General features: G+C 58.3%; 54 protein-coding genes and 1 pseudogene (1 of these 55 running past the window's edge). 30 read left to right on the top strand and 25 right to left on the bottom strand.

Annotation, left to right across the window (positions count from 1 at the left end; genetic code table 11):
• The 3 genes in view from ACTJK7_RS26140 to ACTJK7_RS26130 are tightly spaced (at most 3 nt apart) and all read right to left on the bottom strand, a layout consistent with a single transcriptional unit that may run on beyond the window.
• Positions 1-357 carry the 5' portion of a response regulator transcription factor gene (locus ACTJK7_RS26140; protein ID WP_011335105.1) on the bottom strand. Its footprint begins 312 nt before the window's first position, so 357 of the gene's 669 nt are visible here — the first part of the coding sequence; it begins with the start codon at positions 355-357; the stop codon falls past the left edge of the window.
• A 3-nt stretch (positions 358-360) separates the two neighbouring features.
• Positions 361-672: a PepSY domain-containing protein gene (locus ACTJK7_RS26135; protein ID WP_108562813.1), complete on the bottom strand. Its 312-nt coding sequence runs from the start codon at positions 670-672 to the stop codon at positions 361-363.
• Positions 672-980, bottom strand: coding sequence for a PepSY domain-containing protein (locus ACTJK7_RS26130; protein WP_039770261.1), 309 nt, complete (start codon positions 978-980; stop codon positions 672-674). Before ACTJK7_RS26130 ends, ACTJK7_RS26135 begins: the two co-directional genes overlap by 1 nt.
• A gap of 146 nt (positions 981-1,126) precedes the next feature.
• Between ACTJK7_RS26130 and ACTJK7_RS26125 the strand changes: the two genes are divergently transcribed.
• The 7 genes and pseudogenes from ACTJK7_RS26125 to ACTJK7_RS26095 all read left to right on the top strand — a co-directional run bounded on the left by ACTJK7_RS26125 (position 1,127) and on the right by ACTJK7_RS26095 (position 8,063).
• On the top strand, positions 1,127-2,206 hold the full coding sequence (locus ACTJK7_RS26125; protein ID WP_440780884.1) for a patatin-like phospholipase family protein: 1,080 nt from the start codon (positions 1,127-1,129) through the stop codon (positions 2,204-2,206).
• Between the two features lie 86 nt (positions 2,207-2,292).
• Positions 2,293-2,649 (top strand): 6-carboxytetrahydropterin synthase QueD, encoded by a 357-nt coding sequence (queD, locus tag ACTJK7_RS26120; protein WP_007955941.1) that lies wholly within the window; start codon positions 2,293-2,295, stop codon positions 2,647-2,649.
• A gap of 85 nt (positions 2,650-2,734) precedes the next feature.
• Positions 2,735-2,869: pseudogene (locus ACTJK7_RS26115) on the top strand (alpha/beta fold hydrolase); the annotation flags it as partial.
• A 195-nt stretch (positions 2,870-3,064) separates the two neighbouring features.
• Entirely contained in the window at positions 3,065-4,336 is a 1,272-nt protein-coding gene (codB, locus tag ACTJK7_RS26110) for a cytosine permease (protein ID WP_064380911.1), read from the top strand.
• Positions 4,337-4,349: 13 nt separating this feature from the next.
• Positions 4,350-5,585, top strand: coding sequence for a cytosine deaminase (gene codA / locus ACTJK7_RS26105; RefSeq protein ID WP_064380913.1), 1,236 nt, complete (start codon positions 4,350-4,352; stop codon positions 5,583-5,585).
• Between the two features lie 113 nt (positions 5,586-5,698).
• Positions 5,699-6,355 carry a carboxymuconolactone decarboxylase family protein gene (locus tag ACTJK7_RS26100; RefSeq protein ID WP_064380914.1) on the top strand — a complete coding sequence of 219 codons (657 nt, stop codon included), beginning with the start codon at positions 5,699-5,701 and terminating at the stop codon, positions 6,353-6,355.
• 136 nt (positions 6,356-6,491) lie between these two features.
• Positions 6,492-8,063 (top strand): glucan 1,4-alpha-maltotetraohydrolase domain-containing protein, encoded by a 1,572-nt coding sequence (locus tag ACTJK7_RS26095; protein ID WP_064380916.1) that lies wholly within the window; start codon positions 6,492-6,494, stop codon positions 8,061-8,063.
• A gap of 7 nt (positions 8,064-8,070) precedes the next feature.
• Here the strand turns inward: ACTJK7_RS26095 and ACTJK7_RS26090 are convergent, their stop codons facing one another.
• A complete protein-coding gene (locus ACTJK7_RS26090) occupies positions 8,071-9,063 on the bottom strand; it encodes a diaminopimelate epimerase (RefSeq protein ID WP_440780883.1) in 993 nt (330 codons plus the stop codon).
• Between the two features lie 136 nt (positions 9,064-9,199).
• Between ACTJK7_RS26090 and ACTJK7_RS26085 the strand changes: the two genes are divergently transcribed.
• Positions 9,200-10,351: an MFS transporter gene (locus ACTJK7_RS26085; RefSeq protein ID WP_064380919.1), complete on the top strand. Its 1,152-nt coding sequence runs from the start codon at positions 9,200-9,202 to the stop codon at positions 10,349-10,351.
• A gap of 133 nt (positions 10,352-10,484) precedes the next feature.
• Here the strand turns inward: ACTJK7_RS26085 and ACTJK7_RS26080 are convergent, their stop codons facing one another.
• From ACTJK7_RS26080 to ACTJK7_RS26060, 5 genes are all read right to left on the bottom strand, one after another.
• Entirely contained in the window at positions 10,485-12,908 is a 2,424-nt protein-coding gene (locus tag ACTJK7_RS26080) for a TonB-dependent siderophore receptor (protein WP_323151738.1), read from the bottom strand.
• 98 nt (positions 12,909-13,006) lie between these two features.
• Positions 13,007-13,990: a FecR family protein gene (locus ACTJK7_RS26075; protein ID WP_108562816.1), complete on the bottom strand. Its 984-nt coding sequence runs from the start codon at positions 13,988-13,990 to the stop codon at positions 13,007-13,009.
• Positions 13,991-14,030: 40 nt separating this feature from the next.
• Positions 14,031-14,531 carry a sigma-70 family RNA polymerase sigma factor gene (locus ACTJK7_RS26070; RefSeq protein WP_011335117.1) on the bottom strand — a complete coding sequence of 167 codons (501 nt, stop codon included), beginning with the start codon at positions 14,529-14,531 and terminating at the stop codon, positions 14,031-14,033.
• A 279-nt stretch (positions 14,532-14,810) separates the two neighbouring features.
• On the bottom strand, positions 14,811-19,280 hold the full coding sequence (locus ACTJK7_RS26065) for a hemagglutinin repeat-containing protein (RefSeq protein WP_440780882.1): 4,470 nt from the start codon (positions 19,278-19,280) through the stop codon (positions 14,811-14,813).
• Positions 19,281-19,374: 94 nt separating this feature from the next.
• Complete coding sequence (locus ACTJK7_RS26060; protein ID WP_440780880.1) at positions 19,375-21,102, bottom strand: ShlB/FhaC/HecB family hemolysin secretion/activation protein; 1,728 nt, start codon at positions 21,100-21,102, stop codon at positions 19,375-19,377.
• A 237-nt stretch (positions 21,103-21,339) separates the two neighbouring features.
• Between ACTJK7_RS26060 and ACTJK7_RS26055 the strand changes: the two genes are divergently transcribed.
• Entirely contained in the window at positions 21,340-22,461 is a 1,122-nt protein-coding gene (locus ACTJK7_RS26055) for an HlyD family secretion protein (protein WP_064380928.1), read from the top strand.
• Entirely contained in the window at positions 22,458-24,050 is a 1,593-nt protein-coding gene (locus tag ACTJK7_RS26050) for a DHA2 family efflux MFS transporter permease subunit (protein WP_108562819.1), read from the top strand. The genes ACTJK7_RS26055 and ACTJK7_RS26050 overlap by 4 nt, the downstream gene beginning before the upstream one ends.
• Before the next feature lie 4 nt (positions 24,051-24,054).
• Here ACTJK7_RS26050 and ACTJK7_RS26045 read toward each other — a convergent pair whose 3' ends face one another.
• Positions 24,055-24,495: a carboxymuconolactone decarboxylase family protein gene (locus ACTJK7_RS26045; protein WP_011335126.1), complete on the bottom strand. Its 441-nt coding sequence runs from the start codon at positions 24,493-24,495 to the stop codon at positions 24,055-24,057.
• A gap of 240 nt (positions 24,496-24,735) precedes the next feature.
• Between ACTJK7_RS26045 and ACTJK7_RS26040 the strand changes: the two genes are divergently transcribed.
• The 4 genes from ACTJK7_RS26040 to ACTJK7_RS26025 all read left to right on the top strand — a co-directional run bounded on the left by ACTJK7_RS26040 (position 24,736) and on the right by ACTJK7_RS26025 (position 29,099).
• Positions 24,736-25,242 (top strand): sigma-70 family RNA polymerase sigma factor, encoded by a 507-nt coding sequence (locus ACTJK7_RS26040; RefSeq protein WP_108562820.1) that lies wholly within the window; start codon positions 24,736-24,738, stop codon positions 25,240-25,242.
• Positions 25,242-26,201, top strand: coding sequence for a FecR domain-containing protein (locus tag ACTJK7_RS26035; protein WP_440780879.1), 960 nt, complete (start codon positions 25,242-25,244; stop codon positions 26,199-26,201). The genes ACTJK7_RS26040 and ACTJK7_RS26035 overlap by 1 nt, the downstream gene beginning before the upstream one ends.
• A gap of 99 nt (positions 26,202-26,300) precedes the next feature.
• On the top strand, positions 26,301-28,730 hold the full coding sequence (locus ACTJK7_RS26030; RefSeq protein WP_440780878.1) for a TonB-dependent siderophore receptor: 2,430 nt from the start codon (positions 26,301-26,303) through the stop codon (positions 28,728-28,730).
• Between the two features lie 78 nt (positions 28,731-28,808).
• A complete protein-coding gene (locus ACTJK7_RS26025; RefSeq protein WP_085654321.1) occupies positions 28,809-29,099 on the top strand; it encodes a hypothetical protein in 291 nt (96 codons plus the stop codon).
• A gap of 59 nt (positions 29,100-29,158) precedes the next feature.
• Here ACTJK7_RS26025 and ACTJK7_RS26020 read toward each other — a convergent pair whose 3' ends face one another.
• The 3 genes from ACTJK7_RS26020 to ACTJK7_RS26010 form a co-directional block, all read right to left on the bottom strand.
• Positions 29,159-30,730 (bottom strand): sensor domain-containing diguanylate cyclase, encoded by a 1,572-nt coding sequence (locus tag ACTJK7_RS26020; RefSeq protein WP_085654322.1) that lies wholly within the window; start codon positions 30,728-30,730, stop codon positions 29,159-29,161.
• A 187-nt stretch (positions 30,731-30,917) separates the two neighbouring features.
• On the bottom strand, positions 30,918-31,691 hold the full coding sequence (locus tag ACTJK7_RS26015; RefSeq protein ID WP_440780877.1) for an aldolase: 774 nt from the start codon (positions 31,689-31,691) through the stop codon (positions 30,918-30,920).
• 12 nt (positions 31,692-31,703) lie between these two features.
• A complete protein-coding gene (locus ACTJK7_RS26010) occupies positions 31,704-32,411 on the bottom strand; it encodes a haloacid dehalogenase type II (RefSeq protein WP_440780876.1) in 708 nt (235 codons plus the stop codon).
• Between the two features lie 109 nt (positions 32,412-32,520).
• Here ACTJK7_RS26010 and ACTJK7_RS26005 point away from each other — a divergent pair, with 109 nt between their 5' ends.
• A complete protein-coding gene (locus ACTJK7_RS26005; RefSeq protein WP_085748570.1) occupies positions 32,521-33,378 on the top strand; it encodes a LysR substrate-binding domain-containing protein in 858 nt (285 codons plus the stop codon).
• 21 nt (positions 33,379-33,399) lie between these two features.
• Here ACTJK7_RS26005 and ACTJK7_RS26000 read toward each other — a convergent pair whose 3' ends face one another.
• Both ACTJK7_RS26000 and ACTJK7_RS25995 read right to left on the bottom strand, forming a co-directional pair.
• Positions 33,400-33,915: a hypothetical protein gene (locus ACTJK7_RS26000; protein ID WP_176240522.1), complete on the bottom strand. Its 516-nt coding sequence runs from the start codon at positions 33,913-33,915 to the stop codon at positions 33,400-33,402.
• A 192-nt stretch (positions 33,916-34,107) separates the two neighbouring features.
• Positions 34,108-34,767, bottom strand: a complete 660-nt coding sequence (locus tag ACTJK7_RS25995; RefSeq protein WP_440780875.1) for a ribonuclease T2 — start codon at positions 34,765-34,767, stop codon at positions 34,108-34,110.
• 165 nt (positions 34,768-34,932) lie between these two features.
• Between ACTJK7_RS25995 and ACTJK7_RS25990 the strand changes: the two genes are divergently transcribed.
• The 6 genes from ACTJK7_RS25990 to ACTJK7_RS25965 all read left to right on the top strand — a co-directional run bounded on the left by ACTJK7_RS25990 (position 34,933) and on the right by ACTJK7_RS25965 (position 40,240).
• On the top strand, positions 34,933-35,415 hold the full coding sequence (locus tag ACTJK7_RS25990; protein ID WP_045121792.1) for a hypothetical protein: 483 nt from the start codon (positions 34,933-34,935) through the stop codon (positions 35,413-35,415).
• Between the two features lie 95 nt (positions 35,416-35,510).
• Positions 35,511-37,214 carry a copper resistance system multicopper oxidase gene (locus ACTJK7_RS25985; protein ID WP_440780873.1) on the top strand — a complete coding sequence of 568 codons (1,704 nt, stop codon included), beginning with the start codon at positions 35,511-35,513 and terminating at the stop codon, positions 37,212-37,214.
• An 11-nt stretch (positions 37,215-37,225) separates the two neighbouring features.
• Complete coding sequence (locus tag ACTJK7_RS25980) at positions 37,226-38,116, top strand: copper resistance protein B (RefSeq protein WP_323151777.1); 891 nt, start codon at positions 37,226-37,228, stop codon at positions 38,114-38,116.
• A gap of 31 nt (positions 38,117-38,147) precedes the next feature.
• Complete coding sequence (copC, locus tag ACTJK7_RS25975) at positions 38,148-38,522, top strand: copper homeostasis periplasmic binding protein CopC (protein WP_323151776.1); 375 nt, start codon at positions 38,148-38,150, stop codon at positions 38,520-38,522.
• Positions 38,523-38,525: 3 nt separating this feature from the next.
• The gene (gene copD, locus ACTJK7_RS25970; RefSeq protein WP_323151775.1) at positions 38,526-39,389 is read left to right on the top strand and encodes a copper homeostasis membrane protein CopD; all 864 of its coding nucleotides are present in this window, start codon (positions 38,526-38,528) and stop codon (positions 39,387-39,389) included.
• A 59-nt stretch (positions 39,390-39,448) separates the two neighbouring features.
• The gene (locus ACTJK7_RS25965; protein ID WP_323151774.1) at positions 39,449-40,240 is read left to right on the top strand and encodes a transporter substrate-binding domain-containing protein; all 792 of its coding nucleotides are present in this window, start codon (positions 39,449-39,451) and stop codon (positions 40,238-40,240) included.
• Between the two features lie 3 nt (positions 40,241-40,243).
• Here the strand turns inward: ACTJK7_RS25965 and ACTJK7_RS25960 are convergent, their stop codons facing one another.
• Complete coding sequence (locus ACTJK7_RS25960; RefSeq protein ID WP_064380963.1) at positions 40,244-40,453, bottom strand: hypothetical protein; 210 nt, start codon at positions 40,451-40,453, stop codon at positions 40,244-40,246.
• A gap of 152 nt (positions 40,454-40,605) precedes the next feature.
• Positions 40,606-40,965 (bottom strand): DUF6124 family protein, encoded by a 360-nt coding sequence (locus ACTJK7_RS25955; RefSeq protein WP_007955862.1) that lies wholly within the window; start codon positions 40,963-40,965, stop codon positions 40,606-40,608.
• Between the two features lie 464 nt (positions 40,966-41,429).
• Between ACTJK7_RS25955 and ACTJK7_RS25950 the strand changes: the two genes are divergently transcribed.
• The 5 genes from ACTJK7_RS25950 (at position 41,430) to ACTJK7_RS25930 (ending at position 45,803) form a co-directional block, all read left to right on the top strand.
• On the top strand, positions 41,430-41,975 hold the full coding sequence (locus ACTJK7_RS25950) for a PAAR domain-containing protein (protein ID WP_108562832.1): 546 nt from the start codon (positions 41,430-41,432) through the stop codon (positions 41,973-41,975).
• Between the two features lie 10 nt (positions 41,976-41,985).
• Positions 41,986-42,768: a hypothetical protein gene (locus tag ACTJK7_RS25945; protein ID WP_085705145.1), complete on the top strand. Its 783-nt coding sequence runs from the start codon at positions 41,986-41,988 to the stop codon at positions 42,766-42,768.
• Positions 42,765-43,121, top strand: a complete 357-nt coding sequence (locus ACTJK7_RS25940) for a DUF7079 family protein (protein ID WP_011335149.1) — start codon at positions 42,765-42,767, stop codon at positions 43,119-43,121. Before ACTJK7_RS25945 ends, ACTJK7_RS25940 begins: the two co-directional genes overlap by 4 nt.
• Positions 43,122-43,229: 108 nt before the next feature.
• Complete coding sequence (locus tag ACTJK7_RS25935; RefSeq protein ID WP_108562833.1) at positions 43,230-43,949, top strand: hypothetical protein; 720 nt, start codon at positions 43,230-43,232, stop codon at positions 43,947-43,949.
• A 1,098-nt stretch (positions 43,950-45,047) separates the two neighbouring features.
• The gene (locus tag ACTJK7_RS25930) at positions 45,048-45,803 is read left to right on the top strand and encodes a DUF6602 domain-containing protein (RefSeq protein WP_159085224.1); all 756 of its coding nucleotides are present in this window, start codon (positions 45,048-45,050) and stop codon (positions 45,801-45,803) included.
• Between the two features lie 183 nt (positions 45,804-45,986).
• Here ACTJK7_RS25930 and ACTJK7_RS25925 read toward each other — a convergent pair whose 3' ends face one another.
• The 3 genes from ACTJK7_RS25925 to ACTJK7_RS25915 form a co-directional block, all read right to left on the bottom strand.
• Complete coding sequence (locus ACTJK7_RS25925) at positions 45,987-46,565, bottom strand: hypothetical protein (RefSeq protein WP_108562834.1); 579 nt, start codon at positions 46,563-46,565, stop codon at positions 45,987-45,989.
• A gap of 2 nt (positions 46,566-46,567) precedes the next feature.
• Entirely contained in the window at positions 46,568-47,449 is an 882-nt protein-coding gene (locus tag ACTJK7_RS25920) for a DUF4747 family protein (RefSeq protein WP_108562835.1), read from the bottom strand.
• A gap of 116 nt (positions 47,450-47,565) precedes the next feature.
• On the bottom strand, positions 47,566-48,225 hold the full coding sequence (locus tag ACTJK7_RS25915) for a hypothetical protein (RefSeq protein WP_085700468.1): 660 nt from the start codon (positions 48,223-48,225) through the stop codon (positions 47,566-47,568).
• An 867-nt stretch (positions 48,226-49,092) separates the two neighbouring features.
• Between ACTJK7_RS25915 and ACTJK7_RS25910 the strand changes: the two genes are divergently transcribed.
• The 4 genes from ACTJK7_RS25910 to ACTJK7_RS25895 all read left to right on the top strand — a co-directional run bounded on the left by ACTJK7_RS25910 (position 49,093) and on the right by ACTJK7_RS25895 (position 52,863).
• On the top strand, positions 49,093-49,308 hold the full coding sequence (locus tag ACTJK7_RS25910; RefSeq protein ID WP_440780871.1) for a hypothetical protein: 216 nt from the start codon (positions 49,093-49,095) through the stop codon (positions 49,306-49,308).
• A 143-nt stretch (positions 49,309-49,451) separates the two neighbouring features.
• The gene (locus tag ACTJK7_RS25905; RefSeq protein ID WP_440780869.1) at positions 49,452-51,431 is read left to right on the top strand and encodes a DUF3696 domain-containing protein; all 1,980 of its coding nucleotides are present in this window, start codon (positions 49,452-49,454) and stop codon (positions 51,429-51,431) included.
• Entirely contained in the window at positions 51,415-52,416 is a 1,002-nt protein-coding gene (locus ACTJK7_RS25900) for a hypothetical protein (protein ID WP_440780868.1), read from the top strand. Before ACTJK7_RS25905 ends, ACTJK7_RS25900 begins: the two co-directional genes overlap by 17 nt.
• 258 nt (positions 52,417-52,674) lie before the next feature.
• Positions 52,675-52,863, top strand: coding sequence for a hypothetical protein (locus ACTJK7_RS25895; protein WP_440780866.1), 189 nt, complete (start codon positions 52,675-52,677; stop codon positions 52,861-52,863).
• Between the two features lie 27 nt (positions 52,864-52,890).
• On the opposite strand, the gene ACTJK7_RS25890 is transcribed toward ACTJK7_RS25895, so the two are convergent.
• The 5 genes from ACTJK7_RS25890 to ACTJK7_RS25870 form a co-directional block, all read right to left on the bottom strand.
• A complete protein-coding gene (locus tag ACTJK7_RS25890) occupies positions 52,891-53,112 on the bottom strand; it encodes a hypothetical protein (RefSeq protein WP_440780865.1) in 222 nt (73 codons plus the stop codon).
• A gap of 83 nt (positions 53,113-53,195) precedes the next feature.
• Positions 53,196-53,870, bottom strand: coding sequence for an anti-sigma factor (locus ACTJK7_RS25885; RefSeq protein WP_064381906.1), 675 nt, complete (start codon positions 53,868-53,870; stop codon positions 53,196-53,198).
• Entirely contained in the window at positions 53,867-54,502 is a 636-nt protein-coding gene (locus ACTJK7_RS25880) for a sigma-70 family RNA polymerase sigma factor (protein WP_085655396.1), read from the bottom strand. The genes ACTJK7_RS25885 and ACTJK7_RS25880 overlap by 4 nt, the downstream gene beginning before the upstream one ends.
• Positions 54,503-54,557: 55 nt before the next feature.
• The gene (locus ACTJK7_RS25875; RefSeq protein WP_064381908.1) at positions 54,558-55,151 is read right to left on the bottom strand and encodes a fasciclin domain-containing protein; all 594 of its coding nucleotides are present in this window, start codon (positions 55,149-55,151) and stop codon (positions 54,558-54,560) included.
• Positions 55,152-55,455: 304 nt separating this feature from the next.
• Positions 55,456-56,076, bottom strand: a complete 621-nt coding sequence (locus ACTJK7_RS25870) for a tyrosine-type recombinase/integrase (protein ID WP_085655397.1) — start codon at positions 56,074-56,076, stop codon at positions 55,456-55,458.
• Between the last annotated feature and the right edge of the window lie 104 nt (positions 56,077-56,180).

Raw genomic sequence — 56,180 nt, 5'->3', positions numbered from 1 at the left:
GGAGCGGCGCAGCAGCGACTGGATGCGCAAATACAGTTCTTCCGGGTGAAAGGGTTTGGTCAGGTAATCATCGGCGCCGGCCTTGAGACCTTCGATACGCTCGGCCCAGGAATCGCGGGCGGTGAGGATCAGCACCGGAATCGTCAGACCGCCGGCGCGCCATTGCGCCAGCACCTCAAGCCCTGGCACGCCGGGCAAACCGAGGTCGAGGACGATCAGGTCGTAGGGCTCGCTGCTGCCCTGGTAGACCGCGTCGCGCCCGTCCGCCAGCCAGTCCACCGCGTAGCCCTGACGTTGCAGGCCGGCGAGCAGTTCGTCGGCCAGCGGTACGTGGTCTTCCACCAGAAGCAAGCGCATCGGTCAATCTTCCTTGTCTTTCACGAGTTCGCCGGTGTCGGCCTTCAGATGCAGCTCACGGGCCACGCCTTCGACGGTCAGCAACTCGACTTCATAAATGTAGACGTCGTGTTTTTCTTCCAGCTCGACTTCCAGCAGTTTCGCGCCGGGATAACGGTCCATCGCCTGCTGCAATACCTGCTCCAGCGGCAGGATCACGCCCTGCTTGCGCAGATTGAGGGCTTCGTCGGGACCCAGGTCGCGGGCCATGACCGTCGAGCAAAACATCACCAGCGCCAATGCCGTACAGCGGGTGGCGCGAACATTCACCTTCATTACGTATCCTGATGATCCTTGAGCACTTGCCCGCTCACCGCGTCCAGTTCCAGATCCCATTCCAGGCCCTGCGGATCACGCAGTTCGATCTGGTAGATGTACTTGCCGTACTGCTCTTCCAGCTCGGTGTCGGTGATCGTCGAACCCGGGTGTTTGGCCAGCGCGGTGGCGTTGAGCTTCTCGAAAGAGACGATAGTACCAGCGTCGCGCAGACGCAGGGCCTCATCCGGGCCCAGATCGCGGGCGTGAACGGTGCTGGCGGTGAGGCCGATGATCGAGGCGATGGTCAGGGCAGTCAGGGTTTTCATGGTGTCTCCGTATTTTTATGTGTTGCTACGGGCGGCACCTTAACGGTGCGAACTTAACTGAAACTGAATGGCCATCATTGGGCCTGCTCCTGCAGTCACGGCAACATGTGCTTATAATCTTTCGCTTGCTAACGATCGAGACCGGTATGACCGCCATCCACATCAAGTTCCCTTCCCTCACCCTCAAGGCCGGCCCCCGGGCCATGGCGCGCATTCGTGCCCAAGGCCTGAGCGCCGCCGACGTCGGCACCCTTCCCGGTGCTGCCGGCGGGCCAAAGGCGCTGGGGATTCAGGGACTGGATCTGGCGCTGTTCGGCGAGTGGTTGCCGGCGGCGCCGCGCGAGCGCTCGCTGATCGGTGCGTCGGTGGGCTCCTGGCGCTTCGCCAGCGCCTGCCTGCCGGACGCCGCCGAAGGCATCCGCCGCCTCGGTCATCTGTACACCGAGCAGAACTTCAACAAAGGCGTGACCATTGCCGAGGTCAGCCGCAGCTCGCAACGCATGCTCGACGACCTGCTCGACGGACGCGATGCCAGCCTTTTGACCAACGCCCATTACCGCTTGAACATCATGGTGGTCAAAAGCCACGGCGGGCTGGCGGACGACCATCGCGGCCGGCTCGGGCTGGCGCTGGGCTCGGTGATCGCCGACAACCTGCGGGGCCGCGCGCGGCTGTCGCGGCACTTCGAACGGCTGATCATCCACGACCCGCGCCTGGCGCCGCCGGTGCATGCACTGAATGACTTCCCGTCGCGTTTCGTCGCCCTCGATGCCGGCAACCTGCGTCAGGCGCTGCTGGCGTCCGGTTCGATCCCGATGGTCATGGAAGGCGTGCGCGACCTGCCGGGCGCCGGTGCCGGCACCTTCCGTGACGGCGGTCTGCTGGACTATCACCTCGACCTGCCCTACAACGGCGACGGTATCGTGCTGTATCCGCACTTCACCGACCGGGTGATTCCGGGCTGGTTCGACAAGACCCTGCCGTGGCGCAAAGCTTCGGTCGAGCGCCTGCAGGACGTGCTGTTGCTGGCGCCATCCAAGGAATACCTGGCGCGCCTGCCCTACGGCAAACTCCCCGACCGTAACGACTTCAAACGCTTCATGGGCGATGCGCCGAGCCGACAGAAATACTGGCGCGCGGCGATGGACGAAAGTCGCCGATTGGGTGATGAGTTCCTTGAACTGACTGCCAATGGTCGCCTCGCCGAGCGCTTGCTGACCCTTTAGTCAGCACAGCCGAAGACAAGCTGGTAAACTCGCCGCCTGCCCGAATTCGCTGCGGCGAACGCCATCTGAACAGAGCTGAAATCACTGTGGAAATCTTCAAGGAATTTACGTTCGAATCCGCCCACCGCCTGCCCCACGTACCGGACGGCCACAAGTGCGGACGCCTGCACGGTCACTCGTTCAAAGTGGCGATTCACCTGAGCGGCGACCTCGATCCGCACACCGGCTGGATCCGTGATTTCTCCGAGATCAAGGCGATTTTCAAGCCGCTGTACGAGCGTCTGGACCACAACTACCTCAACGACATTCCGGGCCTCGAGAACCCGACCAGCGAAGTGCTGGCCAAATTCATCTGGAATGAATTGAAGCCCCTGCTGCCGGAACTCAGTGCGATCCGCATCCACGAGACCTGCACCAGCGGTTGCATCTATCGCGGCGAGTGAATCCCGCGACACAAAAAAACCACCGAGACCGGTGGTTTTTTTACGCCTATGCTTTTTGGCTCGAACCCGCCAAGAGGACAGGCCCATGACGGACTGGCTGCTGGATCAGGTCTTTGATTTCAACGGGCGACAGATTCGCCACGGCGTGCGCGGCGACGGCCCGCCTCTGGTATACGTGTACGGCACGCCCTTCTCGTCTTACGTGTGGCACCGCATCGCGGCGCTGCTGCGGTTCCTCTGATCAATCCCGTCCCCCTGTGGCAACAGCTCTGCTCCCACATGGTTCGGTACGGCGCCCGATGCACTGCTTTCGCGCCGATCATCCGGGTCTCGTCTATAAATACCCGCAACATTGCGTTTGGCACGACCGCTGCAACCTCTTCGCGTCCTCCCCTTTCCAGCAAGGAACGCCCCCATGACGCAAAACGATCCCGGCAACGATTACCCCCTCAGTGAAGTGCCGATGCACGCGCGCAAAGGCCTGGCCTCCACGGCGATGGTGCTGCTGGGCTTCACCTTTTTCACCGCGACCATGTTTGCCGGCGGCAAGCTCGGCGTGGCGTTCAACTTCGGCGAAATGCTCGCCGTCATCGTCATCGGCAACCTGCTGCTCGGCGTGTACGCCGCAGGCCTGGGTTACATCGCCTTCAAGAGCGGGCTGAACTCGGTGCTGATGGGGCGCTTCTGTTTTGGCGAAGTCGGCAGCAAGCTCAGCGACCTGATCCTCGGGTTCACCCAGATCGGCTGGTACGCCTGGGGCACCGCGACGGCGGCGGTGGTGCTCGGCAAGTATTTCGACTTGAACGAAGCCACGGTGCTGGGCCTGATGGTGCTGTTCGGCCTGGTGTTCTGCGCCACAGCGTATATCGGTTATCGCGGCCTGGAGATCCTGTCGTACATCGCGGTGCCGGCGATGATGTTGCTGCTGATGCTGTCGATGTGGGTCGCGACTGTGAAAGTCGGCGGCCTCGACGGATTGCTCAGCGTCGTGCCCAGCGGTTCGCTGGACTGGTCGACCGCCATCACGCTGGTGTTCGGCACCTTCGTCAGCGGCGCGACCCAGGCCACCAACTGGACGCGTTTTTCCCGTTCGGCAAGGGTCGCGGTGCTGGCCAGCCTGATCGGCTTTTTCATCGGCAATGGCCTGATGGTGCTGATCGGCGCCTATGGCGCGATCGTCTACCAACAGCCCGATGTGGTTGAAGTGCTGCTGTTGCAGGGCTTTGCCATGGCGGCGATGGCGATGCTGTTGCTGAACATCTGGAGCACCCAGGACAACACCATCTACAACTTCGCCGTCGCCGGCTGCAACCTGCTGCGCACCGGGCGCCGCAAGACCGTGACCCTGGCCGGCGCCGTGATCGGCACGGCACTCGCGTTGCTGGGCATGTACGACATGCTGGTGCCATATCTGATCCTGCTCGGCACGGTGATCCCACCGATTGGCGGCGTGATCATGGCGGACTTTTTCTTCCGCTGGCGCGGGCGTTATCCGCGTCTGGCCGACGCACGGTTACCGGCGTTCAACTGGCCGGGGCTCGCGGCTTACGCGGCCGGAACCGTCGCCGCGTTCGGCTCGCCGTGGGTCGCGCCGCTGGTGGGGATCGCCGTTGCCGCGTTAACGTATATCGCAGTGACCGGTCTGCTCGGCGCCCGCAACGCGGCCGCCCCTCTACAAGATCTATAAAAGGATTCGCCCGATGCACATCATCAACGCCCGACTGCGCAACCAGGAAGGTCTGCACGAATTGCACCTCGAAGACGGCCTGATCCGCAGCATCGCGCGCCAGACCGAAGCGCCGACCCTGGGCCCCGACGACCTCGACGCCGGCGGCAACCTGGTGGTGCCGCCCTTCGTCGAGCCGCACATTCACCTCGACGCCACCCTCACCGCCGGCGAGCCGCGCTGGAACATGAGCGGCACGCTGTTCGAAGGCATCGAGTGCTGGGGCGAGCGCAAGGTCACCATCACCCAGGAAGACACCAAAACCCGGGCGAAGAAAACCATTCAGACCCTCGCCGCCCACGGCATCCAGCATGTGCGCACCCACGTCGACGTCACCGACCCGCAACTCACCGCGCTCAAGGCGATGCTCGAAGTGCGCGAGGAAAGCCGTCACCTGATCGACCTGCAGATCGTCGCGTTCCCTCAGGAAGGCATCGAGTCGTTCCGCAATGGCCGCGAGCTGATGGAAGAAGCGATCCGTATGGGCGCGGATGTGGTCGGCGGGATTCCGCATTTCGAGTACACCCGCGACCAGGGCGTCAGCTCGGTGAAGTTCCTGATGGATCTGGCCGAGCGCACCGGCTGCCTGGTGGACGTGCACTGCGACGAAACCGACGACCCGCATTCGCGCTTCCTCGAAGTGCTGGCCGAAGAGGCCCGCAGCCGCGACATGGGCGCCCTCGTAACCGCCAGCCACACCACTGCGATGGGCTCCTACGACAACGCCTACTGCGCCAAACTGTTCCGCCTGCTCGGCCATTCGGGGATCAGTTTTGTCTCCTGCCCGACCGAAAGCATTCACCTGCAAGGGCGCTTCGACAACTTCCCGAAACGCCGCGGCGTGACCCGCGTCAACGAACTGCTCGAAGCGGGCATGAACGTCTGCTTTGGTCAGGATTCGATCGTCGATCCGTGGTATCCGCTGGGCAACGGCAACATCCTGCGGGTCCTCGAAGCCGGCCTGCACATCTGCCACATGCTCGGTTACCGCAACCTGCAAAGCGCGCTGGATCTGGTCACCGACAACAGCGCCAAGGCCATGCACCTCGGTGAGCGCTACGGTCTGGAACAGGGCCGACCGGCGAACCTGCTGATCCTGTCGGCGGACAGCGATTACGAAGTGATCCGCAGCCAGGGCCTGCCGCTGTATTCGATCCGCAACGGCAATGTGCTGATGAAGCGACAGATGCCGGTGGTGGAATTCGTCTAAGGTGTAGAAGTCGGCGCCGCAACGGCGCCGACTGCTTCCGATGGACGCCTGTCATGCCGTAGTTCGCGCGCTGTTGCCCCGCTGCCATCCTCATTGATCCGTGAGGACGCGACATGAATCAAAAGACCACTTCCGATCCCATGGCCACGCTTTACCAGGAGGGCCGCCATACGTTTGTCGAACTCGTACCCGATGGCGGGGCCAGACTCGACGCCCTGTTCCATACCGTTCCCGCATTGGGCCAACTGGCCGTCGGCGTGGTGTACGGACATTTACACTCGCGGCCTGGTCTTGATCCGCGATTGCGCGAAGCGGTGTCCCTTGCCGCCATTGTCGCCTCGGGCATGTTCGGGCCACCGCTGAGCGTGCACCTCAAAACCGGCCTGGCATCGGGCCTCGCACCGGGTGAATTGACTGAAATACTGCTGCAGGCTTCGGCCTTCGCCGGTTTCCCCCGAGCGGTCAGTGCGGCGGAGCAACTCAATCATCTGTTTGCAGACGCGGGCCTTGAATCACCACCGCCCCCCACCCCGAGAGAAGTCACTTCGAGATTTTGCGCAGACGTTCGCGCGGGCCATCCACCGATTCCGCTGAGTGCCGCAGTGAAACGCCAGTTACGTCAGGCAGACCGTTTGGCGCTGCAAGCCTGCACAGCGCAGGCTGTAATCGTCGAGTGTTTTCAAAGCCCCGAGACGCAACCCAAAGCCCTGCTGTACGTGACGGTGGTCGATAACACTGTTGTCGCCATAAAGCTGTTCAAGGCCCAATGAACGGTTTCATGGTTATGGATCGGGTCGGTTTTATCGCAAAAGGATAGCGTCGACCTGTCAGATCTGACAGGCGACAAGCGCTGCGCGCAGGCCCACAGTAAGTCCCAAGGGATCCATCGTTCCCGGGGGGACGATCATGAAAGGGACTTCACCCATTCGCCTCATTTTCGCTGTCTGTCTGGCCATCGCCACGGCGACAGCGGCGATGGCCGGCGTTCGCAACGGCAGCGGCACAGAGATTCTGCTGCAAGTTTTTCACTGGAATTCCAGCCGCAACCAAACGCCCTGGTATTCAGTGCTGGCGCAACAGGCGCCAACAATTGGCAAAGACGGATTTACCCTTGCCTGGTTACCGCCAGCCTGGACGGACAGCTCAAGCTGGATCGACAGCCAGGCCCAGACCTCAGGTGGTGGCGAAGGCTACTTCTGGAGCAGCTTCGACAAGAACAGTCGTTACGGCAGTGATCAGCAACTCAAACAAGCGGTGCTGGCGCTCAACAACGCGGGGGTGAAAGTCGTCTACGACGTGGTGCCCAATCACATGAACGATAAAGCGGTCTATTCGATGTTCCCGAGAGGGAGCAACGAGTGGCGGCAAGACTGCGCGCAATGTGACGAAGGTGATGCATTCATGGATGGCTCAGCGGATCTGAACACCGCCAGTGCGCGAGTCTTCGACACCTTCAAAAAAGAATTCATCAATCTGCGCGACAACTACGGTGCTCAAGGCCTGCGCTTTGACTTCGTCCGAGGCTACGCACCGGAAACCGTGGATCGCTGGATGAACGCCTTCGGCAACCTGAAATTCTGCGTCGGCGAGAACTGGAAAGGCCCCAACGAATATCCGCCGGGCGACTGGCGACACAATGCGAGCTGGCAGGATGTGCTCAAAGACTGGTCGGATCGCTCGCACTGTACTGTGTTTGATTTTGCCCTCAAGGAGCGTATGCAAAATGGCTCGCTCGCCGAGTGGCGCCACGGCTTGAATGGCAATCCGGATCCTGCCTGGAGAGCAATCGCAGTGACCTTCGTCGACAATCATGACACCGGTTATTCGCCTGGGGCCTATGGTGGTCAACATCACTGGGCGTTGCCCGATCCACTGGTCAATCTGGCTTACGCCTACATCCTCAGCAGTCCCGGCACGCCGACCGTGTACTGGCCGCACATGTATGACTGGCAGCGCGATCAACTGATCCGGCAATTGATCAAACTGCGCAAGGGCGCTGGTATCCGCGCCGATTCGCCGATTCGCTTCAACACCGCCTATTCGGGCTTGGTTGCTACCACCTCGGGGATGAGCGGGACGTTGGTGATTGCGCTGAAATCCGATCTGCAACAGTTGCCGCAGGGCATGGGCACGCCGACCTTGAGCTGGGACAACGGCGACATCCGGATCTGGAGCACAGCGGTCGAACCGGCAGCACTCAACGTCAACGTCCACTGCGACAATGCCAATCCACAATCCGGTGAACGCGTCTATGCCGTCGGATCGTCGCTGGAGTTCGGCGCGTGGGATCCACAACATGCAATTGCGCTGACGCTGAACAATAACCGCTGGAGCGCAACGGTCGAGGTGCCGGGCCAGCAAAGACTGGAGTGGAAATGCATCGTCCGTGGCCAGACTCCGGCAGCGGTGTACTGGCAGGCGGGTGCGAACAACGTGTTCACCAGCGGAGCCGTGAGCGACACGGTCGGGCGCTTCTGACCCTCAGCTATGTTTCATTTCGCATTGCAATGCCGAACAGGCGCACGCCGGCCAACTCGCCATCGCGCTCCTCCAGCAAAATCGGCGCCGTACCGCCCGGCATCACCACTTGCACCTCTCCCGCCGACACCCAACCCACTCGCCATGCAGCGCTCGCCACCGCGCTGGCGCTGGTGCCCGAAGACGCCGTCGGCCCCTCGCCCCGTTCGAACACCCGCGCCACAATGCGCTGATCCCCGGCGCGCGTCGCCCATTGCAGGTTGACCCCGGCCGGGCACGGCTGGCCGGTGCCGGTGGGCATGGCGTAGGCGATAGCGGTCAGACTGTCCGCCAGCGGCGGTTCAAGCATCTGCGCGTTGCTCGGCAGTGCGGCTTCATCCTGCACCAGCGTCACGCAATGTGGATTACCGATCCGCACAAACTGGCTGTGCGCCCAGGCGGGATCGAGTTGCGCCAACGGCCGAACACGGTTGACCTCCACGCCGTTGAACGGCACCGGTTCAACCCCGAGCGCACCGACGGCCACCGGGCCGAAACCGGGCTGGCCGAGGTCCAGCCAAAAGCCGTGCACGCCCGCCACCTGCGCTGGTTTGACCGAGGTCGGCACGGGTGATGGCGCATCCTGTTTGTCGTGATGCACCCGCAGCGTCGCCCCCTCCTCCGGCATCAGCCCTTGTTCAAGCAGCGCCCGGGAGAAAATCGTCAGGCCGTTGCCGCTGCGCTCGGCCAGCGTGCCGTCGGTGTTGACGATCAGCAGGTCGAAGGGGGGCGCGGATTGAAACGGGCCGATCAACAGGCCATCGCTGCGATGGGATTTGCTGCCGACGGGACGTTGACCGTCGGGCCAATCGCAACACTGCGCGATGGCTGCGGTACTCCACGTCTGGCGCGACGACGCGCATTGCGCGGCGCTGGTCGGTAAGTCGATACCGGCATCGCGTAGCGCCCGAGGCGAAACGACCCCGTAGATATTGCCCCGTGCATCGTAGAACTGCGTCATGAACCCGCCCTTGTTTTTCCCGTCGACAGGGACGCCACTGTAAATCGCAACGCCCTGCAGACGCGAGCGGGCTCGCTCCATCGAAAGAGCTGTGCAAGGATGTCCGCTGCTGAAACGTTTTTTGCCAAGGATCGTTATGACCAGCCTCACCCCTCAAGACACGTTCGTTCCCGGACGCCTCGAACAGATGTCCACGCGCATCGCCTTCTTCATCGCCGGGCTCGGCATCGCCGCGTGGGCGCCGCTGGTGCCCTACGCCAAGGCGCGCGCCGGGCTCGATGAAGGGACGCTGGGGTTGCTGTTGCTGTGCCTGGGCGTCGGTTCGATTCTGGCAATGCCGCTGGCGGGGATTCTGGCCACCCGGTTCGGCTGTCGGAAGGTGGCCACCGGCGGCACGCTGCTGATCTGCGCGGCATTGCCGTTGCTGGCGACGGTGTCGTCGATTCCGGCGCTGATCGCCACGTTGTTCATGTTCGGCGCCGGGCTCGGTACGGTGGATTCGACGGTGAACCTGCAAGCGGTGATCGTCGAGCGGGCCAGCGGCAAGAACATGATGTCGGGGTTCCACGGCCTGTTCAGCCTCGGCGGGATCGTCGGTGCAGCGGGCGTGAGCGCCCTGCTCGGTCTCGGGCTGTCGCCATTGGCGGCGATGCTGGTGGTGGTCGTGGTGTTGATCGCCGCGCTGTTCAAGGCGGTGCCGCACATGTTGCCTTACGGCAGTGAAAGCACCGGCCCGGCGTTCGCGGTGCCCCACGGGATTGTGCTGTTCATCGGCGGCATGTGCTTCATCGTGTTCCTCACTGAAGGCGCAGCGCTGGACTGGAGCGCGGTGTTCCTGGCGCAGGAGCGCGGAATCGACACGGCCTATGCGGGATTGGGTTACGCAGCGTTCGCATTGACCATGACGGCCGGTCGTTTGACCGGTGACCGGATTGTCCGGGCATTGGGCGCAACCCGGATCATTCTGTTTGGCGGTCTGCTGGCGGCGGCGGGACTGTTTCTGGCGACCTTCGCCCCGAGCTGGCAAGCCGCGCTGCTCGGTTATGCGCTGGTCGGTGCTGGCTGTTCGAACATCGTGCCAGTGCTGTACACCGCGGTGGGCAAGCAGACGGTGATGCCGGAAAGCATCGCGGTGCCGGCAATCACTACGTTGGGGTATGCGGGGATTCTGGCGGGGCCGGCGGTGATCGGCTTTGTCGCCCACGCCAGCAGCCTGAGTTTTGCCTTCGGGTTGATGGCGACGTTGCTGGTGGCGGTGGCGATTGGCGGGAAAGCTCTGAAGGTCTGAGCCTGATCTGATGTGTTCAGATCGTTCCCACGCTCTGCGTGGGAACGCAGCCAGGGACGCTCCGCGTCCCAAGAAAAGCGGACGCGGAGGTGTTCCCACGCAGACGGTTCGACGGAGGAACCATCAGTGCAGATCAGAAGCCTACGCTGGCCTGCACGAAGAACGTCCGCGGCGTGCCCACGTAGATCCCCGAGTTGTTGTCGCTGGAGCGGGTGAAGTACTGCTTGTCGAAGATGTTCTTCGCCCCGGCGCCGAGCTTCAGGTTCGACAGCTGCGGACCGAAGTCATAGCCGCCGCGCACGTTCCAGGTCACGTAGCCCGGAATGTCGCCGTACTGCCCGTCCGCCGTGCCTTCGGTGATGTAATTGCCATTGAAGCTGCCATCAGCATTCACGCCGGTGCCCGGCGAGCGCTGTTTGGACTGGGCGAAGCCGTCGATGTTGTAGGTCCAGCGGTTGATGTCGTAACGCAGGCCGACGGTCGCCACCTGACGCGAGTAGAACGGCAGGTCGCGGCCCTTGAAGCCGGGGATCTCGCCTTCGTAGGTGGCACGGGTGTAGGTGAAACCGGCGTTGGCGGTCAGGCCATCAAGGCGCGGGTCAAGCGCCGCCATGTCGTAGTGCACCGACGCTTCGATACCCTGGTGCTTGGTCGCGCCGAGGTTGGTCCAGCCCACGTCGTTGCTGATGTATTGCAGTTCGTCATCGAAGTCGATGTAGAACAGCGTCACTTCCCCGCCCCACACGTCATCGTTGTAGCGCGTGCCGATTTCGTAGGTCTTGGCTTTCTCCGGCTCCAGACCATTGGCGGTCTGGTCACCCGAGCCGCCCTGGCCGAGCTGGAAGTACTGCAGGCTGCCGAACGAGGTCTCGTAGTTGGCGAACAGCTTCCACGCATCGGACAGGTGATACATCACGCTCAGGGCCGGCAGCGGCTCGTTGCTTTCGATGCTGCGGTTTTTTTCCGGCACGCGTTTGCCGGCGGTGTCGAGCACGGCGCGATCATGCCAGTCGGTGCTGATGTGTTCGAAGCGAATGCCCGGAGTCACGGTCCAGTTGCCGACGTCGATCTTGTTGTCGATGTACACCGAGTTGGCCTCGGTGCCGCCGGTGCGATCCTGGAACACGTGACCGTCGGAGGTCTTGGTGACCACTGGCACATTGTTGACCAGCGCCAGACGGCTCGACTGCTCGTGCATCGCCTCTTTCAAATAACGGTAACCGACGCTGACTTCCTGAGTGGTCGGGCCGACGTCGAACACACGCGAAACGCGCGGCTCGATGCCCAGCGTGTAATAGGAGCGCGGAAACGAGCTCAGGGTTTTCTGATCGCGAGCGGCGATGGTGCTGCCGCGAAAGCTGTCGGAATAGTAGGTCAGCACTTCCGCCTGGGTACGCTCGTCGATCTGCCGGATCCACTTGAACGACACGTCCTTGCGGCGGCCGCTGAAGCCGTCGTAGTCGCGGTCGGACTGGAACGGTTTGTCGTCGTACTGCTTCTGCGTCAGGCCGCCGGGCATGTCCGCGCTGGCGTCGTAGTAGTGAAAGTTGAGGCTGAAATCGTCCTGATCGGTCGGCGCCCAATGGGTCTTGAGGATCACGTCGTCGATGTCGTTGCCGTTGTTGCGCTCGCGGTAACCGTTGCCGTTGACGCCCGAATACAACAGCGCCATGCCGATGCCGTTGTCGGCGGTACCGCCGAGGAACGCGGTGTCGATGTGTTTCCAGCCACCATGCTGCGAGGTTTCCAGGGTGGTGCCGATTTCACCGGTGGTTTTTTCCGGGATCGCGCGGGTCACGAAGTTGATGACACCGCCGACGTTCTGCGGCCCGTAACGCACGGAGCCGGCACCACGGACCACGTCGATGCTGTCGAGGTTGCCGGAAGAAATCGGCGCCATCGACAGTTGTGGCTGGCCGTACGGCGCAAACGCGGCCGGCACGCCGTCGATCAACACCGTGGAGCGTGGCGACAGGCGCGACGTCAAACCCCGCACGCCGACGTTCAGCGATATGTCGCTGCCGCCGGTGCCGTTGGCTTCCTGCACCTGCACACCCGGCACGCGGCGCAGCACGTCGCCGACGTTCATCGCGCCCTGCTCGACCATCGCTTCACGGCGGATCACCGTGCGCGCGCCGGGGTGGTTCTGCACCACGGCGGCGTCGGCGTCGCCGAGCCAGTCGCCGACCACCTTGATGTCGGTCACGCCCAGTTCCAGCGGGCCGCTGGCAGCGGAAGTCGGGGCCGGTGACAAAGTCACCGAGCCTTCATTGATCTGATAATCCAGGCCGCTGCCTTGCAGCAATTGGCGCAGGGCCTGCTCCGGAGAAAGGTTACCGTCCACCGCTGGCGCCTGTTTGCCGGCGACCAGGTCCGGGCTGAAAAACACCTGCAATGACGTTTGCTGACCCAGTTCGCTCAGGGCCTGGCCCAGCGGCTGTGCGCGGATGTGAATGGCTTCGGCGGCAAAAGCCATCGGCACGGCGGCGTTGACCGCCAGCGCAAGCGCCAGCGGTAACCAAGGAGATTTTTTGTTGTTGGCGGTGGAGTTTTTCACGTCGAACGGAGTCCTGTGGATCGCAAGAGTGTGCGGCTGTTAATGCAAACCAGTTGCAGTTGAACAGGAAGACGACGAACTCGAAAAAAACCTGAATTTTATTTTGAAATTATTTCCTGGCTGCCGTCGGCAAGGGTGCGCACGGCCACCGGAAGGATGCTCGGCAAGGCCTTGAGCAAGGCATCGGTGTTGTCGGATTTGAACACGCTGGTCAGGCGCAAATTGGCCACGGCCGGGTTGGCGACTTTCAGCGGCTTGTCGCGATAACGCGACACTTCCTCGGCAACTTCGCTGAGGCTGGCGTTGTTGAACACCAGTTTGCCGCTGCGCCAGGCCGTCAGTTCCACCGGGTTGACCGCGTAGGCTGGCGCCACTTTGCCCTGGGCATCGACCCGCGTGCCAAGGCCGGCAGTGAGACTGATGAAATCGGCATCGGCCGCATCCCGGCCCTGCACCTTGACAGTGCCCTGCTCCACCGCGACCCGAGTCTGGGTCACGTCGCGCCGCACATCGAAACGGGTGCCGGTGACCGTGACCTTGCCGCTGCCGGCCTCGACCACGAACGGGCGGGACGTGTCGTGCTCGACGCTGAACATCGCTTCGCCTTCGGTCAGCTCGATGAGACGCCGATCCTTTTCGAAACGTACCTGCAAACGGCTGCGGCTGTTGAGGTCGATCACCGAACCGTCCGGCAGCGCCACATGCTTGCGCTCGCCCAGCGCGGTGGCGAATTCGGCGCTGTAACCTTGCGGGTGATTCAAACCGCTGAACAGCCCGAGCCCGAGCGCCACCGCGACTACGCTGGCCGCCACGGCATAACGCAACAACGGACGGCGTTCGCGCCGCGTCGGCGGGGTTTCGCACAAAGCTTTAAGCCGTGGCGCCGGCAGCAGATCCGCCGCCGTCCACAAGCCTTGCAGCAACTGGAATTCGTCACGGTGCTGCGGATGTTCGTTCAGCCACGCGTCGAAGCGCTGCTGTTCGTCGACGCTGACGGTCGGCTCCTGCAAACGCACAAACCAGCGTGCCGCGTCATCGCGCACCGTTGTTTGCCCGCACGCGCAATCACGAGTATCCGTCATGGAATGTCCTGTTTGGCTGGGGGTGAAAAGATGCCGCGGCTCATGATTGCGCCCCGTCCAGGCGATCACGCAGATGCCGCAGGGTGCGGATCATATACTTTTCCACCATGTTCCTGGACAGGCCCAGGCGTTCGGCGATTTCCGCCTGGGTCAGGCCTTCGATCTTCTGCCAGACGAAGATTCGTCGGCAGTTGACCGGCAGCTCCGTGAGCGCACGTTCGATGGAATCGGCCAGCTGGATCGCATGCATGTAATGCTCCGGGTCGCCGGTCGGCGACTCACTGAGATCGATCGCCTCCGACTCCATGGCGCCCCGCCGGTCCTCACGCCGATAGCCGTCCACCGCGATATTGCGCGCGGTCTGGTGCAAATACGCCCGGGGTTGCTGTACCGCCGACGAATCGGATTCGAGCACCCGCACAAAGGTGTCGTGCGCCAGATCCTCGGCCTGCGAGCGATTGCGCAGGCGACGGGTCCAGGTGCCGATCAACTCTTCGTAATGCTCAAGAAAGCCGGGTCTGCGGGGCAGCATGGGGATCATTGCGGCGTGCTGAAGAAAGGGGCGTGAATAGTAATGCTTCCTATTAAGGCGAAGCAATGGATTCCTCGGGTGTGCCGACGAAGCTGTTTTCCTCTATCCCTTCGGCGCTCTAATTCGCGGCAATCCCTGCCTTGCGCGGGCAGGCCTACCCGCGTACCAAGCCCCCTGGTATTCACCGTCCATGGTTCTAATGAAAAGCACCGCGACAGTCGCGGTGCAGTTTCCATCCCGCCAGGCTGCCAAGCCACTCTGGCTGAACAGCCCTTGATGCATGGCGGCTCAGCCTTTTTCGTCAATACCCGCTTGAGTTGCCTGGCTGTCGAAATGACCGCTCAGGGTCACCGGACCAACTTTCAGGTTGCCGTTTTCAAGGGACACCTTCGGTGCGTTTTCTTCGGTTTTGTGCGGCAGATCCAGGCCGGCTTTTACGCCGTAGTCGAGGTTGCTCAGGTCGCTGCTGCTGACCCTCGAACCGCCCGGATCGACCTTGCCTTCGGTGGCGGAAATCCGCGCGCCGGTCAGCTGGGTAGCGCCGCCGACGGTGAGATTCACACCCTGACTACCGTTGATGCCGGAGGCCTGATTCACGCTGTCCTTGTGCGCGTATTCGCCATCGACTTTCAGCGTTGGCTTGTAGTCGGTGCCAGCCAGTTTGCCCCTGTCGTCGGCCGGGGTCTTCTTGGTGGTCAGGCCCAGATCGACATCGACCTTGGCGTGAGAGCTGGAGTCCTGACGGCTTTCGACCGACAGATCACCCGCCACTTTGCCGCTGACATTGCGCGCATCAATCCGCGCAGCGTTCAGGCTCGCATCACCGCCACTGTTCAACACCACCGTGTCGGCCTTGATCTGGCTGTTCTGCTGGGTAGTGCCTTGCAGGTAGTCCACGCCGACTTTGGCTCCGGCATTGAAACCGTGATCGCTGCTGACTTTTTCATCGGCGGCGGTCGGTGTGCTTTTGCTCAGATTGCCACCGGCATTCAACGCGACGTTCCAGTTGTTGCGGTTGTCGGTGGACTGCGCAGATTCCTGAACGAAACCGCCCTTCTGCGCGTCGATGCTGACGTTTGGCGCGCTGACCTGAGTGCCCTGCAGGCGCACTGAATCGCCGCTCAGGGCGATGCCGTTCTGGCTGTTGAGCTGACCACCGGTGAGGGTCTGGGTGTTCTCGTTGACCCGACCGATGTTGAAGTTGCCGCTGAGGTTGCCGCCCTGATCGCGGCTCTTCTCGCTGCTGGTTTTGCTGCCGCCGGCCTTCAGGCCGCCGCCGAGATTGCTGCCGGTGGCGACGTGCGAATCGGTAGCTGCTTGCAGATCGAGTTTGCCGCCAGCTTTGAGGTCGATAGCACCAGCGCTGTCGATCTTCGTGCCTTGCTGCACCTGATTACCGCCGCTGCTCAGTTGCACCGGGCCGTTGCCGCTGATACTGGCGACATGCGCCTGGCTGTCGGTGTTCTGGTGGCCTTTGTGATCGAGCTGGAACCCGGCGCCGAGATCGACGTTGGTGCCGTCGGTGCCCGGCAAGGTGCCGACGGTCAGCGAACCGTTGCCGCGCAGGCTGGAGCTGTCGCTGCTCTGGCGGTCGTTGGCCTGATTCAGGGCCAGATCACCGCCGGTCTTGACGCTGACACCGCCCTGGCCGCCGTCGAAACGGCTGCCTTTGAACTGTGCATCGCCGCCAACATTGATGTTCACGCCCTGGTTGCCAGCGTAACCGCCGACCACCGCGGTGGAGCTGTCCTTGCTCGACTGGCTGCTGCCCCCCGCGCCGCTGCCGGCCACGTTCACGTCTTCACCGGTCTTGGTGTAGACGCGCACATCGACCTTGGCATCTACCGAGTTGTCGGTGCTGCTGTGGGAGTTGTTCGCCGCGTCGGCCACCAGTTTGTCGGCGCTGATGTTCACTTTGCCGGCGCTGGCGTTGTACTGGGTGCCCTGGTCGTGCAGCGTGCCGCCGACCTTCACATCCACGGTCTGGCCGTCGAACCGGCTGACCACCGCATTGCTGCCCTGCTCGGTTTTATCGGCGCTGGCATGAGCGATTGCCACGTCGATACCGACGTTCGGCTGGCCGAGATTGGCCAGTGCGTCCTTGTCCGGCACTTTGCCGTCGAGCACTTCTTTCACGGCGCCTGCAATCGGCCGGGCGATGTCTTTGTACTCGACGTTGGCGCCGATGTCGGCCGACCAGTTGCTCTCGCTGTGAGTGCTGCTTTCGGTGTTGCTCGCAGCACGGTTGTCGACTTCGTTGGCGGCGACGTTCAGAGCGTTGCCGGACTTAAGTTGCGCGCCTTCGGTGACGAGTTTGTCAGCGTTGATGTTCAGGCTGCCGCTGCTCTGCGCGCCGGTGGTTTGCGCAGTAGTTTTAGCGGTGGTGTCTTGAGAAGTGCTGTGCGAGAAATCCACGCCGCTGCCGGCGCGGTCGAGCCCGCCGGTGTAGTAGAAACCGCCGCCAGTGCTGCGGGTTTCGGTCGAGGTGCTGTGGCTGTCCTGCTCGGCCAGCAGCGAGACGTTCTTGCCGCTCAGGGTGGTGTCGCCGGCGGTGGATTTCACCTCGGCGCCCTTGAGCGTCACGTCGCCGCCCGCCTTCACTTGCACAGTGCCGCCGCTGAGGCTGGAGCCCTGCTGAGTGACGTCGCTGGCGGTGACGGTTTGCGCCTTGTCTTGGTAATGCACGCCGGCGCGATACTGCTCCGCCGTTTGCTCCTTGGCGTAAGCGTCGAAGCCGCGGGTCTGTGTGCTGTTGTTGCTGCCGTGGGTGTTCTGCGTCGAATGCACATTCACATCACCCGCCGCATCTGCCGTCAGCGAACCGCCGGCCTTGACCGTGGAACCGGCGACTTCGATGTCCTTGGCGCTCTTGAGCTTGAGGTTGCTGTCGGAAGCCAGCTCGCTGCGCACCGTGGTGCTGTCCTTGCTGTTCTGCCGGGACTCGTCCTTGGTGATGCCGAAGAACTTGCTGTCCTTGTCGTGGTTGTTGCTGTGCGAGGTGTCCTGCACGCCGTCGATGGTCAGCGAGCCGTTGTCGCTGATCACGCTGGCGTCCTGGCCGCCGCGCACCTGGCTGCCGCTGATGCGCACGTCGTCCGCCTTGACCACCAGTTTGCCGGCCGCGTTGATCTTGCTGCCCTGATGCTGGGTCTGGCCCTTGTCGGCGTCGCCGGTCTTGCCGAAGAAACCGCCGCCGACCAGGTCACCGGAATAGCGGTTGTCGCTGCTGCGGTTGGTGCGGGCCGCGGTGGTGATTTCCACTTGTTTGCCGGCCAGTTGCAGATCGCCGGCGCTGTTTAATTCAGCACCTTCGGAGCGTAACAGTGCCGCGGTTTGCAGGGCAATGTTGCCAGCCTTCAACTGGCTGGTGACGCTGCGCTGTTCTTCGCTGCTGCTGTCCCAATCGGCTTTCCACAGGTGTTTGCGGTGTTTGCCCTGGTCGGTCTGGGTGTGGCTTTCAGTGGCAGCGGTCAGGCGCAGATCGCCGCCGCTTTGCACGCTGAGGTTGTTCTTCGCTTCGACCTTGGCGGCTTTCAGCTCGGTGTCTTTGCCGGACGACAGTTGCGCGTCGCGGCTGGCGACGATCTGGCTGCCGTGCTGGCGCGAATCGCTGTCGGTCTTGGTCCGCTCGTAGGTTTCCCAGGTGATGCCGATGGTGCTGTTGTTCCAGTTCTCGCGCTGCTCCTGGAGCTTGCGGCTTTCGACGGTGGTCAGGGTCAGGTTGCGTTTGGCCTCGACCTTCACGTCGCGACCGCTGACATCGGTGGCGGCCAGCGTCAGGTCCTTGCCGCTGTGCAGGCCGACGTCGCCCTGGCTGCTGCGAATGCCGGCACGGGTCACGTCGAGGCTGTCCGGGATCGCCTGGCCGCTGACGCTCAAGTCGCCCGCCGAACGAATCTGCACGCCTTCACGTCCGGCGACTTGCACCGCGCCGACCTTCACGCCCGCGCCTTCAGCGGTGCTGACGATGTTGATGCGCCCGGCCTGCATCGCGCCGAACAGGCTGGCGTCGATCCGTTGATCGGTGGTGTTGCCCGCCGGGTCCACGGCTTTCACCTGGCCGCTGGCGTAGTCGATCTGATTGCGTCCGACGGTGAGGTTCAGTTGATCGCGTGCAGTGATCGCGCCCTGGCTGTCGATGCGCGGGGCGATCAGGTTGATCGAACCTTCGCCGTTGCGCAGGCCGCCGCTCTGGATCTGCAACTGACCGGTGGCGTCGCGGGTGCTCAGGGCTTGCAGCTTGCCGTCGTTCAGCTCGGGCCGGCCGACCAGCAGATTGGCGTTCGGCGTGTTGATGAAGCTGCCGCCGTTCACCGAAATGCCGTTCGGGTTGGCGAGCACGTAGTCGGCGGCGCGACCGAAGATTTCCTGGGCGCCGTTGATGGCCGACGGGTTGCGGCTGATCACTTCGTTGAGGATCACGCTCGCGGCCTGGCCCTGCAATTGCGGGTTGGCCGCCAGTTGCCCGGCAAGCTGCGATTGCCCGGCCTGAAGGGCGTTGTTCAGCACCAGACCCTGATGGTCGACGTTGTAGTCGAGGAACTGGTTATGCGACAGGCCTGAGCCGTTGGGCGCGACGATGTTGACGATCGGGACGCCACCCTGGGTTTGCAGTTGCGCGGTGCCGCCGGGGCCGGGCGCGACCACCACACCGCCGGCCATGGCGCCCGGCAGGTGAGCGACCAGGAAAAGGCTGGCGATGGCCCAGCGCAGTTTGCCCCGTGGGGAAAGATGAAACGCAAAGGTATTCATTGGCATAAAAAACTCTCCATGTAGTGCGGCATCACGTTGCGCGTTGAGTTGAAGGCCACGGCTGTCGCGCTCAGGTCCGATGGCTGTTGTTCACTGACGTTCATAGCTGTAATCCGACCCGCATCAGCCAGGTTTCAGGTTCGCGGTGCAGGCCGGTCGGGGTGTTCAGGCTGCGTTGGTAATCGACGTCCACCTGCAGGTTTTTCCAGCCCAGATTGAGGCCGATGCCGGCGCCGCTCAGGCGTTGAACCGGGGCGCCGTGATCGGCCTTGATCCAGCCGTGGTCGAGGCCGACGCGCGGGGTGAGTTGCACCGGCAAATCGCTGCGCAGCGGCAGGCGCAAGGTGTTGCGCCAGATCGCGCCGCTGGCGCCGGACGCGCTGCTGACCCGATAACCGCGCACGGCGGAATCGTCGGTGCCGAGCAGTTGTTCGATGGCTGGCAGCGGATCCGGGCTGTACTGCAAATTGAGTTGGCTCTGCCATTGCCAGGCTTGCGCGCCGAGCTGGCCGTTGCGCCACTGGCTGAGGCCGGCGCGGTACTTGCGAAACTGTGCCTTGGGCAGGTTTTTGACCTGGCGATCGGCATCGTCGTCGGCGCCGAACCAACGCATACCCTGGGCGTAATTGACGTCGAGGTTCCACACCGCGCGGTCGAGCCAGAACAGATTGAGCCCGGCTTCGGCCACGGTCAGGGTCGGGCTCTGAATGCCGAGGCGGACGTTTTCCAGATAGCTGTCGACGTCCTTGTGCGCCAGTTGCAGATTGGCGCTGAGCTGATGACTCTGATCGCGCCAAAGCACGCGGTCGGCGCGCATGCTGAGCTGATCGGTGATGCCGGTGCTGTACAGGGTCGCCGTGCTGAGCTTGAACGGCGCGCGGTATTCGGCGTGGCTGGCGAAGGTGCTGAACGTCCAGTACCCGTAGGGGATCGCGTAGTAGAGGCTGACGTTGCGGCTGTAGCGGTCGCCCTGATTGAGGGTGTCGCTGGCGCTGAGGCTCAACAGGTCGTTGAGTTCCAGCGGGCTGTCGAGGGTCAGGCTCAGCGTGTCGCGATCACGACCGGTGCTGGCGCTGCCGAGGTTGTCGAAACCGGCACCGAGGGCCCAGCGTGACTGCCCGGAAGTACGTGAGCGCAAGATGATTTTTGACGCACCGGGCTGGCTGCCGGGAGCGATGTCGGCGGTCAGATCAAGCGAGCGCAGGCGGTTCAACTGATCCAGTCCCTGCTCCAGATCCCGCAGGTTCAGCGGTTTGCCGAGCATTCCGGGGAACGCCCCGCCGAGCGACACTGGCAGGCTTTGGTCGGCCAGCTCGATGGACTCGATGTAGCCTTCGTCGATCAGGATATCCAGCGATTGCCCCGCCGCTGGAGCGCTGCTCAGGTATGGCCGGCTGGCGATATAGCCCTTCTCCACGTACAGCGCGGTGATGGTCGCCAGCAAATGGTTGATCTGGCCGACGCCCATGCACGGCGCCAACAGCGGTTTGATCCGGGCGTTGAGTTTGTCTTTATCGATCAGCGTAACGCCGCCGATGCGCGTACCACTCAAGGGCCAGCAGCGCTCATCAGGTTTGATCGACTCAGGAATGGCCGGATTGACCGGCGTCGGGCCAAACGCGCCGCGCTCCAGCTGGCGTTTGCGCTGTTCGAGTTGCAGTTGTTGCAGGTCACGCTGTTGCAGTTGCTGCTGGCGCAGCACTTCCTGGCCAGGGGCTGGAGTTTCGGCGGCGAGAACGCTGGGCGCACACACACTCAACAACAAGGCCGACAACAGCGGGCGCGGCAGGGAACGACTTCGAGAAACAGCGCAAAGCGAATACGGCACTCAACATCCTTGCAATCAACTGGCGTAATGCCACCCCATCAATTGCGGTGATAGTCAGAGCCTTCCTACACAAATGCAAGACGCTTCCTACAGTGCTTACATTTCTTAAACAAATGATCAACTTTTGCTTTCAACAAGATTCATCTGACGACCGGCGATAAAAATCAATTGCCACAAAATATTACTCACGTCATATTACGACCGTAATAGCCACTTCGCTTTCCCAGGTATTACGCCATGACCAGCATGCCCACCGTAGAACCCGATCTCGCCGCTCCGGTCAGCGCCCCCAAACCTCCCCTGCTCAAACGCCTGCTGTTGCCGACTGCGGGACTGGCTGCGCTGGTATTCGCCGGGTTGTATGCCGTGCATTGGTGGGGCACGGGGCGATTTCTCGAGGAAACCGACGATGCCTACATCGGCGGCGACGTCACGGTGATCGGGCCGAAAGTCGCCGGTTACATCGAAGAAGTGCTGGTCAGCGACAACCAGAAGGTGAAGGCCGGCGACGTGCTGATCCGCCTCGACGCCCGCGACTACCGCGCCAATCTGGCCAAGGCTGAAGGCGCGGTCGCCGCCGAGGAAGCGCTACTGGCCAACCTCGACGCCACCGAACAACTGCAGCAAGCGGTGATCGGTCAGGCCCGCGCTGGCATCGATGCCGCCAGCGCCGAAACCGCCCGTTCGCGGGATGACAACGCACGATACAAACGTCTGGTGACCACCAACGCGGTCTCGGTGGAAAGCGCGCAACGGGCCGACGCCACCTTCAAGACCGCGCAAGCCTTGAGCGCCAAGGCCCAGGCCGAACTGCTGGCCGCGCAGCGCCAGCTCACCGTGATCGAAACCCAGAAACAACAGGCCCGCGCCGCCCTCCAGCAAGCCCGGGCCGAACGGGATCTGGCGCAACTCAACCTCGGCTACACCGAACTGCGTGCTCCGGTTGACGGCGTGATCGGCAACCGCCGCGCGCGGGTCGGCGCCTATGCACAGGCTGGTTCGCAGCAGCTGTCAGTCGTGCCGGCCAGCGGTCTGTGGGTCGATGCCAACTTCAAGGAAGATCAACTGGCGCGAATGAAACCCGGCCAGCGCGTAAGCATCCGCGCCGACGTGTTGTCCGGCCAGGAATTCCACGGTCGCCTCGACAGCCTCGCCCCCGCCACTGGTTCGCAATTCAGCGTACTGCCGCCGGAAAACGCCACCGGCAACTTCACAAAAATCGTCCAGCGTGTACCGGTGCGGATCCTGCTCGACCCGGCGGACGGCGTGCTCGGCCACCTGCGTCCAGGCCTGTCGGTGACGGCTGAAGTCGACACCCGCGCCCAACCTGAAACCACTGCCGTGGCCAGCGCGCCATGAGCACCGCCCTCACCGCCGCCGCGCAGCCATTCAATGCCGCCGACATGACGACCGCGACCAAAGTGTTCGCCTTCGCCACAATGTGCATCGGCATGTTCATCGCGTTGCTCGACATCCAGATCGTCTCGGCCTCGCTGCGCGATATCGGCGGCGGGTTGTCCGCCGGCACCGATGAAACGGCGTGGGTGCAGACCAGTTACCTGATTGCCGAAATCATCGTGATTCCGCTGTCGGGCTGGCTGTCCCGAGTGTTCTCCACGCGCTGGCTGTTCTGCGCCTCGGCGGTCGGCTTCACCCTCGCCAGCCTGCTCTGCGGCATCGCCTGGAACATCCAGAGCATGATCGCCTTTCGCGCGCTGCAAGGGTTTCTCGGCGGCTCGATGATTCCGCTGGTGTTCACCACGGCGTTCTTTTTCTTCACCGGCAAGCAGCGAGTGATTGCTGCCGCGACCATCGGCGCCGTGGCTTCGCTGGCACCGACGTTGGGCCCGGTGATCGGCGGCTGGATCACCGACATTTCGTCCTGGCACTGGCTGTTCTACATCAACCTGGTGCCGGGGATTTTCGTCGCCGTGGCGGTGCCGATGCTGGTGAAGATCGACCAGCCGGAACTGTCGCTGCTCAAGGGCGCGGACTATTTGAGCATGGTGTTTCTGGCGCTGTTTCTCGGCTGCCTGGAATACACCCTCGAAGAAGGCCCGCGCTGGAACTGGTTCAGCGACCAGACGATCCTGACCACCGCGTGGATCAGTGGCCTGGCCGGGCTGGCCTTCATCGGCCGCACGCTGCACGTCGCCAATCCGATCGTCGACCTGCGCGCGCTCAAGGATCGCAATTTCGCCCTTGGCTGCTTCTTTTCCTTCGTCACCGGGATCGGCCTGTTCGCGACGATTTACCTGACGCCGCTGTTTCTCGGCCGGGTGCGCGGCTACGGCGCGCTGGACATTGGTCTGGCAGTTTTTTCCACCGGGGTGTTCCAGATCATGGCGATTCCGCTGTACGCCTTTCTCGCCAATCGCATCGATCTGCGCTGGATCATGATGGCGGGCCTGGCGTTGTTCGCCTTGTCGATGTGGGAATTCAGTCCGATCACCCACGATTGGGGCGCCGGAGAATTGCTGCTGCCACAAGCCCTGCGCGGGATTGCCCAGCAACTGGCGGTGCCGCCGGCGGTGACATTGACTTTAGGGGGCTTGGCACCCGCGCGGCTGAAACATGCGTCGGGCCTGTTCAACCTGATGCGCAATCTGGGCGGTGCAATCGGGATTGCCGCGTGCGCGACCATTCTCAACGACCGCACCAACCTGCACTTCACCCGGTTGGCGGAGCATCTGAACAGCAGCAACGAAGCGGTGAATCAGTGGCTGGCCCAGGTCAGCGGCAACTTCGCCGCACTGGGTCAGAGCGGCGATGTTGGCCTCACTGCCAGCCTGCGTCAGCTATGGCTGCTGACCTACCGTGAAGCGCAGACGCAAACCTACGGCGACACGTTCCTGATGATCATGGTGTGCTTCGGCATCGCCACGGCGATGGTGCCCTTGATGCGCAAGGTGCAACCACCGGCCGCGCCGAGTGCCGATGCACATTGATCGATCAGGCTTGCGGAGTTTTACGGAAGCCCACGGCCAGACGGTTCCAGCTGTTGATGGTGCTGATTGCGACCGTCAGGTCGACCATTTCCTGAGGCGAGAACTGCGCAGCGACCACTTCGTAGTCTTCGTCCGGGGCGTGGGTCAGGCTCAGTTGGGTCAGGGATTCGGTCCACAGCAGCGCGGCGCGTTCACGTTCAGTGAAAAACGGCGCTTCACGCCACGCGGTCACGGCGAACAACCGGCGCGGGGTTTCGCCACCCTTGATCGCGTCGGCGGTGTGCATGTCGATGCAGAACGCGCAGCCGTTGATCTGCGAAGCGCGCAGCTTGACCAGTTCGATCAGGGTCTTTTCCAGCGGCAGTTTCGAGACGGCGGTTTCCAGGGCGATCATCGCTTTCAGGGCATCTGGGGACGCGGTGTAGAAATCGATACGAGGTTTCATGGCGACTCTCCGGGGCAAGTGAATGTGGGGCTACGTTAGTCCCGGCGTCCGGACCGGCAAATAGCCAATCTCCCGGAAGATGGGTAGGCCACTGCGTCGGTGTCAGAAAAGAAAGTGTGAATAGGCAATTGCCAGCACTCGTTGCACGCCACTAGAATGCGATCAATTCTTAATTGCACCCTAATCGCACTCTCGATTGCATCTCTGGCAACGGACGCCCGAAACGAGTACCTGCCCTCCATGTCGTCCCTCGATCAGCCGTTGAATCAGCAAGTCCAGACGCTCTACAGCGAACACCACGGGTGGCTGCAGGGCTGGCTGCAGCGCAAGTTGGGCAATCGCTGCGATGCGGCCGATCTGGCGCACGACACGTTTTTGCGCCTGCTCACCCGTCAGGTGATCAAGCCGTTGGGCAGCGAGCCCCGGGCGCTGCTGACGCACATCGCCAAAGGCCTGATGATCGACCGTTGGCGGCGGCATGATCTGGAGCGCGCGTACCTGGAAACCATTGCGCACCTGCCCGCCGCCGAAGTGCCGTCGCCGGAAACCCGCTACCTGATTCTCGAAACCCTGTGGCGCATCGAAGCGCTGCTGCGCGAACTGCCCGAGCAGACCCGCGACACCTTCCTGCTGTCGCAGATCGAAGGCCTGACCTACGCGCAGATCGCCACGCGCCTGAATGTTTCGCTGATCACCGTCAAACGCCACATGCGTGCCGCGTTCATTGCCTGCCTGAGTGTCGCCTGATGCCTTCGTCGATGATCAACCCGCAGATTCTCGGCGAAGCCGCCGACTGGCTGGTGCAACTGCATTCCGGCACCGCCACCCCGTCCGACCATCAGGCCATCGCCCAATGGCGCAGCCGCAGCGCCGAGCACGCCATGGCCTGGCAACGGGCCGAAGCGCTGTTGGGGGATTTGCGCAGCGTGCCGGCCAACGTCGCGATCCAGACCTTGAAACGCGCGTCCCGCAAAGAAGGCCTGAGCCGCCGCCAGACCCTCACCCGCCTCGGCCTACTGTTGATGGCCGGGCCGCTGGGCATCGCTTCGCAGCATGTACCGTGGCAGCAATGGACCGCCGACCAGCGCACCGCCGTCGGCGAACAAAAGAACCTGCAATTGCCGGACGGCACGCAATTGGTGCTCAACACCGACAGCGCCGTGGACATCGCTTTCAGCCCGGTGGAGCGTCGGGTCCTGCTGCTCAACGGCGAAGTGCTGATCAACACCGCCGCAGATGCCAGCGCCCGTCCGTTCATTGTTGAAACCCCGCAAGGTGTGGCCCGCGCGCTGGGCACGCGATTCTGCGTGCGCACCGAGGGTTCGCGCAGCCAGGTGTCGGTGCTCGAAGGCCAGGTCCAGATCACCCCGCAACTGCTCAAGCAGAGCGCGATTCTCCAGACCGGCGAACGGCAGCGCTTCAAGCTCAACAGCTTCGACAGCGCCGAAACCTTCGACACCGCTTCCCTGGCCTGGGACAAGGGCATGCTGCTGGCCAGCAACATGCGCCTGGACGAATTGCTCGACGAGTTGAGCCGCTATCGCCGGGGCGTGCTGCGCTGTCATCCGGACGTGGCGGCGATGCGCGTATCCGGGGCGTTTTCCCTGCGCGACACCGACGCCAGCCTGCGTCTGCTCAGCGACACGTTGCCGCTGAACATCAACAGCCTGACCCGCTATTGGCTGTCGGTGGAACCGCGTGTCTGAGCCCTCGGAAAATATTTTCAATATTCCCTGATACCTTTTCGCGACTCGTCCGGTGAGTGGATAGACCTTCCGATTCCACGCCCCCGACAGGAACACCGAATGACCGCAATGCCATCGCCCCGCCCCGCCACGTTTGCGCTCAAGGCCCTGAACCTGAGCCTGGCCCTGGCCTTCAGCGCACTGCTGCCGAGCGCCGCCCAAGCCGCCGACAGCGTCAGTGAAAGCGGCAGCCGCAGCGTCAACATCGGCCCCGGCCTGCTCAGCCATGTGCTGGCGCAATTTGCGGTCAGCGTCGGCGTGCCACTGTCGTTCGATCCGGCGCAACTGGGCAATCGCCAGAGCCCCGGCCTGCAAGGCAGTTACACCGCCCAGAGCGGTTTTGCCCGGTTGCTGGAAGGCAGCGGTTTCGAACTGATCAGCACCGGCCACAACGGTTACACCGTGGCGCCGAAAGTTGCGGCGGACGGCGCGCTGGAACTGGGCGCCACCAACGTCAGCGCCCTGCGTGACGACAGCGGTGACACCTACGGCGGCGAACAGGTCGCCCGCCGCGCGCAGATCGGCATGCTCGGCAACCAGGAGGTCAACGACCTGCCCTTCAGCGTCACCAGCTACACCGCCAAGACCATGGCCGACCAACAGGCCCAGACCGTCGGCGATGTGTTGCTCAACGACGCCTCGGTGCGCCAGTCCAACGGCTTCGGCAACTTCTCGCAGATGTTCATGATCCGTGGCCTGCCGCTGGCCTCCGATGACATTTCCTATAACGGCCTCTATGGCGTGCTGCCCCGGCAGATCATCGCCGTCGAAGCGCTGGACCGGGTCGAACTGTTCAAGGGCCCGAACGCGTTCGTCAACGGCGTGACCCCGAGCGGCAGCGGCATCGGCGGCGGGATCAACCTGCAACCCAAACGCGCGATGGACACGCCGACCCGCAGCGTCACCCTCGACTACAGCGCCGACGGTCGGGTCGGCGGCCATCTGGATCTGGGCCAGCGCTTTGGCGAGGACAACCGCTTCGGCGCGCGGGTCAACCTGATGCAGCGCGAAGGCGACACCGCCGTCGATGACGAAGACCAGCGCTCGTCGCTGTTCAGCGTCGGCCTGGACTATCGTGGCGATCGCCTGCGGGTCTCGACCGATTTCGGCTATCAGAAGCAGGTCATCAACCAGGGCCGCTCGGTGGTCTATGTCGATTCGAGCCTGGCAAAAGCGCCCAAGGTGCCGCACGCCAACGCCAGCTACGCCCAGAGCTGGAGCTACTCGCAACTCGAAGACACTTTCGGCATGGCCCGCGCCGAATACGACCTCAACGACAACTGGACGGCCTACGTGTCCGGTGGCGCTAAGCACACCCGCGAGAACGGCGTGTACTCGTCGCTGACCGTCACCAACCTGAACGGCAACGCCCGTGGCGGCATGCTCTATTCACCCCACGACGAGGACAACCAGAGCGCCATGGCCGGGCTCAACGGCCGCTTCGACACCGGCCCCGTCACGCACCAGTTGAACCTCGGCTGGGCGGGCATCTGGGGCGAGCAGCGCTCGGCGTTCAAAACCATCGGCACCGCCGGGCGCTACAGCACCAACCTGTACAACGTCACCGACAAGCCGCGCCCGGCGCCCACCTCGTTCGCCAGCGACATCAGCGACCCGCGCATCACCGGCAAGAACACCCTGCGCAGCGAGGCGATTTCCGACACCCTCGGCTTCGTCGATGACCGCATCCTGCTGACCCTCGGCGTGCGTCGCCAGGAATTGAAAGTCGACGGCTGGAGTACAGCCACCGGCGCCCGCACCTCAAGTTATGAAGAGTCGATTACTACCCCGGTCTATGGCCTGGTGATCAAGCCGTGGGAACACGTGTCGTTCTACGCCAACCGCATCGAAGGCCTGGCCAAAGGCCCGACGCCGCCGACCACCGCGATCAACCGCGACGAAACCTTCGCCCCGGTGCGCAGCAAACAGATCGAAGCCGGCGTGCGCCTGGACATGGGCAGCTACGGCGCCAACCTCGGCGTCTATCGCATCGAACAACCGTCGAGCTACACCCAGGACGGAATCTTCCGGGTCGACGGCCAGCAGACCAACAAAGGCGTGGAACTCAACGTCTACGGCGAACCGCTCGACGGCCTGCGCCTGCTCAGCGGCGCAACCGTGATGAAGACTGAACTGGAAGGCAGCAGCAACGGTGTGAATGACGGCAACCGCGCCGTCGGGGTGCCGCGCTTCCAGTTCAACCTGGGCGCCGACTGGGACATTCCGGGCCTCGAAGGCGCGGCCCTCAGCGCGCGGATGTTGCGCACCGGCGGCCAGTACCTGAACGCGGCAAATACTCAGAGCATTCCGGCGTGGAACCGCTTCGACCTGGGTACGCGCTATGCCTTCAAACTGGATGAAAAGCAGATCACCCTGCGGGCCAATCTGGAGAACGTCGCCAACGAAGCCTATTGGGCCTCGGCCAACGGCGGTTACCTGACCCAGGGCACGCCGCGCACGCTGAAGGTGTCGGCGACCGTGGACTTCTGACCGCTCGTCATCCGGCCGGCACCAAGGGTTCGGCGCGTCTGACCAATATCAGGTAAATCCCCTTTCCGGAGACAAACCATGATGACGCGCAAACTCACCTCGCTGTTATTGATCGGCCTGCTGGCCACAGGCTCAGCGGCGACGTTCGCCGCCAATGACGGCGCCGATGCCACGGGCACCAAATCCGGCTCCACCAACAGCTCGCCCATGCCACCGGACAACACGCCGGGCTCGCCGTCCGGCGGCAGCGGCGCAGGCAATGGCACCGGCACCAACGGTGGCGCCAGCGGTTCCGGTTCGGGAGCGGGAGGTGGCACCGGTTCGGCCGGTGGCGGCACGGGCGGTGCCGGCGGTGGCACGGGCGGCTGAACGAACAAGAGCAGGTCATGGTGAAGGCCATGGCCTGTGTCTGAACCGATTCGATTTTGTCAGCGATCCGAACGCATCAGTTCGCCAACGCTAACGTCCATTGACAGCACGGCCGCGCGGTTGCGGCCGGCGTTCTTGGCCTGATACAACGCCGCATCCGCGCGTTGAATAAACAGTTCCGGGCTGTCGTTGCCGGTCGGAATAAACGCATAGCAACCCAGGCTCACCGTGAGATACCCGGTGGGCGAACCGCTGTGGGTGATGTGTTTGTCCATCACGCTGCGGCGGATCTGCCCGGCAATTGCCAGTGCGCCGTTGATGTCGGTGTCCGGCAGCAGCACCGCGAACTCTTCACCGCCATAGCGCACCGCCAGATCGGACTTGCGCTGGCAGCAGTTTTTCACCACCTGCGCGACCTGCGTCAGGCAATGGTCGCCGGCCACGTGGCCGTAGGCATCGTTGTAGCGTTTGAAAAAATCGATATCGAGCATGATCAGGCTGACCGGGCTCGACTGCCGCGCACCGCGGGCAAATTCCACCTCCAGCGAGCGCTCGAACAGACGCCGGTTGGCCAGTCCGGTCAGGCTGTCGTGGGTGGCGATCTGTTCCAGCGCCTGCTGGGCCTTGCGCAGGTTTTTTTCGATCCGCTCGCCATCGCGCACCTGATGAATGAACACCCAGCCGAACAGCCCCACGCCGAGCATCACCAGCGCCACGATCACGCTGGACTGAAACGCCCGGTCATACCAGCCCTGGAGGATCGTGTCCCGGGACGAAGACGCCGCGACCACCAACGGGTAGCTTTCCAGCTGCCGGTAACCATAAAGACGCGCCACACCGTCGACCACCGAATCGATCATCGCGGTGCCGGCGGAGGCGTTGGGCAGCAGCTTCTGATAGATCTCGCCCTTGGCCAGCGAGGTGCCGATCAGAGACTCGTCGAACGGCCGACGGGCGAGCAACGTGCCGTCAGTCATGCCGAGAAACATCGTGCCGTTGTCATCCAGGCTGAAGCTTTTGAAGAACTTGTCGAAGTACGACATCTTGATCCCGGCCAGCAACACGCCCTGGAAGTTGCCGGCGCGGTCGTTGACCCGTTTCGAGATCGGGATGATCCACTCGCCGTTCTCACGGCTGCGGATCGCCGGGCCGATGTGCGCCACACCCGACACGTTCTGCTGGTGAAACTTGAAGTACTCGCGATCGGCCACGCCATTGCCGCGCGGCAGATCCGGGAACGAGGTAATCACCCACTGCCCTTCGCGGTCGAACAGGAACATGCCGTGCAACTGCTCGAGTTGTTGCACTCGCCGCGCGAAGGTTCGCTGCAATCGCGGCTTCTGCGCCGCACCGTAGCCATCTTCCTGAACCCAGTCGACCAGGCTGGTCATCACCAGATCCGCCGCCAGAAACGTGTCTTCAGCCTGCTGCGCCATCGCCCGGGTCAGGTTGGCCGACGACACCTGCGCGTTGGCCAGATCCTGGCGCCGCGACTGTTCGATCTGCAAATACAGCAGACCGGACAGGCACAGACACACGGCAACGATGAACAACACCGCCGCCTTGCGCAGGGGCAAACGTTTGAGGGTGCCGCCGGGGGCCTGATGCGGATCGTGAATGGGGATAGGCAAAAGCGTGTCCTGGGCAGGTACGACAGGGGCAAAAGCCCGAAACCCTTGTTCTTGTGAGCGTAGCCCACCGGGTTGTGTGGGGCAACCAAGTGCCCCCGCTACGATCCCGACCCAGTTGCTATCGGCGCGCAGGGCAATTGGATGACCTGCGACGCAAATTATTTTTGCCTGCCCGTTTTTGCCCGCATCAGCCCTGACGGGCCAACCGCCGCATCGCACTGTGCAGATGCGCCCGTGCACTTTCTGGATCGCCCTCGCGCATCTGCTCGTACGCCCGCTGCGCCACCGCGTGCGGCACCGGTTTCAACACCCGTTGCGTGGCCATCGCCAGCAGTTGCACTTGCGCGGCACGCTCCAGGTAATACAGATCGTCCCAGGCTTCAGCGATGGTCGGCGCCGCGACAATCACCCCGTGATTTTTCAGGAACAGAATGTCGGCCTCGCCCATGACCCCGGCAATCCGGTCGCCCTCGCGCTCATCCAGCGCCAGCCCGTTGTAATGCTCGTCCACCGCCGTGCGCCCGTAGAACTTCAGCGCAGTCTGGCTCAGCCACAACAGCGGCGGCCCCTCCAGCAGGCACAACGCCGTCGCGTTCGGCATATGGGTGTGGAACGCGACTTTTACTCGGGGCAGTCGCTGATGCAGGCGCGCATGAATATAGAAAGCAGTCGCTTCCGGCTGACCCTCGCCGTCCACCACGTTGCCGGCGAAGTCGCAGACCAGCAGGTTATGCGCCGTGACTTCGGCAAACGCATAGCCGTACGGATTGACCAGAAACAGGTCAGCATGTCCCGGCAACATCGCCGAAAAGTGATTGCAGATTCCCTCCTCCAAGCCGTGCAGCGCCGCCAGTTGAAAGCACGCCGCCAGCTCTTTGCGAGCGGTGATGACGGCTTCGCTGTCGAGGTTCAACGAGCCGCAGCGCGTGGGCCGGGCGCTGCCGGTCAGGGTATGGGCCATGGCGAGACTCCTTTATGACCAGCCAAGGGATGCGAACAGCGGCAGCACTTCGTCCAGCGTGTTGAGGATCGCGTCGGGCCGATAGTCCGGCAGCAACTGACGACCGGTCCCTCGATCAATCCATACGCAGCGAAAATGCATGTCGCGGGCCGCCGTGTGGTCAAGCATCGGGCTGGCGCAGATGTGCACCACCTGATCGCGGCTGACGCCCAATTGCTCATGAGCGTAGTCGAACAGCCGCGGCGCCGGTTTGTAGGCACCGGCCTGTTGCGCGGTGATGACCCGGTCGATATGGCCGCCGAGTTGAGCGACGTTGCCGGCGATGATGTCGTCATCGGTGTTGGAGACGATGCACAGCTTGAAACCCTGGGCCTTGAGCTGCGCGAGGGTCTCGACGACTTCGGGAAACGGCGGCATCTGCGGGATCGCGGCGGCCAGGCGCTGGCTGTCCTGGCTGGCACTCGCCAGCCCCAGTTCCTCCAGGGCCAGTTGCAGGCCGAGGGTGCTGAGTTCGCGAAACGAGCGGTGCGGCGGCGTCTGTTCCAGGCGATGTTCGTGGCGGTCGTAGACCTCGATCAGGCGCCCGGCATCGACCCGGTGTTCGCCCTTTTCGCTGAGGATCCGCTCGGCCACGGCGCGCAGGCCTTCGTCCCATTGAATCAAGGTGCCGTAGCAATCGAATGTCAGCCATTGCGGGCGCGGTGTGTTGATCAAGGTCATGGGGAATTCCTCTGCAAGTGAGGGCTTCAGCTTATGAACTCGGGGTGATAGTGTGAAATTAAATAAATAGCCGACCGTCAGTTGCCAAACAAATATCGAGGCCGCCGCCATGCTGGATCTGGAACTGCTGAAAACCTTCGTCTGCGTGGTCGATGAAGGCAGCTTCACGCGCGCCGCCGAACGCGTCCACCGCACCCAATCCACGGTCAGCCAACAGGTACGCAAACTCGAAGACCTGGTCGGCCACGCCCTGCTGTTGCGCGACCGCACCGGGTTGAACGTCAGCGTCACCGAGCACGGCGAACTGCTGATCCACTACGCCCGTCGATTACTGGCCTTGTCGGCCGAGGCCAGCGAAGCCCTGGCCAGCGATCTGGATCTGGAAATCCTGCGCATCGGCATGCCGGAAGACTTCGACGCCCGACGCATGGCGCTGATCCTCGCCGGCTTCACCCGCAGCCACCCGCAAGCGCGACTGGAAACCGTCAGCGGCATGAGCCTCGACCTGCGTCAACGCCTCGACAGCGGCGAAATCGACATCGCCCTGATCAAACGCGAACCCGACAGCGGCCCCGCCTGGGCGACCTGGCCGGAACGACTGGTGTGGGTCAAGGGCGTGGAATTTGATGCGTCCACTGGCGTGTTACCGCTCGCGCTGTTTCCCCAGGGCTGCCTGTACCGACAACGGGCAATCCGCCTGCTCGACGTGGCGCAACGCCCCTGGCGCGTGGCCTTCGGCAGCCACAGCCTGACCGGCATTCAGGCGGCGGTGGCTTCAGGGCTCGGGGTTTCAGTGCTGCCGGCTTCGGCGGTGTTGCCGGAGCATCGGGTGTGCACGGACTTGCCGCCGCTGCCGCCGACAGAGCTGGCGCTGGTCAGTCGGGAGGGGGTGTTGAGTGGGTTGCAGCGGGGGCTGGTGGAGTTTTTGCGCGGAGAATTGGGGGTGGATGCGGGGGGATTCGCTTGATCCCCCCAAATGGCGCTGAGCTCAGGGCTTGTTGACTTCGCGCAGCAGGTCGGCGACCGGGAGGTTCATGGTGTTTGAGTAGTAGGGTTTGTAGCCGTAAGCGGTGACGACGACTTTGCAGGGGATTTGTTGTTTGTCTGAGAGGAGTTGGTTGATTTCTGCCACTGACAAATATCTTTCCGAGCTTCGGTTGCTGGAGGTCTCGGAAATGAAAGCATGGGTCAGATAAGAGTATCCCGCCGGGGCTCCGTCTCTTTTATCCGGCGATATCAATCCAAACGCTGAAAACCGAATGGCTTTACCAACCGAGAAATCCTGATCTTCAGCCAAGGCACAATGAAGCATGCCTGAAGCCATTCCAACCCTCTCTCCCCGACCAAAAAGATCCAACACATCAATATTCGACTGATATCTGATTACATATAAAGATCTGTCTCTCTCAACAGACACATAGCTCAAATTCGCTGGAGGCCATACATGGTCTTTTGCACAACCAGAACAAATCACGAAAAGCAGGCAAGCGAACAGTCTATACATCAGGAAAATTCCTCCATGATCGAGTCAAACAGCAGTTTTCCGCGATACGTGCGTAAGCAGGCTCCTTGCAGTATCACGTCATCATCCGTGGGGCGCGCAGCATGAACAAAGTCCTTCCATTGATCAAACCCGATTGCAAAAAAACAGGCGCCTGAAAAGGCGCCTGTTTTTTATGGCCAGTAACCGATTGCGTTATCGCGACGGCGGTACCCGGATATCCCCCGCCCGGCACTGGGTTTTCACGCCCTTGCCGCAGGCGCCGAATTGCAGGTCCTTGCCCATGCACACGCGCACTTCCGAGAGCTCCGGGCCGTTGCAGATCACGGCGATGCCGTCTGACGGGATGCCCGGATTGCTCCTGCGGAACAGGTCGGCAATTTCCTGCGCTTCGAAGTAATAAGAGCTACTGAACGGTTGCAACTCTTGCGGGATGTTCACCGCCGCCACGGCTTTGTCCGCTTCGTCCAGATAGCCCATCGCGCCGAGGCCGCTGCAGGTGCCGTGCTTGCTCCATTCGTGATCGAGCAGTTTTTTAGTCGGGAACAGCGTCAGGCCTTTGGCCGTTTCGGCGGCCGACAGGTTGGTCAGCGGTGGGCAGGATTCCGGCCAGCCGCCCTTGGCGTATTGCGGCCAGAGGCCATGCAGGACAAAACCGTAACCCTTGCCGGTGCATTGCGGGTCGTCCTTGTGGGCCAGGCAAAAGGTCGGCGACCAGGACAACGTCAGCAGATAGTAATCGAACCCCCCCGCCACCGATTCCGCCTTGTTGGCAGACGACTGGCGTGCCGAACTCAGGCCGATGCTACCGACCGTCAGCGCAATCAACGCCATAATTGTAAAAAGCTTTTTCATGTTCCCGTTCCTTGGGACGCGTGCGTCCGTGGTTTCTGTGGTCTGACCGTCACGTGGTCAGGGGCTGATTGAGTCACGCTTGTGTTGCAGGCGCATGACGCAGGGCAAAACGTGCATTACTTTGAAAGGACTACGATGTTGTTGAACTCAACACAGGGAACCGACATGAGTAAAGCAGACGAACTCGCCGCGAAACTCAAACAAACCCGGCACACCCATGCTGACGAAATCACCTGCGCCGAACTGGAGATCGATTGCTGGCCGGCTCAGGTCTACGCCTTGTATCACCGCATCGAGGGCTGGTTGCAACCGGTGACCGAGGTAGGCCTGAAGATTCGGCGAAATCCTACCCATGTTTGCGAAACTTCGCCGGATGGCGAGACCCACGACTACGCCATCGACCAGTTGATCATCGAAGCCAACCACCACAGCCTGACGTTCGACCCCATCGCCCGCTTTACCGAAGACGGCTCGGGGCGTGTGCAAATCGTCCTGCCGGGCCGCGAAGCATCGCTGCTGCGCACGGTCGATGAACACGGCGAAAGTCATTGGTGGTTGCAGACGCTCGAGACCGGGCAACAGCTGGATGCGATTGCGTTGACGGAAAACAACCTGCTGCTGGTAGTCCAGGAAGGGCTCGGTTTGTAGGCCGAACCTGACACAACTGTAATCCGCCCCTCAGCCAGCTGAAAGCTGCCGCTGGTTAGCCTCCCCGTCATTGGTCAAACGGGGACTTCCAGCGCATGCCTTCCACCACCTCAAGACGCACCTTCGTCAAAGGCCTCGCCGCCGGCAGTCTGCTCGGCGGCCTCGGCCTGTGGCGCACGCCGGTCTGGGCCTTGAACAGCCCCGGCCAGGTCAATGAGCTCAGCGGTACCGACTTCGAGCTGTTCATCGGCGAAACCCCGGTCAACTTCACCGGCCAGCCGCGCACCGCGATGACCATCAACGGCAGCCTGCCCGGCCCGCTGCTGCGCTGGCGCGAGGGCGATACGGTGACGCTGCGGGTGCGCAACCGGCTCAAGGACAGCACGTCGATCCACTGGCACGGCATCCTGCTGCCGGCCAACATGGACGGCGTGCCGGGCCTGAGTTTCAAGGGCATCGAGCCGGGTGGCGTGTACGTCTACCAGTTCAAGGTTCGCCAGCACGGCACCTACTGGTATCACAGCCATTCCGGCTTGCAGGAGCAGGCCGGCGTTTACGGGCCGCTGGTGATCGACGCGCGGGAGCCGGAGCCGTTCCACTACGACCGCGACTACGTGGTGATGCTCAGTGACTGGACCGACGAAGACCCGGCCAGCTTGATGAAGACCCTGAAAAAACAGTCCGACTACTACAACTTCCACAAACGCACCGTCGGCGATTTCATCCACGACGTCGGCGAAAAAGGCTGGGGCGCCACCGTCGCCGATCGCACGATGTGGGCGCAGATGAAGATGAATCCCACCGACATCGCCGATGTCAGCGGCGCCACGTACACCTTCCTGATGAACGGCCACGCCCCGGATAACAACTGGACCGGCCTGTTCCGCCCCGGAGAAAAACTGCGGCTGCGACTGATCAACGGCTCGGCCATGAGCTACTTCGACGTGCGCATTCCCGGATTGAAAATGACCGTGGTCGCCGCCGATGGCTTGCACGTCAAACCGGTCAGCGTCGACGAGCTGCGCATCGCCGTGGCGGAAACCTATGACGTGATCGTCGAACCCGCCGCCGACGCCTACACCCTGTTCGCCCAGGCCATGGACCGCACCGGCTACGCCCGTGGCACCCTCGCCACCCGCGCCGGTTTGTCGGCTCCGGTGCCGGCGCTGGACCCACGCCCGCTGGTGACCATGGACGACATGGGTATGGGCGGCATGGACCATGGTTCGATGGACATGAGCGGCATGGATCACTCGAGCATGAACATGGGCCCGATGCAGTCGCACCCCGACAGCGAAAAGGACAACCCGCTGGTGGACATGCAAGCCATGACCACCGCCGCGAAACTCGACGACCCCGGCCTCGGCCTGCGCAACAACGGTCGCCGCGTGCTGACCTACGCCGACCTGCGCAGCACGTTCGAAGACCCGGATGGCCGCGATCCGAGCCGCACCATCGAACTGCATCTCACCGGCCACATGGAGAAATTCGCCTGGTCGTTCAACGGCATCAAGTTCTCCGAGGCCGAGCCGCTGCGCTTGAAGTACGGCGAGCGGATTCGCCTGGTGCTGGTCAACGACACGATGATGACCCACCCCATCCACCTGCACGGTATGTGGAGCGATCTGGAAGACGAAAACGGCAATTTCCAAGTGCGCAAACACACGATCGACATGCCGCCCGGCACCCGCCGCACTTACCGCGTGACCGCCGACGCGCTCGGCCGTTGGGCCTATCACTGCCATCTCCTGTACCACATGGAAATGGGCATGTTCCGCGAAGTGCGGGTGGAAGAATGAGGACGCCGACCATGACTCGATTTGCCGCGTTTTCGTTGTCACTCCTGTCGATGGCCCCGGCGTTCGCCGCCAGCGACGTGCAGGGCATGGATCACAGCCGGATGGCTGACATGCAAGGCATGGATCACAGTCAAATGACCGACATGCAGAGTATGGACGACGGCACGATGCAGCCCGCCGCGCCGACCGAAAGCCGCACACCGATCCCGGCACTGACCGACGCCGACCGCGCCGCCGTGTTCACCAGTCACGCCGGGCATCAAGTGCACGACAGCGCCATCAACACTTACTTCCTCGCCGACAAACTCGAATGGCAGGACGCCGACGACGCCAGCACCCTGGCCTGGGATTTGTCCGGCTGGATCGGCGGCGACATCGATCGACTGTGGCTGCGCTCCGAGGGCGAACGCAGCAACGGCAAAACCGAAGACGCGGAAATCCAGGCGCTGTGGGGCCACGCGATTTCGCCGTGGTGGGACGTGGTCAGCGGCGTGCGCCAGGACTTCAAACCCGGCGCTCCGCAAACCTGGGCCGCGTTCGGTCTACAAGGCATGGCGCTGTACAACTTCGAAGCCGAAGCCACGGCCTTCATCGGCGAAAACGGCCAGAGCGCGGTACGGCTGGAGGGCGACTACGACATCCTGCTGACCAATCGCCTGATCCTGCAGCCGACCGCCGAACTCAACGTCTACGGCAAAAACGACCCGCAACGCGGGATCGGCTCGGGCCTGTCGAACACCGGAGCCGGGCTGCGCCTGCGCTATGAAATCCGCCGCGAATTTGCGCCTTACATCGGCGTGACCTGGAACCGTACCTACGGCCGCACCGCCGATTACGCACGGGAAGAAGGCGAGGATCGCAGCGAAGCGCGACTCGTCCTCGGCGTACGGCTGTGGTTCTGAATCCCTTCAAAAAACAACACCGAGGTCTTGCATGCGCACATTGAAAATCTCCCTCGTCCTCGCCAGCGGTTTGCTCCTGAGCACCCTGGCCCAGGCCCATCCGAAACTGCTGTCGTCGACCCCGGCCGAAGGTGCCGACGGCGCGGCGCCCGGCAAGATCGAACTACACTTTTCGGAGGATCTGCTGACCCAATTCTCCGGCGCCAAACTGGTCATGACCGAGATGCCCGGCATGGCCCACTCGCCCATGCCGATGAAGGCCAAAGTCAGCGCCGGCAGTGACCCGAAAACCATGCTCGTCACCCCGCTCGCGCCCTTGCCCGCCGGCACCTACAAGGTCGAATGGCGCGCGGTGTCATCGGACACGCACCCGATCACCGGCAATGTCACGTTCAAAGTGAAGTGAGCGATGGCTGAACTGATCAACATCCTCCTGCGTCTGGCGTTGTATGTGGATTTGCTGCTGTTGTTCGGGCTGACGTTGTTCGGCCTGTACAGCGTTGAAGCGGTGCTGCGGTTTCGGCCGATGCTGCGCGGGATGGCGTTGATCGGGGCATTGCTGTCAGTGGCCGGACTGGTGCTGATGACCCGCGCCATGAGTGGCGAAACGGAATTCGCGGCGCTGTGGCCGCACCTGCAAATGATGGTTTTGGAAACGAACGTCGGGCTGGCGTGGGCGCTGCGGATGATTGCGCTGATCGCCGTGATGATCGGGCCGGGATTGTGGCTGGCATCGATGGCCAGCGCCGTCGCCCTCGCCTCCCTGGCCTGGAGCGGACACGGCGCGATGGATAACGCGTGGCATCTGCTCAGCGACATTCTGCACCTGCTCGCGGCGGGTGCGTGGCTGGGCGCCATGCTCGCGTTGATCTTGATGGCGCGGCTCGACGCACTGTGCAGCGAAGCGCGCATTCGTTCGCTGGCGGATTCCGTCAAACGCTTCGAAGGCGTCGGCGCGGCAATTGTGCTCATCCTCTCGGTCACCGGCGTGGCGAATTACCTGTTCATCGTCGGCCCGACACTGGGCGAAGTCCTGCTCGGCAGCTACGGGATTCTGCTGGCGATCAAGGTTGTGTTGTTCGGGGGCATGCTGGTGCTGGCCGCGTTGAACCGCTTCCACCTGGGGCCGTTGCTCGAACAATCGTTGCGCGCCGGGCAGCATCAAGTGGCGGCCAACGCCTTGCGCCGCAGCGTGGCATCGGAGCTGGTGATTGCGCTGTTGATCGTGGGACTGGTGGCGTGGCTGGGCACGTTGAGCCCGGAACCGGGATGACACCCGGCAAACGCATTCACTACACTGGCCCGCACCTCCACTGCACAAGCCCGATCACAATGACAATTCCAAAAAGCGCGATGATCTTCTGCGGCCTGCTGGCCATGGCCGGCGCCGCCCAGGCACAAGAACCGGCCTCGCACCTCGACACCATTCAGCAACAGGGCCAGTTGCGCGTCTGCACCACCGGTGACTACAAGCCTTACACCTTCAAACGCACGGACGGCGGATTCGAAGGTATCGACATCGCCATGGCGCAATCCCTGGCCGACAGCCTCGGCGTCAAGGTCGAATGGGTGCAGACCACCTGGAAAACCCTGATGCCGGACATGCAGGCCGGCAAATGCGACATCGGCGTCGGCGGCATTTCGGTAACCCTGGAACGCCAGAAAAAAGCTTTCTTCAGCAACACACTCGACGTCGACGGCAAGATCCCGCTGGTGCGCTGCGCCGACCAGTCCAAATACCAGACCATCGACCAGATCAACCAGCCGAACGTGCGCCTGGTCGAACCCGCCGGCGGCACCAACGAAGCCTTCGTCCACGCCTTCCTGCCCAAGGCGCAACTGGCGTTGCACGACAACGTGACCATCTTCGAACAACTGCTCGACAACAAGGCCGACGTGATGATCACCGACGCCTCCGAAGCCCTCTACCAACAAAAACTCAAACCCGGCCTGTGCGCCGTCAACCCGAGCCAGTTCATGCAATACGGCGAAAAAGCCTACCTGCTGCCGCGCGACGACATCAGCTGGAAACTCTACGTCGACCAGTGGCTGCACCTGAGCAAAGTCACCGGCAAATACCAGAAAGTCCTGAGCGAATGGATCGCCGTACCCGCGGCTCAGTGACACTCAGTCGTCATGCATCAGGCCGGAGCTGTACTGGTTGAAACTGTTACCGATATTGCTCCCGCCGAACTTCAACGTATTCACGTTCCGCGCCTCCGGCGACTGACAGTCGCTGGAGAAACAACTGGTGGTGGTCAAGCCACCGGAGCCGGAGCAGGCGCTTAGAACTGAGACGGTTGCGACGATCAACAGCGCTTTGAGTGGATTGTTCATGGTGTGTGGCGCTCGGGTGGGGTCGGGATCTTGTAGAGGGATCGTAGGCCTGCGCGGATGGCGGGAAGATGAAACTTACGGGGGTTTCAGCGTGGGTTCAGGTTGAGCCCACGCCTGACGATCAACCCTCCACCGCAGAGGGTTGCCGGAATCTACTTCGGTTCGACGTTATCCAGCGCCTGATTCACCGCCAAAGACCCCAACATCACCAACTGCGCAATGCCGATGGCGGTTTTGCGGTGGGCGGGTTCCAGGGTGGCGGCGAAGTTGTTGAGCATTTCGGAGGCTGATCCCAGGGATTCGCTGGCATTGGCGAGCAGGGATTCGGTGTCGTAGGCCGGGTTGGCGAAGTACATCGGGTCATGTTGGGTGTGGCTGCCCATGATCCGTTGCTGTGGGGTGAGGTAGTGATCGAGGGCGCGCTCGGCAGCTTCGTTCAGGGTTCGTGAATCGGGGAATTTGTAGGGGGAAACTGGATCGGTTTCTGGTGGGTTGGGTGTTGGTTTGAACATGGATGAATCCTCTAGCGCGATTACCAAAAGGAACCATCACCCTTCGCTACCAAACGTTGGGTGGCGGCCATACGCGGGTTGGTAGACCGGTCGCACTAGAACCCGGCGCCCACGAATGAGCCCCACGCATGACCACCATGAAATCCGAGCCCTGAAAAAGGGCTGCACACGGTGACGCCATGAGTCTAGAACGAAGCGGGCTACCAAACCCGATCACTGGTTTGCAGTGACGTAGAGACGATAAAACCCGCGTGCTAGACGCACAAGCCGGCGGATTCTGTCTTAGGTGTAGGGGGTGGCGCAAGGATGCGTAGGGCCGAAGTAGTGTCAGAGAGCTTCGTTTAAACACACCCAGATTTTGCTGTTTAGATGGACGACCCACACCGGGCACGTGGCCGTCAGGCAACCACCAAAGCAACTCTGATACAGTCGGTGCCAGCTAATCCGTTGACAGGGAGTCAAACATGGCAAAGCCCGCTGCACGCATCACCGATCCCACCAGTTGCCCCATCCCCGGACACGGCCCCAAAGCCATTGCCTCCGGATCCCCCGACGTGTTCTTCGACGGACTTGCCGCGGCCCGAAAAGACGACACCTGCACCTGCGGCAGCGCACTGGCCTCCGCCGTATCCAGCACTGTATTTATCAACGGCAAAAATGCCGCGCTGGTTGGCACAGTGGGTTCACATGGAGACGTCGTGATCGGAGGATCGGGAACGGTGATTATTGGTGACTCACATACGCCTGCGCCGTTTACGCCACCGACGCCGATGATCATTCATCCTGGATGGATCAGCTTCACCATTCCCGGTTCTGAGTCCTACTTGGGCATGAACTGCATTGCTCACTTCGAAGATGGTTCGACCCAATCCGGAAATTTTGATATCACCAACACTGTGAAATTTCTCAACATCCGTGGAAAAGTCTGCCAAAAGCTAGAGTTCGGCTCTCAAGAAGAACCACCGACCGGCTCAATTTTCGACACGCTATTCAATGCATCATTGAAATAAGGATTGTTTCATGACTGAGCCATTGCTCGTAACGGGAAGCTACGTTGTTCAAAAAGCACACGAGCTTGAGAATTCGCCATTGGACATGGCGATTGCGGGTATGGAGGGGGCTGCCACAAGATTCTCTTTAGATGCCATATCAGATGCAAAAGTACGCAGTAACTACATGAGCAACATCAAGCGCATGTCAGTGGAAACCAAAGCCGAAGTCGCCGCAGGAAGGCTGAGTGCGCAAGAAGGAGCAGCATTTTGCCAGGAAATGCGAAATAGAATCCTGGTCGAGCATCGAAAATTCACCTCGGCACAAGGCGTGGCCTTCGCTGAACGGAAGAAACGATTGCCTCCGACGTTACAGGACACACTGGACAAGTACGCACTGAAAACGGCAAACGTCGAATACAACAAACTGACCCCAGAACAAAAGAGCAAAGTCTATTACGAGATTCTGGACTCAGCGGGCCGTGACAACGCACCGGTAAGCAAAGGAACTCAAAAATTAAGAATAATGGGAAAGGTCGGCCTATTGGTCACTGCGACTTTCGCCGTATATGAAATCATGAATGCAGACAACAAAGTCAAGGAAACGGCCCGGCAAGGCATTATTATCGGCGGGGGTGCTGCGGGCGGGGGATTGGCTGGCTTGGGCGTCTCTGCATTTTGCGGCCCTGGCGCCCTAGCTTGCGCTGTGGCAATCGTTCTGGCGGGAAGTATTGTGGGAGGAATTGCTGGCAGCGCAGTAGCCGACACCTTTGATGAAGAACTGGAGGAATTTTCCAAATGGGAAGTTCTATGACAAAGCAGCAAAGAGCGGATGTGCGCTGGGCGTTGTCGGATGCCTTTGTTGATAACGAAGTGGACTATGCTGCGATTGCACGAAGGACAAGAGAATTCGATCGAGATGAAGTGAAGCGCATACTCTTTGAGGAGGTTGCTCCGATTTGCCATTCCAATCTTGAAAGCACGCTTCCGACTATATGGCTTTGTTTCAACAGGCAGGAATTGGAAGATGACATTGAAAAAATGCTGGGAGCAAAAGAGAACAGCTGGTTCAAAAGAAAAGCCAACGCCTTATTGGTGACATGGCTGAAGAGCAGATACGAATACATCTGGACAGAAATAGAAAAGCAGTATCAAAACATAAGCTAATAACAAAGCGTCGCAACTGGAACGATTGCATCACCCTTTTTTTCTTGAGCTATACTCGTAAACAAACACACAACCAAGTAAAAACATAATTATCTTAAGGACTGATACATGAAGGGAAAAACCATCGCAACTTTTCTTGCATGCTTGCTGCTCGCCGGTTGTTCTGACCCAAAGCAAACCAAACTGCCTGCCGATATCAGTAAATGGTCAGAGGACAAAGGGCTAATGGAAGCTGTCGGCAAACTCGATGAAAACGATAGAAAACTGTTTGGTGGCTATGCTGCCCGGCAAGTGGTGGCCAGCACATTTGGCGGTAGCAAAGTTGTTGCAGACTCAACACTGGGTGATGCTCTGAAAACACAACAGGCCTGGATCGAAGCCAAAGCTGCTGAAGCGGAAAAACAAAAAGCCCTGGCCGAGCAAGTAAAACAGCAACAGCTTGTGGCACTGAAAGAAATGAACGGAACGCTTACAGCGTCCCTTCTCAAACTTAAACTGAATCCCGCCGACTATAAAAACAAGCAATACAGTGAATATTTTTCAATTGAAATTGCTCTACACAACAATACAACTGAGGCCCTATCTGGCGTAAAGGGAACAGTAGTACTCAGCGACATGTTCGGCGACCCTATAAAAAGAATTGGCCTCACCAACGACATCCAAATCGACCCAGGTCAAACGTACATCTATAGTGGGACAATGGATTACAACCAATTTCAGGCTGCTGATAAGAAGCTGGCTGTTTCCGATACTGAGAAAATGAAATTTGAATGGATACCTGACACTTATATTTTCACCAGTGGAAAAAAGCAAACCATACCAAACTGACACTAACAGAAAAAAGGGGGCAGATTAACAGCAAGTTAAAAACTCATAACAAGATTAATCACCCCCGTTATTGCTCCTTGTTCAAGCCGACCAATATAACTTAACAAACACAGGCTAGAAATATAAATGTTAAACACCGGAATATTCATATTCTCCTTTTTTGCCTATGGCTTAATAACCTATCTTTTCAAGCTAGCTATTTATAAATATTCAGAATTTAAAAAACCACCTCTCCCAGCCTGGAAAGAGGGACAAGAATTAGCACTAATCTTTAGTCCTGACTTGTGGTGGGCCTTCAGATTCAAAAATTGCATATACGACCCTGAGCCTGAAAAAATAAAAACACATTGCAAGAAATTCGTACAACGCAACAATGCATTCAACTTTTACTTTAGCTTTTCCTTCGGCTTACTAACACTAATTATTGGCAGCTCTTTTCCCATATCGTATTTCGGACAGCTACTACTATGTCTTTCGATTATCCGATTCATCTCTAGAAGCTACGAAATTACTTATGCCTTTACAAAAGATGCATTTCAAGATCCAGAAATAGCATCAGCTACAAACCTTAGCAGTAAAGAACGAATCAAGCTTGCGATGAAAAGCTATATCGAAATCTATTTTTACTCAGCACCGGCATATTTAATACTTACCAAAGGCTTCGACCCATGGGCCGCCATTAGCCTTTCACTCAACGTAGGGACTCTAACAAACGTAGGTCTTGCATTCTCTGACGTATGCAAAGGATTCGGAACAAACATTATATTTCTTCAAGTATTCACGACATTAAGTCTTGTAATTTTCAGCCTTGCGATGTATCTGACTCGCACTGAAAAAAATCAAAATTAAATCCCTTTTAGCTTTATAAAAATCATAAAAGCAGGACCCAAAAAATGGAGAAAACAGTTAGACCAATCCGCGACGATTACGTGGCATGATGCGAAAAAAAGACCGCGAAGCGAGCAATTTAAAAGGCCAAAACATGGTGACTGATTTATTTCCACATAGCCTTTAAAAGAAACAAACTCCCCCTTCTCCCTCTTTCTGAAAAGTTTTAATATAGAGTTATACATTGGGATGTTTTTTGGATGAAGAATAATGAGAACGACCAAGCACTTTGACTACATTGTTAATCGAATCGAATCAGCCAAAAAAAATGCGGACAGTTTAGCATCTGGAATCGGGCATCATGGAATAGCAGGAGAAATACGCGAAATTGCAGCGAAAGAGTGTATAGAACCATTTCTCACACAAAGCTATCAATGTGGAACGGGAAAAGTTATCGATTCACTTCAAAGCCTGAGCGATCAGCTTGACTTAATTGTCTACCATAGAAAAGTTGCCCCACCCATTTTGGTGGGTAGAGATCTTGGACTTTATCCGGTGGAATGTGTTCGTTATGTCTTTGAGATAAAGTCGACACTTAATGCGCGCGAGATAAAAGATGCAAATAAAAAATTTAGATCCGTAAGTAAACTTCTATCATTCCCTAAAACGGGGCAGGATAGCTCAGTCAAGGGTGGTCCTCTTCCGACAACGGTTCTACTGGCTTTTAGCACTGACATTACTAGCTCAGAGATAGAACGCTATAAAAAACATACCGCCGATGAACACCCACCCTGTACAGTCCTTTGCGTTTTAGGTAAAGGTTACTGGTTTTATGACGCAGCGACGAAAAGTTGGTACGGCCTCGAATCAAACAATAACTACCCTCCCTTCTTTGAATTCAGCATGTTTATTACGGGACTTATGAATACTCTATCAGGCGAGGAGACATCCATTAGGCCATTCAATCCCGGATCTTATATAAATGTGGACGACATCATCTTATCAGCACTAAAACCCTCTCAATAAAAGCCCGAGGCATATTTCTTGCTGCTTTAAATATGGGTCGACCTTGAAAAACGGCATACCAAAAAAAAAAAAACAAAAAAAAAAACGGATTTATTCCAAGCATGGATGCATCACATCGAAAATAAATCCGTTTCCTTTTTCCTCTTCGCTCATAAAACACTTACCCCCACACCAGGAACACACTTAATCTTTTCGATCAGCAGAATCTTGCACACACTTCTCAACGTAGAACTCATACCACCGAGTAGCACGAAATATTGCAAACACCGCACTGAATATTTGGACCATGGAATACATATATATAAAATAACCAACAAACCAGGCGATTCTATTCAAGACAAAAACCATGCTGTAATATATATCCGGCATACCATCTACTTGAAAAAAAGCCGACTTCACTGTTAAAGCAACTATTACAGCAACCGCTTGAGTTAGAATAAAATGAACAAAAGCAGAAACCAATGCCATGAAAGGAGAAACATCAGACTTCCCTTTTCCAGCAAGCATTTTGCTGAAGCCCGAATCCATCCCTAAAAAAACTGCGAGACCAGCCAGAGTAAAACCTAAAATAGTGGGAACACTGGCTATTACTACATCCCACCACCCCGAATGGTACCAAGCCCCGAAATTTATAACTGTTAGCGCTAACGCTACATATAAATAAGTAGAGCTGAAAAGTGCTGTGCAGCCACCATAAGCTGCCCAGTACTTCCCCCAAATAGACCTAACACCTATATAATCCGCCCTCAGCCTCTTCAACATGATTACCTAGTAATCTCGCGATGAATTTCAACCACCTTATCATAGAAAGCGTCAAACTCTGAAGTAAGATTTGGATTGTACTTCGCTGTTTCGTGCAAAGGCATATCTTTCGTCGACAGATATTTTTTCAACCCGTCATCACTTTTGCCTTCAACATATACAAATCCATTATCATTCGCCACGCTTGCCAGCGCCTTAACATATGGATCAGGGCGTAACCCCTCACTACTCGCCTCCATGAACTCAATTTTCTCTGTTCGAGCATTCACTCTGTTAAGCCTCTCAAGAATTTCTGCCTCTACGTCTTCTAGATCATCTGGATTTGGCCGATCGATCTCCATCTTCAAAATTGAGATGCGCTTCAGAGAAAAGAGTTCTTCAAGGCCATTAGGGTCGGGCTGAACCGTCACTTTTAACGAGCCAAATTTAGCAAATGCATCGCGAGAAAAAACGGTCTCAAAAAAACGTTTTACAAGACCTGGCGATAAACTTTGACGAGTCTTCGAACTTACAAAATAAAATCGATGGCCTTTAGGAAAAAACACGTACTGGAATTTTTTAAAATGCGGCTTCAGGTTATCCGGTATATTAATTTCCGCCACTTCATCCTCAGTAGCCTCGTCCATATTTTCTGTATTGAACCATGCATCAGTTGCATCCAGCTTCAGAAATTTATAAATATCACCACGCACACCCTTTATTGGATTTTTTGGATCGAGATATCTACAAGATCCTAGCAATACGGCATTATCGCCGTGAACCTGGGCTTCATACTTAAATCGTGCCATTTTCTGCAACATTGTTATATACATCTGCGGAGAATGTGGCTGCAAAACCAAATTAAGCGCGCCAATATGTATAGCAGAACTTCTAACCCTAGCCATAAATTACCTTTATTTGATACTAAAAAGTTGGGGAAGATTTATTTACCTCCTTCCAGAGAAAATTAATCCGCCCTCCCTCATCACCTCAGCTTGCTACTAAGCAACCAACCAACTTACTAAAACGACTCAACCGGCTTCTTAGCCTCAGCCAAAATCTTATTCGCTTCTAACCGCGGAAACGTAAACCGAATAATCATCCCCGAATCCGCGCCCTGCCCCGCCATCACCAATTCAGCGGACCGAATATTTTCCGGCGCAGCAGCCAACGCACTAACAGCATTGGTCTGCCCTTTAGCGTTCAACCCTTCAAGAAACGTATAAGTCAGATTCCCCGACGCCAGACCAACCTGTTCAAAATTCGAAATTTTCGTCGTCAGCTCTTCAGTGCTTCTCGACTTCCTCGCGGTATCGAACATATCCAGGATGGACTTCTCATCGCTCATGGAAACCAGCGTGAATGATTTGGAAAGCCCCGCGATGGCTTTCACGTACAGGTTCTGATCGAACGGGCTGATGAGTGAAACCATCATCAGCTTGTCACCGGAGAAGATCAGCGCGACGGTGAATTTCTCTTCCAGGAAATCCACATCGTCGATGCACCTCGCGGTTCCGCCGACGTCTTCGGAGCAGTCGTAGTAACCGGCAGCTTCGGTAAATTTTGCGAGTGGGGTTTGGTAGACGTAGTTCTTGAACAGCTTTTCTTCGGCGAAAGCCCCTTGAGCGGAGGCAAGCAGGGCGCCGGCGACGAGAACAGATGATGCGAGTTTTTTCAGCATGGGATCCCTTCCTCACTCTTATTGATAGCCTGATGCTATCAGTCCATTTCGTGGCTGTCTCGCTTAATCCCACACTTGATGAGGTTGTATTTCCGCCGGATATCACTGAGCCCGACCGGTCATTCCTGATAAACTCCCCCACCTCCCAGCCACACCGATTCCGTACCCCCAATGCCCCCAATCACCGCCACACCCGCCCCACTCTCCCGCCGTTTCTCCGTCGCGCCGATGATGGATCGAACTGACCCTTCTTTTACCTCCCGCAAATAAAGGCCCAAACGCCTCGCCGCCAACCCGCGTACCAGTTGCGTACCAGCTCTGTTCTTCTCCCTCCTTGTCCAATCCCCTCTGCCGACTGCGTTAGCAAATTTTAAGCAGCGGTTTTCGGCTCCAATCCTGGCACTGTCTATCGTCGGCTCAGGCATGTTTCGTGAGTGTTAAAACCGCGTGCACGAAAGGCCTGCGAATCGCCCCGTCTGTGCTTCACTCCGTTTTCAGGTTGACCCCTGGGAAAAAGGTAATTTTGGTAATTTTCTTTTTTTGAGTCATAAAAAGCCAATAAAATCATCAGCTTATATGGAATCAGCAAAGGTAATAATAGGGTAATAAGAAGGTTAGAAAATTACCCTTAATCGTAGTAATTTCACCCACCTACGAAACCCTTTAAAATCAGGCACTTGGTCAAATATTACCTCCAGCCTTACCAAACATTACCTTCAAAGGTAATACCTCAAAGCCTCGTTCTATAAGGGCTGCAGCCAATTTTCCGCACTGACTTACCAAAATTACCTTTTTCCCAGCCTCGAACTGAAATCTTCCCTCTCAGGCCCCTGCTATGCTTCCTTCTTCACGAATGGAGTCGAATGCATGGCCAGCGAATATTCACTATCCGTCGTCCTCGAAAAAATGTATGAGAATCAACTCGGCCTAGAAGCTGCGCTGATGGAATTGGTTCTGTTAGTCGAGCAGCAGGGATACGAAGCCATTGGGGAGAACGCCCGCGTCGCACTTGAGCGGATTGGGGAAAATGCTGGGTTTATCAAGCAGGGCTTAGCTCGCCTAACGGCTATGGAAAAGGATTAGAAATGCGCTAGGTTCTGTTGCCGAGCGCCGCGGACTCCATGGTGCGTACGATCATGGCCGCATTGGCTGCGACAAATCTTGGTGACAGGCAAATGGTTCAAGGATAATATCAAAACACCACTACTATTCTGGTCATGGACGAAATGATTGAAAGTATCCAGTTAAAAAACTTTAAATCTTTATGTAACGAAAGTGCCATCTCGCTTGAAAGACTTTCGATTTTTTGTGGATCAAACAGTAGCGGGAAGAGCTCTCTTATACAATCGCTACTGATGCTTAGCCAGACACTTTCATCGAGATACTCCACAAATTCAATTGTATTGAATGGCTATCTGGCTAGACTCGGATCATTTGATGATATAAAAACTTATCAATCATCTGATGACAAAATAGATTTCAACTTTTCACTGCGACTTGACAGCCCAAAGCCGTGGCATGACGGCATCAAAAAAATCGATGTCGCTTTATCCTTTGGCAAGAGAACGAAGGTAACAGGATCTGGATATATGGATGACGACCTGCATCCATCCTTATCCAAAATATACGTGAAAATCCATTCAAAAACCGATGCTGGATATTGCGTAGAACATCTACGAGTTAGTCCTGCATGGGAACCTGAGAACGCCCAAGAAGGCCATATAGAGTCCATTTTCAAAGTTGAAGATTTGAGCACCCCTGAAGAGGAGATAATTGGAAAAGAGTTTCCCGACTATAAGATTCTTGGGTGCACAAAAATAGGGTTTGTACCTTCAACTTTACTTCTTGATTTCGACTACACAAAGAAAATAAGCTCACAGATATTGGCGATGATGACTGGCTTGTGGAATAAAAGAGTCGTCGGTCGTGGGCGAGTGATAGACGAATCTGGGATTTTGATACCTGCTTCATTATTCCAAGAGATCAAAAAAAGAATTATAGAGGAGCGCAACGAAGTTTTGCTTGGCCTGCGTCTTCCACAAGAAGTTGAGGATGCACTCAAATTACAGGCTATACGGAAGAAGCTTTCTATTGAGCAGATTAAAGAAGAACTGCTCAGTGCTACGTTTAGCTTACGTGAGAGTGTTATTGAAGATATTTTTCTATCAAGACCTCTCACCCCCTTAGCTGAATGGCTGTCTTTCCTTCACACCTTAGACCCAAAGATGCGAAAAGCACTCATAGAGTTTGTTGATAAACATCGAGCAGACTTGCAGGAGATATGGTATCAAGGTGTAGAAAAGGAGCGCAAACAAGACAACTATGTTCTAAAACACTTCAACACTGTATCCCACATACTATCGTCCGACTTCCCTCGTTCAATTAAATACCTAGGCCCCCTCCGAAATGAACCGTTAGCGGTTTATCCATCAATTGGACAAATTGATCCTTACAATGTTGGATTAAAAGGGGAGTTCACAGCAGCGGTCCTTCATATAAACAAATACAGGACAGTTAACTACCCTTCTCCAGTGACAGGCGAAGATGGTGAGTTTACTGTCCAGGCTAGATCTGCAACGCTATTAGAAGCATGCCGTGACTGGCTCGCTTATCTCGGCGTGGTTAAAGAGGTATCCACGAAAGACAAAGGAAAACTCGGTTACGAGCTCCAAGTAAAAACAGGAGCTCACGAGAAGTGGCAAGATTTGACTCATGTAGGCGTCGGAGTTAGCCAAGTCCTGCCAATTGTATTGATTTGTCTGTTGTCCGATAAAGATGACGTTCTTATTTTCGAACAACCCGAACTACACCTACACCCGAAAGTTCAATCACGTCTGTGCGACTTCTTTATCGCCATGGGCAATTTTGGGCGGCAATGTTTAGTTGAAACTCACAGTGAATACTTGATCAATAGACTACGCCTACGAATTGTTCAAGGAGAACAAGAAAACCTGAAGGAAACCGCTCCGGTTTATTTTATCGAGAAAAAATCTGGAAAATCTGACTTTAAGCGTGTATCAATCAATAAATACGGTGTCATTTTAGATTGGCCGGAAGATTTTTTTGATCAGACCGATAGAGAGGTGGAAGCAATTCTGATCGAAGCATCTAAAAGAAAAAGACTGGAGAAGGCAGAGAAGGCAGAGAAGGCAGAGAAGGCAGAGAAGGCGATCAAAGAGGAAGGCAATAATGCAAGTAGTGATTAGTGCTGATTATTTGATGGCCTCGGCTTTCTGCGATATTGACGCCGTTCAATTCTATTTCGATGATCTTTTGAAAATCAGGAGAAGCGTTGAAGTAGATCACCTGATACTATTGGAGCAAGATGCGCTCGGCTCATTATCTGATCGAGGTATGTATCCCAGCGCTAAAATATTTAAGAGCAATCTTCCGCCCGAAGACGATCGGTCATTTGGCGAGAATGATATAGCGAGAATTGTAAATTACATCTTGTTAAATGCCACTCAGTTCTCAGGATTTGACGATGTCGTCGCGGAGTGGGAAGACGTAAAAGAGTTAGTACCATTCAATAAGGATCCTGCTCGAAATCAAGAGCTCCAATCTCTCCTCCTTCAAATTTCACTAATTGCTGAAATGCAGGTTAGGAAATATGGTGTTTTACATTTTTGCGACTCAGATCATCGAGAGTTAATCGACGTAGAAGGACGCGTCGTTGCTGTCGAACCTAGCATATTCAATGTACCCAAAGATTTAAAGCAAAATATCCCTCTATTTAAGGACTATCTTGATTATTTAACCGTATTAGACGCAACGGAAATTTTCTCCATGGCGAATGATGCGGATAGTATTAAATGGGCTATTTATGTGGGCGTTTTATTATTCCGAAAGGAATGCGGCTCAGGGTTAAGGTCTGTAAAACTAGAAGCAATTAAATTCGGCCCTGAATTCATCAAATCCTTAAAAGAACACAGTTGCTATCCCGGCCAAGAATTTAGCGGCGTTTGTTTTGATGTAATCGTTAGATTAATTGCCGGCCGACCAAAAAATGAGTTGAGCGAATTTAATACTTCTGAAAGCTCAAAAGTCCAAAGAACACGTGGATCCTTTGGTGCATGGAGAACTCATATAACTAAAGGAAACCCTGCTTTACGATTGATGTGTTGGATAGACAACTCCGGAAACATCGAACTAGCGAATGTCGGAAATAAGAAAGAGTGCGTGATATTATAAAAACTACGAAGTAACAACCTATATATAAAGCATTATTTTAAGCCGGATTTCGATCCGGCTTTTTTCTTTCTAATACGAAAACGAAACATAACTAAATACCCCCCCCACTAATCGAGCCACCCTTTTTTATCATGAATCTCTCATGGCCATATAGCTCCGTAAGCTTAGAGAATGCATCTTAAAAAACTCACTTGTGGTCGCTTGTGAGGCCTAGGGTTGAGAGTGAAAATTAAGCTAGACCGAAAGAAAAAGAGTGAAATGGTTCAGGTCGCCGCCGCCCCCTGTACGCAGTGCGGCACGCGCGTTACTGGCACCAATCAAAAAGAAATTCCAGGACGATCGAAAATAAAAAACTCAGCTCAATCTGTATTTTTTTCCAAGGCAACCAGCAAAACGGGCGGTGCAGTGTTACCTGGTTCACTTGCCAGCCACGATCGCGCTAAATGAAATCCTTTCTATGGATTGCAAACTCTTTCAAATTTTGAAATTTGTATCACTAGCCGCGCCTACGCTGCGGGCCGCAGCAAAAGCAATTTTACACATGCCATCACTTTTCAAAAATGAGTGATACATACCGCGTTGGCGGGAGGGGGATAAGTGCTTTTTCATCATGTTTTTTTCCGTGTGTCCGCTTTCGGCCAGAAGCGGACGTTCACAAGCGACCGCTACCGGCCAAAAGCTGCCGTTTATGTTCATGAGCGCGTTGCGTTGAAGCAGAATTCTGGGCGACCGATCAGTGAGCCGTTTACTCACGAAAATTAACGGTTTGCTGCCCTGAGTCATAGAGCCGAAAGCACGCCCTGATACAGCACAGGACCAGTCGGCTGTCCTGTTGGCGATCCACCCTCGGGTTCAAGACTGATGGCCAACGTGATTGACTCACCAATAAACGCTTTCTGCGCACCGCCCAACTTGATCTCCCCGTCTCCGCCTGGGGGAATCACCCCAAGCGAAACAGGCTTTCCATCTGAAGGAATAACCCACATTTCCAAGCTACGATTCTTTTCTATCTTCACCAAAGCCAGCGTTTTGATTTTTAGATAATTCTCGTGCGCTTCAATGCTCATCCACGACTGTGCGTCGGCACTACGCAACGTTGCACTGTAGCGAACTTCGTCACGGTTATAGATAACGCTCAGCGTTACCGCTGCTACCAGTGAACATGTTGCAATCGTCACCCAGAGCCAGCTCCAGAATGGTCGCTTTACAGGCAACTGCATTGTTTGCGGATCTATACGCGCCGTAATTCCGCGCCATACACGATCCGGTACAGGTGATTCAGGCAGAGACTGGGTAAGGCTCGCAAGGCTTTCCCGCCATTGCGAAAGTTCTGCGCGAAGTTCCGAGTCCTCCAGTAAAAGCTGCTCAAAGCGCCGGCGTGCGGCTGGTGGCATCAACCCAATGGCATAATCTGCGGCAAGTGCGCGACGAAGACTTGGAGTTTGGTAGTTCATGACTCAAGGCACCTGCGCAAACGCTCCATCCCTCGGCGGATCCAAGACTTTACCGACCCGAGCGGTGCCGACAGGTGCTCCGCCAGTTCTGAACAGGAAAGCCCTTCAAAATAAGCAATGGTGATTGACTGACGTTGCATCCCTTCGAGCTCATCTAGGCACCGATTCAATGAAGTGGTCTCACGGGAGCTGTTCAACTGTTCATGTACCGAGGGGCTGTCGTCTACCAGCATCTGCGCGTCGAGGTCACTCAGGGGACGTTCGCGACGCTTTCGCAATTGGTCGATGGCCTGATTTCGCGTGATATTGATCATCCAGGTCATCGGCGCCGACAGTTGCGATTGGTAGCGTGAAGCATTGTTCCAGATACGCACAAAACTTTCCTGTAGCACCTCCTCAGCCAGATCTGGGCGCCCCATGAACCGCAGCGCCACGCCATGCAGACGCGGACTCACGCTACGATACAGCGCTTCAAAAGCGCGTCGGTCACCCAAGGAACACTGGGCTAGAAGGTGTTTGAGTTGGTCAGTGTCGGCGATGGGAATAGCCTTTCTCCAAACGAATGGATCGTGAGGTTCTACAAGTCGATTGCAGCCAGAGGTTAGCCCACAGCGCGCGGTTGTTCCATTCACGGGTGGGCTCCTCGGAGGACTCGCCGGTCATGCTGAAATCGACCGGCGACGCCGGTCAACTTTTCGGCATCAGGACTTTGTCGATGACCTGTATCACACCGTTCGACTGGTATACGTCATAAGTACTGATGTCGGCGACGTCGCCCTTCTCATCTTTGATGGTGATGTTGTGCGGACCATTCATCATTGCCCACAGTTTTCCGCCCGAGACGGTGGTCAGTTCGGTCTTGCCACCTCCGGCCTTGATCTTTTCGGCAAGAGTGGCCATGTCCAGTTTGCCGCTCACGACGTGGTAAGTAAGGATCTTGGTGAGGGTTGCCTTGTTTTCCGGTTTTAGCAACGTATCGACGGTTCCTGCGGGCAGAGCAGTAAAGGCCGAATTGACTGGTGCAAACACAGTAAAGGGTCCTTTTCCCTTGAGGGTGTCGACAAGACCGGCAGCTTTCACAGCGGCGACCAGGGTGGTGTGATCGGCCGAGTTCACTGCGTTGTCGACGATGTCCTTGTTCGGCAACATGCTTTGACCGCCGACCATGACGCTGTCGTGACTCATCGATGCAGCATGCGCAGCGTTGAACACTAATCCGCTACCTGCCACCAAGGTCAGAAGGCCCGCAATCAATTGCGTTTTGATCGAAATGCGTTTCATCGTGATGATCCTTTGTGAGGAAGATCGGCCAGGAGATTCTGTCCGTGCTTGGTATACGCGGCGGCGTTCGGATTGGATGCAGTAACGCTCTTTTTTTCGCAGAAATTGCGAGTGAGTGATCCAGTGACCACCACTCGTTAGGCAAGGTGGCTATAACCCCGGCTGAATGCTCGGCCTTGTGGAAAGACGCTTTCGGCCGAAAGCGTCCATACGCGAGCAGCTACTATCGGATCGATGCGGACATCGACAAGAGACCGCTGTTGGCCGGATAGCGACGGTCTGGCCCAGACCGTCGCAGTGTTGGTTAAACCTCTGTCTGCTCTGCCATTTCCAAAGCATCATCGACCTCGATGCCCAAGTACCTGACAGTGCTTTCGAGTTTCGTATGACCAAGCAGGAGTTGGACAGCTCTCAGATTCTTCGTCCTGCGATAGATCAACGATGCCTTTGTCCGCCGTAGCGTGTGAGTACCGTACATGGTTGGGTCAAGGCCAATAGCGGTCACCCACGCTTTGACTATTCGGGCGTACTGCCTGGTGGAAAGATGGTCTGAGTCGTGCAATCGGCTCTGAAACAAAAAGTCCTCGCTTCGAAGACGCGCCCGATGCATCCAAGCTTCCAATACCGTTCGAGTTTGCTCAGTGATTTCAAATTGCACTGGATGCTGAGTTTTCTGCTGCATCACGATGGCCCGTGAGGACACATACTCCCCATGGGCGATGTCTCGGACTCGCAGCTTGGTTAAGTCACAGGCACGCAGTTTGCTATCGATGGCCAAGTTGAAAAGCGCCAAATCACGTGTCTTCTCTGCGAGTTGGAGTCTGATCCGGATGGCCCAGATATCTCTGACTCGGAGCAGGGCTTTCTGCCCGACAAGCTTTCCCTTGTTCCAAGGCTGATGGCGGGATCTAGTAGCGGTATTCATGGCGTGTCCTCCATGTTGATGGAGGACAAGGATGGATCAGTCAGAACGAGCGGTGGTCGCAGTTCGGCCAGCAGCGGTCGGTCATATCCGGCTGCTTCCGGCCA

The sequence above is a fragment of the Pseudomonas sp. 22085 genome (genome assembly GCF_052045815.1).
In the GTDB taxonomy this organism is placed as follows: Bacteria; Pseudomonadota; Gammaproteobacteria; order Pseudomonadales; family Pseudomonadaceae; genus Aquipseudomonas; species Aquipseudomonas glycinae.
Note: the sequence above shows the minus strand (reverse complement) of the source record. Positions and strands in the feature narration are given on the sequence as shown.

Coding starts and splice junctions, on each gene's coding strand:
- ACTJK7_RS26135 (WP_108562813.1), bottom strand. CDS start 672: ATGAAGGTGAATGTTCGCGCCACCCGCTGTACGGCATTGGCGCTGGTG.
- ACTJK7_RS26130 (WP_039770261.1), bottom strand. CDS start 980: ATGAAAACCCTGACTGCCCTGACCATCGCCTCGATCATCGGCCTCACC.
- ACTJK7_RS26125 (WP_440780884.1), top strand. CDS start 1,127: ATGACCGCCATCCACATCAAGTTCCCTTCCCTCACCCTCAAGGCCGGC.
- codB (WP_064380911.1), top strand. CDS start 3,065: ATGACGCAAAACGATCCCGGCAACGATTACCCCCTCAGTGAAGTGCCG.
- codA (WP_064380913.1), top strand. CDS start 4,350: ATGCACATCATCAACGCCCGACTGCGCAACCAGGAAGGTCTGCACGAA.
- ACTJK7_RS26100 (WP_064380914.1), top strand. CDS start 5,699: ATGAATCAAAAGACCACTTCCGATCCCATGGCCACGCTTTACCAGGAG.
- ACTJK7_RS26095 (WP_064380916.1), top strand. CDS start 6,492: ATGAAAGGGACTTCACCCATTCGCCTCATTTTCGCTGTCTGTCTGGCC.
- ACTJK7_RS26090 (WP_440780883.1), bottom strand. CDS start 9,063: ATGACGCAGTTCTACGATGCACGGGGCAATATCTACGGGGTCGTTTCG.
- ACTJK7_RS26085 (WP_064380919.1), top strand. CDS start 9,200: ATGACCAGCCTCACCCCTCAAGACACGTTCGTTCCCGGACGCCTCGAA.
- ACTJK7_RS26075 (WP_108562816.1), bottom strand. CDS start 13,990: ATGACGGATACTCGTGATTGCGCGTGCGGGCAAACAACGGTGCGCGAT.
- ACTJK7_RS26070 (WP_011335117.1), bottom strand. CDS start 14,531: ATGATCCCCATGCTGCCCCGCAGACCCGGCTTTCTTGAGCATTACGAA.
- ACTJK7_RS26065 (WP_440780882.1), bottom strand. CDS start 19,280: ATGCCAATGAATACCTTTGCGTTTCATCTTTCCCCACGGGGCAAACTG.
- ACTJK7_RS26055 (WP_064380928.1), top strand. CDS start 21,340: ATGACCAGCATGCCCACCGTAGAACCCGATCTCGCCGCTCCGGTCAGC.
- ACTJK7_RS26050 (WP_108562819.1), top strand. CDS start 22,458: ATGAGCACCGCCCTCACCGCCGCCGCGCAGCCATTCAATGCCGCCGAC.
- ACTJK7_RS26045 (WP_011335126.1), bottom strand. CDS start 24,495: ATGAAACCTCGTATCGATTTCTACACCGCGTCCCCAGATGCCCTGAAA.
- ACTJK7_RS26040 (WP_108562820.1), top strand. CDS start 24,736: ATGTCGTCCCTCGATCAGCCGTTGAATCAGCAAGTCCAGACGCTCTAC.
- ACTJK7_RS26035 (WP_440780879.1), top strand. CDS start 25,242: ATGCCTTCGTCGATGATCAACCCGCAGATTCTCGGCGAAGCCGCCGAC.
- ACTJK7_RS26030 (WP_440780878.1), top strand. CDS start 26,301: ATGACCGCAATGCCATCGCCCCGCCCCGCCACGTTTGCGCTCAAGGCC.
- ACTJK7_RS26025 (WP_085654321.1), top strand. CDS start 28,809: ATGATGACGCGCAAACTCACCTCGCTGTTATTGATCGGCCTGCTGGCC.
- ACTJK7_RS26015 (WP_440780877.1), bottom strand. CDS start 31,691: ATGGCCCATACCCTGACCGGCAGCGCCCGGCCCACGCGCTGCGGCTCG.
- ACTJK7_RS26010 (WP_440780876.1), bottom strand. CDS start 32,411: ATGACCTTGATCAACACACCGCGCCCGCAATGGCTGACATTCGATTGC.
- ACTJK7_RS26005 (WP_085748570.1), top strand. CDS start 32,521: ATGCTGGATCTGGAACTGCTGAAAACCTTCGTCTGCGTGGTCGATGAA.
- ACTJK7_RS26000 (WP_176240522.1), bottom strand. CDS start 33,915: ATGTATAGACTGTTCGCTTGCCTGCTTTTCGTGATTTGTTCTGGTTGT.
- ACTJK7_RS25995 (WP_440780875.1), bottom strand. CDS start 34,767: ATGAAAAAGCTTTTTACAATTATGGCGTTGATTGCGCTGACGGTCGGT.
- ACTJK7_RS25990 (WP_045121792.1), top strand. CDS start 34,933: ATGAGTAAAGCAGACGAACTCGCCGCGAAACTCAAACAAACCCGGCAC.
- ACTJK7_RS25985 (WP_440780873.1), top strand. CDS start 35,511: ATGCCTTCCACCACCTCAAGACGCACCTTCGTCAAAGGCCTCGCCGCC.
- ACTJK7_RS25980 (WP_323151777.1), top strand. CDS start 37,226: ATGACTCGATTTGCCGCGTTTTCGTTGTCACTCCTGTCGATGGCCCCG.
- copC (WP_323151776.1), top strand. CDS start 38,148: ATGCGCACATTGAAAATCTCCCTCGTCCTCGCCAGCGGTTTGCTCCTG.
- copD (WP_323151775.1), top strand. CDS start 38,526: ATGGCTGAACTGATCAACATCCTCCTGCGTCTGGCGTTGTATGTGGAT.
- ACTJK7_RS25965 (WP_323151774.1), top strand. CDS start 39,449: ATGACAATTCCAAAAAGCGCGATGATCTTCTGCGGCCTGCTGGCCATG.
- ACTJK7_RS25960 (WP_064380963.1), bottom strand. CDS start 40,453: ATGAACAATCCACTCAAAGCGCTGTTGATCGTCGCAACCGTCTCAGTT.
- ACTJK7_RS25955 (WP_007955862.1), bottom strand. CDS start 40,965: ATGTTCAAACCAACACCCAACCCACCAGAAACCGATCCAGTTTCCCCC.
- ACTJK7_RS25950 (WP_108562832.1), top strand. CDS start 41,430: ATGGCAAAGCCCGCTGCACGCATCACCGATCCCACCAGTTGCCCCATC.
- ACTJK7_RS25945 (WP_085705145.1), top strand. CDS start 41,986: ATGACTGAGCCATTGCTCGTAACGGGAAGCTACGTTGTTCAAAAAGCA.
- ACTJK7_RS25940 (WP_011335149.1), top strand. CDS start 42,765: ATGACAAAGCAGCAAAGAGCGGATGTGCGCTGGGCGTTGTCGGATGCC.
- ACTJK7_RS25935 (WP_108562833.1), top strand. CDS start 43,230: ATGAAGGGAAAAACCATCGCAACTTTTCTTGCATGCTTGCTGCTCGCC.
- ACTJK7_RS25930 (WP_159085224.1), top strand. CDS start 45,048: ATGAGAACGACCAAGCACTTTGACTACATTGTTAATCGAATCGAATCA.
- ACTJK7_RS25925 (WP_108562834.1), bottom strand. CDS start 46,565: ATGTTGAAGAGGCTGAGGGCGGATTATATAGGTGTTAGGTCTATTTGG.
- ACTJK7_RS25920 (WP_108562835.1), bottom strand. CDS start 47,449: ATGGCTAGGGTTAGAAGTTCTGCTATACATATTGGCGCGCTTAATTTG.
- ACTJK7_RS25915 (WP_085700468.1), bottom strand. CDS start 48,225: ATGCTGAAAAAACTCGCATCATCTGTTCTCGTCGCCGGCGCCCTGCTT.
- ACTJK7_RS25910 (WP_440780871.1), top strand. CDS start 49,093: ATGGCCAGCGAATATTCACTATCCGTCGTCCTCGAAAAAATGTATGAG.
- ACTJK7_RS25905 (WP_440780869.1), top strand. CDS start 49,452: ATGATTGAAAGTATCCAGTTAAAAAACTTTAAATCTTTATGTAACGAA.
- ACTJK7_RS25900 (WP_440780868.1), top strand. CDS start 51,415: ATGCAAGTAGTGATTAGTGCTGATTATTTGATGGCCTCGGCTTTCTGC.
- ACTJK7_RS25895 (WP_440780866.1), top strand. CDS start 52,675: ATGGTTCAGGTCGCCGCCGCCCCCTGTACGCAGTGCGGCACGCGCGTT.
- ACTJK7_RS25890 (WP_440780865.1), bottom strand. CDS start 53,112: ATGAACATAAACGGCAGCTTTTGGCCGGTAGCGGTCGCTTGTGAACGT.
- ACTJK7_RS25885 (WP_064381906.1), bottom strand. CDS start 53,870: ATGAACTACCAAACTCCAAGTCTTCGTCGCGCACTTGCCGCAGATTAT.
- ACTJK7_RS25875 (WP_064381908.1), bottom strand. CDS start 55,151: ATGAAACGCATTTCGATCAAAACGCAATTGATTGCGGGCCTTCTGACC.
- ACTJK7_RS25870 (WP_085655397.1), bottom strand. CDS start 56,076: ATGAATACCGCTACTAGATCCCGCCATCAGCCTTGGAACAAGGGAAAG.